The sequence below is a fragment of the Micromonospora sp. NPDC050187 genome, from assembly GCF_044459745.1.
Classification (GTDB): domain Bacteria; phylum Actinomycetota; class Actinomycetes; order Mycobacteriales; family Micromonosporaceae; genus Micromonospora.
The window spans coordinates 1-56391 of sequence record NZ_JBITJH010000004.1 but is presented as its reverse complement, the minus strand read 5'-3'; the positions used below and the strand labels follow the sequence as shown (position 1 = coordinate 56391).

The 56391-nt window shown below is 73.9% G+C and carries 54 protein-coding genes and 1 pseudogene (1 of these 55 only partly in view); 29 read left to right on the top strand and 26 right to left on the bottom strand.

The genetic code is table 11. The annotated features are described in order from the left end of the window. The 3 genes from ACIBJE_RS08090 to ACIBJE_RS08080 all read left to right on the top strand — a co-directional run. A protein-coding gene (locus tag ACIBJE_RS08090; protein ID WP_396744755.1) for a response regulator transcription factor crosses the window boundary here: on the top strand, positions 1–54 show its 3' end. Its footprint begins 615 nt before the window's first position; 54 of the gene's 669 nt are visible here — the last part of the coding sequence; its start codon lies beyond the left edge, outside the window; its stop codon occupies positions 52–54. Positions 55–185: 131 nt separating this feature from the next. Next, positions 186–2312, top strand: coding sequence for a M14 family zinc carboxypeptidase (locus ACIBJE_RS08085; protein ID WP_396744753.1), 2127 nt, complete (start codon positions 186–188; stop codon positions 2310–2312). 96 nt (positions 2313–2408) lie between these two features. Then, positions 2409–3092, top strand: coding sequence for a fasciclin domain-containing protein (locus tag ACIBJE_RS08080; protein ID WP_396744750.1), 684 nt, complete (start codon positions 2409–2411; stop codon positions 3090–3092). A gap of 225 nt (positions 3093–3317) precedes the next feature. On the opposite strand, the gene ACIBJE_RS08075 is transcribed toward ACIBJE_RS08080, so the two are convergent. The 4 genes from ACIBJE_RS08075 to ACIBJE_RS08060 all read right to left on the bottom strand — a co-directional run bounded on the left by ACIBJE_RS08075 (position 3318) and on the right by ACIBJE_RS08060 (position 8656). Continuing rightward, a complete protein-coding gene (locus ACIBJE_RS08075; protein WP_396744747.1) occupies positions 3318–4601 on the bottom strand; it encodes a citrate synthase in 1284 nt (427 codons plus the stop codon). A 443-nt stretch (positions 4602–5044) separates the two neighbouring features. Beyond that, a complete protein-coding gene (locus ACIBJE_RS08070; RefSeq protein WP_396745591.1) occupies positions 5045–7078 on the bottom strand; it encodes a sulfatase-like hydrolase/transferase in 2034 nt (677 codons plus the stop codon). Between the two features lie 7 nt (positions 7079–7085). Continuing rightward, on the bottom strand, positions 7086–8501 hold the full coding sequence (locus tag ACIBJE_RS08065) for a methyltransferase (protein ID WP_396744744.1): 1416 nt from the start codon (positions 8499–8501) through the stop codon (positions 7086–7088). Positions 8502–8506: 5 nt separating this feature from the next. Then, positions 8507–8656 carry a hypothetical protein gene (locus ACIBJE_RS08060; RefSeq protein WP_396744742.1) on the bottom strand — a complete coding sequence of 50 codons (150 nt, stop codon included), beginning with the start codon at positions 8654–8656 and terminating at the stop codon, positions 8507–8509. 330 nt (positions 8657–8986) lie between these two features. Here ACIBJE_RS08060 and ACIBJE_RS08055 point away from each other — a divergent pair, with 330 nt between their 5' ends. Continuing rightward, positions 8987–9382 carry a VOC family protein gene (locus ACIBJE_RS08055; protein ID WP_396744739.1) on the top strand — a complete coding sequence of 132 codons (396 nt, stop codon included), beginning with the start codon at positions 8987–8989 and terminating at the stop codon, positions 9380–9382. Here ACIBJE_RS08055 and ACIBJE_RS08050 read toward each other — a convergent pair. The 5 genes and pseudogenes from ACIBJE_RS08050 to ACIBJE_RS08030 all read right to left on the bottom strand — a co-directional run bounded on the left by ACIBJE_RS08050 (position 9361) and on the right by ACIBJE_RS08030 (position 13147). Next, on the bottom strand, positions 9361–10068 hold the full coding sequence (locus ACIBJE_RS08050; RefSeq protein WP_396744736.1) for a helix-turn-helix domain-containing protein: 708 nt from the start codon (positions 10066–10068) through the stop codon (positions 9361–9363). The genes ACIBJE_RS08055 and ACIBJE_RS08050 overlap by 22 nt on opposite strands. 158 nt (positions 10069–10226) lie before the next feature. Continuing rightward, a pseudogene (locus ACIBJE_RS08045) lies at positions 10227–10517 on the bottom strand (glycosyltransferase); the annotation flags it as partial. 28 nt (positions 10518–10545) lie between these two features. After that, positions 10546–11994, bottom strand: coding sequence for a sensor histidine kinase (locus tag ACIBJE_RS08040; RefSeq protein WP_396745588.1), 1449 nt, complete (start codon positions 11992–11994; stop codon positions 10546–10548). A 58-nt stretch (positions 11995–12052) separates the two neighbouring features. Next, complete coding sequence (locus ACIBJE_RS08035; protein ID WP_396744733.1) at positions 12053–12799, bottom strand: response regulator transcription factor; 747 nt, start codon at positions 12797–12799, stop codon at positions 12053–12055. 90 nt (positions 12800–12889) lie between these two features. After that, a complete protein-coding gene (locus ACIBJE_RS08030; RefSeq protein ID WP_396744730.1) occupies positions 12890–13147 on the bottom strand; it encodes a flavin reductase in 258 nt (85 codons plus the stop codon). A 250-nt stretch (positions 13148–13397) separates the two neighbouring features. Here ACIBJE_RS08030 and ACIBJE_RS08025 point away from each other — a divergent pair, with 250 nt between their 5' ends. The 3 genes from ACIBJE_RS08025 to ACIBJE_RS08015 all read left to right on the top strand — a co-directional run bounded on the left by ACIBJE_RS08025 (position 13398) and on the right by ACIBJE_RS08015 (position 15190). Then, complete coding sequence (locus tag ACIBJE_RS08025) at positions 13398–14165, top strand: Scr1 family TA system antitoxin-like transcriptional regulator (protein ID WP_396744728.1); 768 nt, start codon at positions 13398–13400, stop codon at positions 14163–14165. Then, complete coding sequence (locus ACIBJE_RS08020; RefSeq protein ID WP_396744725.1) at positions 14156–14347, top strand: DUF397 domain-containing protein; 192 nt, start codon at positions 14156–14158, stop codon at positions 14345–14347. Before ACIBJE_RS08025 ends, ACIBJE_RS08020 begins: the two co-directional genes overlap by 10 nt. A 69-nt stretch (positions 14348–14416) precedes the next feature. Next, positions 14417–15190 carry a methyltransferase domain-containing protein gene (locus ACIBJE_RS08015; protein WP_396744722.1) on the top strand — a complete coding sequence of 258 codons (774 nt, stop codon included), beginning with the start codon at positions 14417–14419 and terminating at the stop codon, positions 15188–15190. 71 nt (positions 15191–15261) lie between these two features. On the opposite strand, the gene ACIBJE_RS08010 is transcribed toward ACIBJE_RS08015, so the two are convergent. Next, positions 15262–19224: a S8 family peptidase gene (locus tag ACIBJE_RS08010; RefSeq protein ID WP_396744719.1), complete on the bottom strand. Its 3963-nt coding sequence runs from the start codon at positions 19222–19224 to the stop codon at positions 15262–15264. Positions 19225–19480: 256 nt separating this feature from the next. On the opposite strand from ACIBJE_RS08010, the gene ACIBJE_RS08005 reads away from it, so the two are divergent. From ACIBJE_RS08005 to ACIBJE_RS07965, 9 genes are all read left to right on the top strand, one after another. Beyond that, positions 19481–20461 (top strand): LuxR C-terminal-related transcriptional regulator, encoded by a 981-nt coding sequence (locus ACIBJE_RS08005; RefSeq protein WP_396744716.1) that lies wholly within the window; start codon positions 19481–19483, stop codon positions 20459–20461. Continuing rightward, positions 20449–21450 (top strand): hypothetical protein, encoded by a 1002-nt coding sequence (locus ACIBJE_RS08000; RefSeq protein ID WP_396744713.1) that lies wholly within the window; start codon positions 20449–20451, stop codon positions 21448–21450. Before ACIBJE_RS08005 ends, ACIBJE_RS08000 begins: the two co-directional genes overlap by 13 nt. 213 nt (positions 21451–21663) lie before the next feature. Further along, complete coding sequence (locus tag ACIBJE_RS07995) at positions 21664–22464, top strand: FAD:protein FMN transferase (protein ID WP_396744710.1); 801 nt, start codon at positions 21664–21666, stop codon at positions 22462–22464. Between the two features lie 68 nt (positions 22465–22532). Next, positions 22533–23480 (top strand): SDR family oxidoreductase, encoded by a 948-nt coding sequence (locus ACIBJE_RS07990; protein ID WP_396744707.1) that lies wholly within the window; start codon positions 22533–22535, stop codon positions 23478–23480. Positions 23481–23561: 81 nt separating this feature from the next. Further along, on the top strand, positions 23562–23939 hold the full coding sequence (locus ACIBJE_RS07985) for a hypothetical protein (RefSeq protein ID WP_396744704.1): 378 nt from the start codon (positions 23562–23564) through the stop codon (positions 23937–23939). A 44-nt stretch (positions 23940–23983) separates the two neighbouring features. Beyond that, positions 23984–25027 carry a zinc-dependent alcohol dehydrogenase family protein gene (locus ACIBJE_RS07980; RefSeq protein ID WP_396744702.1) on the top strand — a complete coding sequence of 348 codons (1044 nt, stop codon included), beginning with the start codon at positions 23984–23986 and terminating at the stop codon, positions 25025–25027. A 290-nt stretch (positions 25028–25317) separates the two neighbouring features. After that, positions 25318–26265 carry a serine/threonine-protein kinase gene (locus ACIBJE_RS07975; RefSeq protein ID WP_396744699.1) on the top strand — a complete coding sequence of 316 codons (948 nt, stop codon included), beginning with the start codon at positions 25318–25320 and terminating at the stop codon, positions 26263–26265. Positions 26266–26343: 78 nt separating this feature from the next. After that, entirely contained in the window at positions 26344–26763 is a 420-nt protein-coding gene (locus ACIBJE_RS07970) for an OsmC family protein (RefSeq protein ID WP_088984763.1), read from the top strand. A 286-nt stretch (positions 26764–27049) separates the two neighbouring features. Beyond that, positions 27050–27874 carry a hypothetical protein gene (locus ACIBJE_RS07965; RefSeq protein ID WP_396744695.1) on the top strand — a complete coding sequence of 275 codons (825 nt, stop codon included), beginning with the start codon at positions 27050–27052 and terminating at the stop codon, positions 27872–27874. A 51-nt stretch (positions 27875–27925) separates the two neighbouring features. Here ACIBJE_RS07965 and ACIBJE_RS07960 read toward each other — a convergent pair whose 3' ends face one another. The 4 genes from ACIBJE_RS07960 to ACIBJE_RS07945 form a co-directional block, all read right to left on the bottom strand. Next, entirely contained in the window at positions 27926–28372 is a 447-nt protein-coding gene (locus ACIBJE_RS07960) for a response regulator (RefSeq protein WP_088984764.1), read from the bottom strand. A gap of 69 nt (positions 28373–28441) precedes the next feature. Next, positions 28442–28786 (bottom strand): STAS domain-containing protein, encoded by a 345-nt coding sequence (locus tag ACIBJE_RS07955; protein WP_396744691.1) that lies wholly within the window; start codon positions 28784–28786, stop codon positions 28442–28444. Positions 28787–28875: 89 nt separating this feature from the next. Next, positions 28876–29922 carry a B12-binding domain-containing protein gene (locus ACIBJE_RS07950; RefSeq protein WP_396744688.1) on the bottom strand — a complete coding sequence of 349 codons (1047 nt, stop codon included), beginning with the start codon at positions 29920–29922 and terminating at the stop codon, positions 28876–28878. A 5-nt stretch (positions 29923–29927) separates the two neighbouring features. Further along, the gene (locus ACIBJE_RS07945) at positions 29928–31721 is read right to left on the bottom strand and encodes a PP2C family protein-serine/threonine phosphatase (protein ID WP_396744685.1); all 1794 of its coding nucleotides are present in this window, start codon (positions 31719–31721) and stop codon (positions 29928–29930) included. A 239-nt stretch (positions 31722–31960) separates the two neighbouring features. Here ACIBJE_RS07945 and ACIBJE_RS07940 point away from each other — a divergent pair, with 239 nt between their 5' ends. Next, positions 31961–32299 carry an STAS domain-containing protein gene (locus tag ACIBJE_RS07940; protein WP_396744682.1) on the top strand — a complete coding sequence of 113 codons (339 nt, stop codon included), beginning with the start codon at positions 31961–31963 and terminating at the stop codon, positions 32297–32299. Between the two features lie 48 nt (positions 32300–32347). Then, positions 32348–32722, top strand: a complete 375-nt coding sequence (locus ACIBJE_RS07935; protein ID WP_396744679.1) for an STAS domain-containing protein — start codon at positions 32348–32350, stop codon at positions 32720–32722. Between the two features lie 21 nt (positions 32723–32743). On the opposite strand, the gene ACIBJE_RS07930 is transcribed toward ACIBJE_RS07935, so the two are convergent. Continuing rightward, positions 32744–33052, bottom strand: a complete 309-nt coding sequence (locus ACIBJE_RS07930) for a hypothetical protein (protein WP_396744676.1) — start codon at positions 33050–33052, stop codon at positions 32744–32746. Between the two features lie 196 nt (positions 33053–33248). Here ACIBJE_RS07930 and ACIBJE_RS07925 point away from each other — a divergent pair, with 196 nt between their 5' ends. The 3 genes from ACIBJE_RS07925 (at position 33249) to ACIBJE_RS07915 (ending at position 36224) form a co-directional block, all read left to right on the top strand. Beyond that, on the top strand, positions 33249–34223 hold the full coding sequence (locus ACIBJE_RS07925; RefSeq protein ID WP_396744673.1) for a DUF2267 domain-containing protein: 975 nt from the start codon (positions 33249–33251) through the stop codon (positions 34221–34223). A gap of 120 nt (positions 34224–34343) precedes the next feature. Next, complete coding sequence (locus ACIBJE_RS07920) at positions 34344–35129, top strand: spermidine synthase (RefSeq protein WP_396744670.1); 786 nt, start codon at positions 34344–34346, stop codon at positions 35127–35129. Between the two features lie 42 nt (positions 35130–35171). Next, on the top strand, positions 35172–36224 hold the full coding sequence (locus ACIBJE_RS07915) for an AI-2E family transporter (RefSeq protein ID WP_396744668.1): 1053 nt from the start codon (positions 35172–35174) through the stop codon (positions 36222–36224). 112 nt (positions 36225–36336) lie between these two features. Here ACIBJE_RS07915 and ACIBJE_RS07910 read toward each other — a convergent pair whose 3' ends face one another. After that, a complete protein-coding gene (locus ACIBJE_RS07910; protein WP_396744665.1) occupies positions 36337–37638 on the bottom strand; it encodes an NAD(P)/FAD-dependent oxidoreductase in 1302 nt (433 codons plus the stop codon). 432 nt (positions 37639–38070) lie between these two features. Here ACIBJE_RS07910 and ACIBJE_RS07905 point away from each other — a divergent pair, with 432 nt between their 5' ends. Further along, the gene (locus tag ACIBJE_RS07905) at positions 38071–39603 is read left to right on the top strand and encodes a glycosyltransferase family 2 protein (protein ID WP_396744663.1); all 1533 of its coding nucleotides are present in this window, start codon (positions 38071–38073) and stop codon (positions 39601–39603) included. A 132-nt stretch (positions 39604–39735) separates the two neighbouring features. Then, the gene (gene smpB, locus ACIBJE_RS07900) at positions 39736–40242 is read left to right on the top strand and encodes an SsrA-binding protein SmpB (protein WP_396744660.1); all 507 of its coding nucleotides are present in this window, start codon (positions 39736–39738) and stop codon (positions 40240–40242) included. 36 nt (positions 40243–40278) lie between these two features. Here smpB and ACIBJE_RS07895 read toward each other — a convergent pair whose 3' ends face one another. From ACIBJE_RS07895 to ACIBJE_RS07880, 4 genes are all read right to left on the bottom strand, one after another. Next, positions 40279–41103 (bottom strand): poly-gamma-glutamate hydrolase family protein, encoded by an 825-nt coding sequence (locus tag ACIBJE_RS07895; protein ID WP_396744657.1) that lies wholly within the window; start codon positions 41101–41103, stop codon positions 40279–40281. Positions 41104–41194: 91 nt separating this feature from the next. Next, a complete protein-coding gene (locus ACIBJE_RS07890) occupies positions 41195–41485 on the bottom strand; it encodes a DUF6510 family protein (RefSeq protein ID WP_396744654.1) in 291 nt (96 codons plus the stop codon). A 115-nt stretch (positions 41486–41600) separates the two neighbouring features. Continuing rightward, the gene (locus ACIBJE_RS07885) at positions 41601–42353 is read right to left on the bottom strand and encodes a ferredoxin reductase (protein WP_396744651.1); all 753 of its coding nucleotides are present in this window, start codon (positions 42351–42353) and stop codon (positions 41601–41603) included. 1 nt (position 42354) lies between these two features. Next, a complete protein-coding gene (locus ACIBJE_RS07880) occupies positions 42355–42945 on the bottom strand; it encodes a sulfite oxidase-like oxidoreductase (protein ID WP_396745585.1) in 591 nt (196 codons plus the stop codon). A gap of 127 nt (positions 42946–43072) precedes the next feature. Between ACIBJE_RS07880 and mtnA the strand changes: the two genes are divergently transcribed. After that, positions 43073–44086 (top strand): S-methyl-5-thioribose-1-phosphate isomerase, encoded by a 1014-nt coding sequence (mtnA, locus tag ACIBJE_RS07875; protein WP_396744648.1) that lies wholly within the window; start codon positions 43073–43075, stop codon positions 44084–44086. 128 nt (positions 44087–44214) lie between these two features. Then, the gene (locus ACIBJE_RS07870; protein WP_396744645.1) at positions 44215–46182 is read left to right on the top strand and encodes a bifunctional aldolase/short-chain dehydrogenase; all 1968 of its coding nucleotides are present in this window, start codon (positions 44215–44217) and stop codon (positions 46180–46182) included. 46 nt (positions 46183–46228) lie between these two features. On the opposite strand, the gene ACIBJE_RS07865 is transcribed toward ACIBJE_RS07870, so the two are convergent. The 3 genes from ACIBJE_RS07865 to ACIBJE_RS07855 all read right to left on the bottom strand — a co-directional run bounded on the left by ACIBJE_RS07865 (position 46229) and on the right by ACIBJE_RS07855 (position 49629). Then, entirely contained in the window at positions 46229–47248 is a 1020-nt protein-coding gene (locus ACIBJE_RS07865) for a TerC family protein (RefSeq protein WP_396744643.1), read from the bottom strand. Positions 47249–47387: 139 nt separating this feature from the next. Beyond that, the gene (locus ACIBJE_RS07860) at positions 47388–48452 is read right to left on the bottom strand and encodes a glycosyltransferase family 9 protein (RefSeq protein WP_396744640.1); all 1065 of its coding nucleotides are present in this window, start codon (positions 48450–48452) and stop codon (positions 47388–47390) included. Beyond that, positions 48445–49629 carry a glycosyltransferase gene (locus tag ACIBJE_RS07855; RefSeq protein ID WP_396744637.1) on the bottom strand — a complete coding sequence of 395 codons (1185 nt, stop codon included), beginning with the start codon at positions 49627–49629 and terminating at the stop codon, positions 48445–48447. The genes ACIBJE_RS07860 and ACIBJE_RS07855 overlap by 8 nt, the downstream gene beginning before the upstream one ends. A gap of 277 nt (positions 49630–49906) precedes the next feature. Between ACIBJE_RS07855 and ACIBJE_RS07850 the strand changes: the two genes are divergently transcribed. Next, on the top strand, positions 49907–51076 hold the full coding sequence (locus tag ACIBJE_RS07850; protein WP_396744635.1) for a CaiB/BaiF CoA transferase family protein: 1170 nt from the start codon (positions 49907–49909) through the stop codon (positions 51074–51076). Between the two features lie 52 nt (positions 51077–51128). On the opposite strand, the gene ACIBJE_RS07845 is transcribed toward ACIBJE_RS07850, so the two are convergent. Continuing rightward, a complete protein-coding gene (locus ACIBJE_RS07845) occupies positions 51129–51539 on the bottom strand; it encodes a DUF2267 domain-containing protein (RefSeq protein ID WP_396744632.1) in 411 nt (136 codons plus the stop codon). A gap of 186 nt (positions 51540–51725) precedes the next feature. Here ACIBJE_RS07845 and ACIBJE_RS07840 point away from each other — a divergent pair, with 186 nt between their 5' ends. Together ACIBJE_RS07840 and ACIBJE_RS07835 are read left to right on the top strand one after the other, a co-directional pair. Beyond that, positions 51726–51995, top strand: a complete 270-nt coding sequence (locus ACIBJE_RS07840) for a DUF2795 domain-containing protein (protein WP_396744629.1) — start codon at positions 51726–51728, stop codon at positions 51993–51995. 53 nt (positions 51996–52048) lie between these two features. Beyond that, positions 52049–52702 (top strand): DUF1345 domain-containing protein, encoded by a 654-nt coding sequence (locus ACIBJE_RS07835; protein ID WP_396744626.1) that lies wholly within the window; start codon positions 52049–52051, stop codon positions 52700–52702. Positions 52703–52967: 265 nt separating this feature from the next. Here ACIBJE_RS07835 and ACIBJE_RS07830 read toward each other — a convergent pair whose 3' ends face one another. Continuing rightward, positions 52968–53633 (bottom strand): hypothetical protein, encoded by a 666-nt coding sequence (locus ACIBJE_RS07830; RefSeq protein ID WP_396744623.1) that lies wholly within the window; start codon positions 53631–53633, stop codon positions 52968–52970. A gap of 53 nt (positions 53634–53686) precedes the next feature. Beyond that, positions 53687–54652 carry a pirin family protein gene (locus ACIBJE_RS07825; RefSeq protein ID WP_396744620.1) on the bottom strand — a complete coding sequence of 322 codons (966 nt, stop codon included), beginning with the start codon at positions 54650–54652 and terminating at the stop codon, positions 53687–53689. Between the two features lie 286 nt (positions 54653–54938). On the opposite strand from ACIBJE_RS07825, the gene ACIBJE_RS07820 reads away from it, so the two are divergent. Continuing rightward, the gene (locus ACIBJE_RS07820) at positions 54939–56255 is read left to right on the top strand and encodes a sulfite oxidase (protein ID WP_396744617.1); all 1317 of its coding nucleotides are present in this window, start codon (positions 54939–54941) and stop codon (positions 56253–56255) included. The last annotated feature ends 136 nt before the right edge of the window (positions 56256–56391 follow it).

Genomic DNA, 56391 nt, shown 5'->3' with positions numbered 1-56391 from the left:
GCCGGCCTGGTGGAGACGGTACGCGGCGTCGGCTACCGACTCCGCGCCGGCTGATCACCGGCCGTGACGGGCCGTGGTGCGGCAATCTCAGATCATCCTCAAGAATCCCAGCTGGCGGCCCCGTGAACGGCCGATTACGGGTGTGCTGTCCGTACCCAGCCATCCCTCCTGTTTGGAGATCCCCCTTGAGATACAGACGGACTACGGCCGGTGTCTTCTCCACACTGCTCGCCGTCACCCTCGCCGCGACGGCGCTGCCCGCCCAGGCGCACGGGCAGCCGGCGTTCGCCGCGGCCCAGCTGCGGGCGGAGCCGAACCAGGTCCGGGACCTGACGGTCGTCCAGGGCGACGGGTACGCGACCCTGGCCTGGACCCCGGTCGACGGGGCCACCGACTACCAGATCGAGCGGACCCCGGTCGCCGACGACGACACCGTCAGCGGACCGTCGGTGATCAGCGGTGTCTGGCGGCCGAACCGCCAGGTCAACAACTCCTCGCCGACCTTCGCCGACGCCGGCTTCGCCCCCGGGAGCCGGTTCCAGTGGCGGGTCCGCGCCCGCTTCGGCACCACCACGCAGCCGTACTCGACACCGGTCGCCGGCACGACCCGGCCGCACTGGGGCGACCCGAACACTCCGGGCCAGAGCCTGCGCACGCAGTGGGAGACCACGCTGGGCGCGCAGTACACCAGCGACGTCAACGAGTACGCGTACACCGCGGCGGTCGACGAGCTGAGCGACCGGGTGCGGGTGGTGGAGATCGGCCGCACCATCCAGAACCGGCCGATCAACATGTTCGTCATCGGCTACCCCAAGCCGCCGGCGACTCCGGAGGCGGTCGCCGCGACGAACCCGCTGGTGGTCAACTGCAACGTGCACGGCAACGAGCCGGGTGACCGCGAGGCCTGCCTCATCATGGCCCGGCAGCTCGCCTTCACCGACGACGCCGGCACGCTCGACAAGCTGTCGAAGACCACCATGCTGATCGTGCCGACGATCAACGGCGACGGCCGGGCCGCCAACAGCCGGGGCAACTCCACCGGTCAGGACCTGAACCGGGACTACTCCCTGATCCGTCAGCCGGAGACCCAGGCCTTCGTCGAGATGGTCCGCGACTACCGGCCGATCGCCAGCTTCGACGGCCACGAGTACGGCAACACCAACACCGGCGACCTGCCGATGCTGCCGCCGCGCCACCAGAACGTGTCCCAGGGGATCTTCGACACCTCGCAGGACATGATCGAGGGGCACATGTACACCGAGGGCGCCAAGGACGGCTGGTGGGCCTGCCCGTACGGGTGCACCGGCGCCGGCGTGGGCCTGAGCGAGGAGACCATCCTGCGCAACACCCTCGGCCTGAAGAACGTGGTCAACTCCCTGCTGGAGCTGCGCAGCTCCGGCGGCCCGACCCGGCCGGACGAGGGCAACACCGCCAACAACCGCCGGCGCAAGTCGTACTCCGCCCTGTGGACGTTCCACCAGTTCCTCACGTACCACGTGGCGAACATCCCCGGCATCACCAAGGCCCGGGCGGAGGGGATCGCCTTCCAGTCGGCGAACACCGGCCGGATCGTGTTCCGGGGCTCGCGCCCGATCGAGGCGTACCCCGCGCCGCACCCGGGTGAGGCCCCGCCGCCGCTGGACGCTCCCACCCCGGAGCGGATCCTGGAGCAGCCGCCGTGTGCGTACCGGCTGACCGAGGAGCAGTACCACGGGGCACGCAGCGACGGTCCGGCCGGCCGGCAGACGACGGTGGCCCAGCGGCTCGCCGCCCACGGCTGGAAGGTCGTCAAGGTCGCCGACGGCTACCTCGTCCCCCTCTCGCAGCCGGAGCGGGGTCTGGTGCCACTGCTCCTCGACGGACAGGCCGTCGAGGGCCTGGTCGACGGCGAGCGGATCGCGCCCACGCTGACCGGCACCCACAACGGCCCGCTGACCGTCACCGGCGTGGCCTGCCTCGCCGGCGCCACCGTCCGGGGTCCGATCCGGGTCCAGCCGGGCGCCACCCTGATCGTCAACGGCAGCGCGATCTCCGGGCCGGTCAACGCCAGCGGCGCGGCCGGGTTCGTGCTGACCGACAGCACGGTGAACGGGCCGGTCAACGTCACCGCCACCCGGGGCCCGGTGGTCCTGGTCGACAACCGGGTCAGCGGCCCGGTCAACGTGGTCAACAGCGCGGGCGTGGCCCCGCTGCTGGCCGGCAACACCGTCTCCGGCCCGCTGGGCTGCACCGGCAACGCCCCCGCGCCGGTCAACCTGGAGGTCGCCAACTCGGTCAGCGGTCCGAAGTCCAGCCAGTGCGCGCGCCTGTGAGCTGCTGAACCTCGTACCGACGACCCTCGTACCGGCAGGCCGGTCCCCCGACCGGCCTGCCGGCACCCCTTGGACGCCAGTGGAGTGGAGAACACCGTGACCGACACCCTCCCCCGGGCCGCGACGGCGGCACCCCGCCGCGCCCGGCGACGCGCCACCCCGCTCGCCGGGGCCCTCGCCCTGCTGGTCGCGGTCGCCGGGTGCAGCGGCGGGGACGACAGCGGCTCCGGTACGTCGGACGCCGCCCCACCGGTCGCGGTCACCGTGACCGGACCGCTCTGCGACGTGCTGCCCTCGGGCAGCGAACCGGGCAACCCGGCCTCGCTCGTCGGCCAGCCCGCCGACCGCGCCCTCCAGTGGATTCCCGTGCTCACCACCTTCGAGGCGGCGGTGCGGGCCAGCGGCATGGCCTCCGAGCTGACCGGGTCCCAGCCGGTGACCATCCTCGCCCCGACCGACGACGCGTTCGCGGCCAAGTTCTCCCGGACGAACCTCGACGAGCTGCTCCTGAAGGACACCGAGAAGCTGCGCGGGCTGCTGCGCGAGCACGTGGTCACCGGCGCGCTGCCGGTCTCCGAGCTGGTGTCCGCCGGCACGGTGACCACGCTCGCCGGCACCCGACTGACCGTCACCGCTCAGGGGCAGGGTGCGCGCGTCGACGACGAGGCCGACCTGCTCTGCGCCGACTACCAGGCGGCCGAGGCCCGGATCCACGTCATCGACCACGTGCTCGGCAGCCTGCCCACCACCGCGAACGGCGACGACCACCCGGCGCACTGAGCGCGTACGCCCCCACAGAACCACCGACGGGGGCCCCCCCCCCCCCCGGGGGGGGGGCGGGGGGGGGGGGGGGGCCCCCCCCCCCCCGCCCCGGCCCGCGGGGCCCCCCACCCCACCCCCGCGAACGCCGACCACCACCCGCCGCCCGGCGGGCCCCCCCCCCCCCACCCCCCCCCCCGCCCCCCCCCCCCCCCGGGGGGGGGCGCCCGTCGTCGTGTCGTCGCCTCAGCGCTCCGCGAACGGCACGTAGTCCCGCTCGGCGGCACCGGTGTAGAGCTGCCGCGGACGGCCGATCTTGGTCTCCGGGTCGCCGATCATCTCGCGCCACTGGGCGATCCAGCCGGGCAGCCGGCCGAGCGCGAAGAGCACCGTGAACATCTTGGTCGGGAAGCCCATGGCCTTGTAGATCAGGCCGGTGTAGAAGTCCACGTTCGGGTAGAGCTTGCGGGAGACGAAGAAGTCGTCGGCGAGGGCGATCTCCTCGAGCTGCATCGCGAGGTCGAGCAGCGGGTCCGGCTTGGCCATCCGGCCGAGCACGTCCTGGGCGGCCTTCTTCACGATGGCGGCGCGCGGGTCGTAGTTCTTGTAGACCCGGTGGCCGAAGCCCATCAGCTTGACGCCGTCGGCCTTGTCCTTGACCTTGCGGACGAAGGACTGCACGTCCCCGCCGTCGGCCTGGATGCGCTGGAGCATCTCCAGCACCGCCTGGTTGGCGCCGCCGTGCAGCGGGCCGAAGAGCGCGTTCACCCCGGCCGAGACCGAGGCGAACAGGTTGGCGTTGCTGGAGCCCACCAGGCGGACCGTCGAGGTGGAGCAGTTCTGCTCGTGGTCGGCGTGCAGGACGAAGAGCATGTCCAGCACCTGGGCCATCACCGGGTCGACGTCGTACGGCTCGGCCGGCACGCCGAAGGTCATCCGGAGGAAGTTCTCCACGTACCCGAGCGAGTTGTCCGGGTAGAGCATCGCCTGTCCGATGGACTTCTTGTACGCGTACGAGGCGATGGTGGGGACCTTGGCCATCAGCCGGACGGTGGACATCTCGACGTGCTCGACGTCGAACGGGTCCAGGCTGTCCTGGTAGAAGGTGGAAATCGCGCTCACCGCCGAGGAGAGCACCGCCATGGGGTGCGCGTCGCGCGGGAACCCGTCGAAGAAGCGCCGCATCTCCTCGTGCAGCATCGAGTGCCGGCGGATCCGCTGGCTGAAGTCGGTCAGCTGGGTCTCGGTCGGCAACTCGCCGTAGATGAGCAGGTAGGAGACCTCCAGGAAGGAGGACTTCCCGGCCAGTTGCTCGATGGGGTAGCCCCGGTACCGCAGGATGCCCGCGTCACCGTCGATGTAGGTGATCGCCGAGGAGCAGGCCGCGGTGTTGACGAACCCGGGATCGTAGGTGACCAGTCCGGTCTCCTTCAGCAGCTTGCTGGCCCGGATTCCGGCGGGACCTTCGACTGCGGACTGCACCGGCATCGAAAGCTGCCCACCGGGGTGATCGAGCTTGACTTCCGTCATCTGTCCCTCGCTTCGCCGGCAGAATCTACGTTGAGGACCGCCTCCGCTTTTTGACGAAGGTGCCTTCGCTTTTACCGTAAACGCGATCCCTGTGACACCGCCCGCCGTGGCTGAGCGGTGAGGGATGCGTCACCCGATTCCCTATCGGCCGACTCGGAAACCCCGTCCTGCTGGGGCGAAGCGGACGACCGGCGGCGATCGGGCGGGTTCCGGTAGTGACGACGAATGATGAGCGGAAATCATCCGAAACCATCCCGACATCGACGGCGATCAGCCGCTGACGCGTTGTGGGATCAACTCTCGGTGACCATCGGGGATGGCGACAACCGTGGCTACCGCATCCGACGGCACGTGGGGGAAATCACTCCACAGGGTCGGTCCGCCGCCGTCTTCGGGCAGCCGGACGAAACGCCCGGTGGCGGGTCGGTCGGCGGCGCGCGACGTCAGTCGACCGGGTCGAGCCGGCGCAGCGTCCCGTCCGGGGCGACCTGGTGGACGTCGAGCCGGTTCGGTCCGGCCCGGAAGAGCGTGTCGTCGGTCAGCAGCGCGGCGAAACGCCGTCCCCCCGGGTCGGGGGAAACCACGGGTACGACCGCGCCGACGCGGCCGTTGACCGCCACGGCCAGCAGCGTGCCGTCGGGCACCCGGTCGGGCACGGTCCCCCAGACCAGCGCGGGCAGCCGTCCGGCGGCCGGGTCGACGGCGCGGAACGCGTCAAGGTCGGCCACCCGGACCGTACCGCCGGTGGGTGGGTCGTCGACGGTGGTCCCCACCAGCGGGTGGGGCACGGGCGGCGGGGGCGGGGCGGGCACGCCGCCGGGAAGGGTCAGCGGCTGCCCCGGCCGGTCGTAGAAGCGCTTGTCGGCCCGCTCCCGGGCCTCCTGCCGCGCCGACCGCCCGTCGACCCGCCCCGGCAACCGGACCCGGGCCAGGTCGGCCACGGTCGGCAGCAGGTCGACGTGTTCCCAGTTCCGGTCGTCGACCCGGCCGGCCCGCTGGCCGGGTTCCTTGACGAACGTCGGCACCCAGGCCACCTCGTCCGGGGCGTCGCGGATCGCGTCCATCCCCCGGCCCTGGGAGCCGGTGGTGAAGCTGACGCCGTGGTCGGCGGTGACCACCAGCAGCGCCCGGTCGTAGAGACCGGTGGCGCGCAGGGTCCGCAGCGTCTCGCCGATCAGCCGGTCGGTGTAGCCGAGCTGGGCCAGGTGCCGCTGCCGGCCCAGCTCGGCCCAGCCGGCACCGTCGTCCGGCAGGTCGTCCGGAGCCTCGTACCGCGCCCCGGAGGGTAGGTACGCCCACGGGCTGTGCGGCATGAGCAGGTGCAGGAAGTGCAGCGTGGGCCGCGCGGCGGGGCGCAGGTCGGCCAGGAAGCTGGTGAACCGGGCCGGCTGGTGGTCGTCCAGGCTGTCCCACCGGAACTTCGGGTCGGTCGGGGCCGGCTCGGCCGCGTCGAGTCCCGCCTCGGCGGCGGTGGGCTCCCGGTAGCTCGCCTCCGGGTCGACCCGGCTCTCCACCGGCGCGACGAGCTGGCGCAGCAGGTCGGCGCTGGACCGGACCAGCACCCCGAGCCCCTGCTCAGGGCCGACCGGCTGGTCGCAGCGGCTCGGCGGGCAGAGCCGGGTGATGCTCTCCTGCGCGCGGATCTCGTAGAGGCCGCCGAGGGCGGTGAAGAGGTTCTCCGGGTACCGGGAGTAGTGCGGGGCGTCCGGCCGGGCCGGGTACCGGCCGGTCAGCATCGCCGGCAACGCGTAGGGGGTCCAGCCGCTGACACCGGTGGCGTTGCGGTACCAGGTCGATCCGGCGGCCAGTTCGGCGAAGTGCGGGAACCGGGTCGCGTCGATCCGCCCGTCCGGGCCGAGCAGCGAGACCAGCGGCAACTCGTCGAGGACGAGCAGGACCACCGGCGGGTGCCCGCCGGGGCCGGTGGCCGCCCCCGCTCCCGCGCCCTCGGCGCGCGGCAGCACCACCGCCGAGGCCGGCGAGACGAGGACGAACAGGGCGACGAAGACCGGTGGCCCGACCGCCGCGGCCCGGAGTATCCGGCCGGGCACGCGCCAGCGCCGGTGCGCCGCCGCGCCCGCCACCCCCGCCGCGCCGGCCACCAGCAGCAGCGGTCCGCCCCGCAGCGGGGTCACCTCCCGTCCCACCTGCACGGCTAGGGTGGCGAGCAGCAGCGCGACGAGCACCCGGTGCGCCACCAGCCGGACCCGACCGCCGGCCAGCCGGGTCAGCGCGCCGAGCCCGGCCAACGCGGCGGTGGGCACCACGGCGACCAGGGCGAGCAGCGCCACGACCTGCCCCGGGGTGGCCCGGTGGAACAGGAAGAAGTCGGGGCTACGGCCGAGCACGTCCAGCAGCGGCTGGGTGACGGCCAGGCCGACCAGGGCGACCACCTCCAGCAGCAGGACACCCTCGGCCCGCCACACCGACGGCGTGGGCGCGGAGGCCGGAGCGGCCTCGGCGGCCGGGGGCGCGATCGTCCGCTCAGCCACCCACGGTCCCGAGGTACAGGGTCCGGGTTCCCGACGGCAGGTCGAGGCGGCGGTTGATCCGGCACCGCGCACCGAGCAGCCGCTCGAAGACCTCGCACCGGTAGTCCGGAAAGATCCCCACCGGCTTGTTCGCCAGCAGTCGCCGCGCCATCGGGTCGCGGGGGTGCACGAACTCCACCACGATCCGTCCGCCCGGTCGGGTCAGCCCGACCAGAGCGTCGACCACCTCCGGCAGGGGCACGTTGCGCCCGATGGCCAGGTGGTGCACGACCGCCAGGGCGAGCACGGCGTCGGCGGCGGTCCGGGCCGCGAAGGAGGACCGTTCGACTCCGCGCCAGCCACCGCCCGGCGACGGGTCGGCGAGGTCCATCACCAGGGGCAGGATCCGTCGATCCGGCTCGGCGCGCAGTCGCCGGTAGAGCCGGTCGACCACCGCCGGGTCCTGTTCGACGGCGACCACCGCGTCGGCGTGCCGGGCGGCGATCCGGGCGTACCGGCCGTCGTTGGCCCCGAGGTCGAGCACGAGCCGGGGCCGGGGCCCGGCCGCCAGTGCGGCCTCGACGAAGCGCTCCTTGCCGGCCCGGTCCTCCGCCGAGTAGCCGCAGGTGCGCTGGTAGTCGGCCCAGTGGCTGTCCGACGGCGGCCGGTCCAGCCGGTCGACCAGTCGCTCGATGCCCCGGACGGTGGCCAACGCCAGGTCCCGGGAGTACCCGGCGGCCCGGAGCTGGTCGCGGACGTCGGTGGTGGTGGCGGTGGCGTGCCGCCGCTGCATCGCCCCGTGCAGATGCACGTGGGTCGGTACGCCGGGCAGCAGGCGGCGTACGCCGCGGAACAGTGGTCGGAGCTGGTCGGCCTCGATGCCGTCGACGCGGGACCGCAGCCAGGGCTGGAAGTCCACGCCGAGGTGGGCCTGGAGCAGCAGCGGGTACAGCAGCGTCTGGCAGAACTGCCGGTAGCCCGCCCAGGGTTCGCCCTCGCGGGCCGGCTCGAACGACCCCACGTCGATGAAGACCGGGGCGGCCCCGCGCCACTGCACGTTGTAGGCCGACCCGTCCTTGAGGGTGAACCCGTGGGCGAGGGCGGTGCGGAGGATCTCCAGGTGCAGCAGCGCGGCGTCGCGCAGCATGCCGAACGACCACTCGTACGGGTGGGAGACGAACGGGATCCGCTCGTGCCGCAGCACGGCGGCCCAGGGCGTGCCGGGCACCGGCTCGACCGGCTCGGTGCCGCAGATCTTGCCGGTGCCGAGCAGGGCGCGGAAGAACTCCGTGCCGGCGAGCGCCCGGTAGTCGCGGGCGGCCTGCTCGTCGAGACCGCGCAGGACCTCGCCGTCGAGGTGGAACACCCGGTTCGCCGGGTCGCGGAACGAGGCCGGTTCGGCCCGGAGCCCGGTGTCGGGGATCGTCATGCCGGTCAGTGCCGGTCGGTGCGCTGGCGCCGGAACCGGTCGGTCAGCCGGCGCCAGTAGAGCTTGGCGGCCACCGCCGCCCCGGCCACTCCGCCCACCACCGCCTGCACGATCAGGCTGCCGGATCCCGCGTCCAGGTAGGCCAGGTGCTTCACCGACCCGCTCCCTTCCCTCGCCGTCGTGGAGTGAGTCCGGCCAATACAGCTTTAGGTGATTTGCCCCGTAAAGCCGGACTTGTCTCACACCGTACGCCGCGATCCGCCCGGCCGGGGCCACACCGCCCACCGGGCCCACAACCCGCCGCTCCCGTTCACCCCAACGAGCACCCCGCCGCCCCACCCACCCCGTCGATCAAGAGGTTCAGGTCAGCAAGCGCCGGCCCCGGTGACGCCAACCTCTTGATCGACGGTGGACGGCGCGGTGGACGGCGCGGCGGGTCCGATACGTTCAAGACGGCCGCGCCGCGCCGGCCCTACCGTCAGGGCATGACACCTCGTTTCGACCTGGTCGGGATCGTCGCCACGGACCTGGCCCGCACGCTGGACTTCTACCGCCGTCTCGGCGTGGACGTGCCGCCCGGGGCGGAGAACGAACCGCACGTGGAGGTGACCCTGCCGGGCGGGTTCCGGCTGGCCTGGGACACCGTGGAGACGATCCGCTCCTTCGACCCCGACTGGCAGCCGGGCACCGGCGGGTCGGGCATCGGCCTGGCGTTCCGGTGCGCCGACCCGGCCGAGGTCGACCGGTACTACGCCGAGCTGACCGGGGCCGGTTTCACCGGGCACCGCCCGCCGTGGGACGCCTTCTGGGGGCAGCGGTACGCCGTCCTGCTCGACCCGGAGGGCAACGGCGTCGACCTCTACGCCCCGCTGCCGGACTGAGCCGGCCGGAGCAGCGTGGTCGGCGGCACCCCGGCCAGGTCCCGCACGTCGCGGGTCAGGTGCGCCTGGTCGGCGTACCCGCTGCGGGCGGCCGCCTCGGCCAGCGGCGTACCGGCGCGGGCCAATGCCAGCGCCCGCTGCATCCGCAGAATGCGGGCGAGGGTCTTCGGGCCGTACCCGAACAGGGCCAGGCAGCGACGGTGCAGGACGCGCGGGTGAAGGCCCACCTCGGCGGCGGTGGCGGCGACGGTGGCCCCGGCGCGCAGCCGGGCGGCGACCCGGACGCCCAGCGGGTCCACGCCGCCGGTCCCGCGCAGCCGCGCCGCCGCGACCGATTCCAGCACCTCCCCCGGCGCCCGCGCCGCGCGCTCGACCAACTCGGCGACCGCCCGGTCACCCCAGAGGTCGGCCAGCGGCACCCGCCGGTCCCGCAGTGCGTCGGCGGGCAGGCCGAACACCGCCGGCCCGGTGCCGGGCGGTAGCCGCAGGCCGACCCACCGTTCCCCCGGGTCACCGACCGAGAGGTACGCCCTCCGGTCCGGCCCGGCCACCACCAGCCCCGCCCGGCTGGACCAGAGCAGGTCGAGGCAACCGTCGGGCAGGACCCGGGTCGGGACGACGTCCGCCGGGGCGGTGCTGGTCCACAGCACCGCCCCGGCGAGCCGCGCGGGCCGTTCCCGGTACACGCCCCCACCCTGCCACCCGGCAGTCACCGCTCCCACCCGACCACCCGGCAGTCACCTCCCCACCCGACCGCCCCGTTGATCAAGAGATTCAGGTCGGAAACCGCCGCCCCGGTGACGCCAACTTCTTGATCACCGGGGTCGGCGGGGCGCGGGGTGGCCAGCACCGAGCCGGGTGAGGCCGACCAGGCGGCGCGCAGCGCCCGACCCCGACCCTTGGCGTCGAGGTGCAGCACCTCGACGCCGGGCAGTTCGCCGGCGAGTTCCCGCGCCACCGCCAGGGTGGTGTCGGTGCTGGCGTTGTCGGCGACGGTGATCCGGAACAGGTACGGGAAGTGGCCGGCGAGGTGGGCGTGCAGCCGGCGGACGCAGGGGCCGAGGTCGGCCTCCTCGTTGTAGGCCGGCACCACCACGTCGAGCAGGATCGGTGGCGCGTCCGGCCACGCCGGCAACGACCGATCCGAGCTGCGGGGAGTACGGCTAGGCGTGCGCTGTGTGGCTGGTGTGACCCGGCAGACGTACGGTGAACACCGTCCGTCCAGGTCGGCTGTCCACGTCGACCCGGCCGTGGTGGGCGTCCACCACGGCGGCCACGATGGCCAGTCCGAGACCGGTGCTCCCGTGCGCCCGGGAGCGGGAGCTGTCGCCCCGGGCGAACCGCTCGAACACCTCCGGTTGCAGCCCGGACGGGATGCCGGGGCCGTCGTCGGCGACGGTCAGCACGGCGGCGTCCGGCTCGGCCCGCAGCGTGGTGGTGACCGCGGTGCCGGCCGGGGTGTGCACCCGCGCGTTGGTCAGCAGGTTGGTCACCACCTGGTGCAGCCGGGCGGCGTCGCCGGGCACCTCGACCGCCTCGTCCGGCAGGTCGAGCTGCCAGCGCTGCTCGGGCCCGGCGACGTGCGCGTCGCTGACCGCGTCGACCACCAGCGCGGACAGGTCCACCGGCTCGGACACCAGCGGTCGCCCCGAGTCGAGTCGGGCCAGCAGCAGCAGGTCGTCCACGAGGCTGGTCATCCGGACGCTCTCCGACTCCACCCGGCGCAGCGCGTGCGCCACGTCGGGCGGGGCCTGCGCGCGGCCCCGGCGGGCCACCTCCGCGTACCCCCGGATCGCGGCGAGCGGGGTACGCAGTTCGTGGCTGGCGTCGGCGACGAACTGGCGTACCCGGGTCTCGCTGGCCTGCCGGGCGGCGAGCGCGGCGGCGACGTGCCCGAGCATCCGGTTGAGCGCGGCCCCGACCTGGCCGACCTCGGTGCGCGGATCGGTGTCGGCGGCCGGCACCCGGACCGACAGGGCGACCTCGCCCCGGTCCAGCGGCAGTTCGGTGACCCGGGTGGCGGTGGCGGCGACCCGGCGCAGCGGACGCAGCGTGGCCTGGACGATCAGCGCGCCGGCCGAGCCGGCGAGCAACAGGCCGACGGTGGCGAGACCGGCCTGCGCGGCGACCATCCACCAGACGGTCTCCTGCGCCTCGGCCAGGGGCACACCGAGAGCCCGGACGCTGCCGTCGCGGAACTCCTGCGCCACGAACCGGTAGTCGCCCCGGTCGCCGAGGTCGACCGTGCGGGGCCGACCGTCGGTGGGCAGGCCGGCGACCGCCGCGACCTGGGCCGGGGAGACCGCCTCCTCGTCCCGGCCGGCGGTCAGCGTCCGGGCGGCGGTGACCTCGCCGTCGGCGGTCCGGGCGACGATCGTGCCGGTCGGGAAACCGGGCGGGATGCGCAGGGCGACGATGTCGGGCAGCGGCCCGCCGGGCGCGGGCCCGCCGGGCCCCCGTGGCTGCCAGTCCGGGGCCAACTGGTCGTCGACCTGGGAGATCAGGAAGTGCCGCAGCGCCACCGTGGTGACGCCGCCGACGCCGACGCTGACCAGGGCGAGCAGCGCGACCAGGATGGCCACCAGCCGGGCGCGCAGGGACCAGCCGGTCAGCCAGCGCCGCAGCGACCGGCGGCCGTCACGGCGGGCGCGGGCGGCGGTGCGGCCGGTCTCACGGGGCCGGCTTGAGGACATATCCCGCCCCACGCAGCGTGTGGATCATCGGCTCGCGACCGGCGTCGATCTTCTTCCGGAGGTACGAGATGTACAGCTCGACGACGTTCGCCTGGCCGCCGAAGTCGTAGTTCCAGACGTGGTCGAGGATTTGGGCCTTGCTGAGCACCCGGCGGGGGTTGCGCATCAGGTAACGGAGCAGCTCGAACTCGGTGGCGGTGAGGGTGATCAGGTCGTCGCCCCGGCGGACCTCGTGGCTCTCCTCGTCCAGGCTCAGGTCACCGACGGTGAGGACGGCCTCCTCGCGGGCGGCCACGGCGAGCCCGGCACGGCGCAGCAGCGCCCGGAGCCGGGCGATCACCTCCTCCAGGCTGAACGGCTTGGTGACGTAGTCGTCGCCGCCGACCGTCAGGCCGGCGATCCGGTCCTGCACCGCGTCCCGGGCGGTCAGGAAGAGCACCGGCACGTTCGGGGCCTGCTCGCGCAACCGGCGGAGCACCTGGAATCCGTCCAGGTCGGGCAGCATCACGTCGAGCACCACCACGTCCGGGCGGACCTGCCGGGCGCTGCTCAGCGCGGCCATGCCGTTGCCGGCGGTGGCCACCTGCCAGCCCTCGTAGCGCAGCGCCATGGCGAGCAGGTCGGTCAGGGTCGGCTCGTCGTCGACCACCAGCACCCGGACCGGCCCACCGTCCGGGCGGCGCAACTCGACCCGGCCCGGCAGCGCATGCCCCTCGGTCACCATGGCCATCATCCTGACCCGAGGTGCTGTGTCCCGTCTCGGTGTTCCCTGTGCGCCACCTGTGCGCGTCGCCGGGGTCCACGGGCCGCCCGCTCAACGGGCGCGGGCCCAGGAGAGGAAACGCAGGGCCAGGTCGGACGGGGTGGTGTCGTCCGGGTGTTCGGGTGGAAGGTCGGCCGCCGCGTCCTCCATCATCAGGTTCAGGTAGATCAGCAGGGTGGGCCGGTTCCCCCGGTACTCGACCAGCAGCCGCAGCCGGGCCGGCGAGCAGGGCCACGGCGCACCGCAGGCCCGACACCGCCAGGACGGACGGGCGGCGGTGTGCTCGGGCCGACGACGCCCGGCGGTCACCGCTGCCCGCCTTCGGCGAGGGCAAGGGCCTCTTCGTGGTCCCGAACGCTCAATCCACCCACCCGCCTTCGTCCATCCGTCATGGAGGGCCGCCCCGCCTCCCCACGGGGCGGCCCGGCAGGCACGGTCGCCGGGTCTCGCCTCCACCGACCGCGCCGCCTCCCAGCCACCCTCCCCCACTGTGGTCAGACAACTACAGCCCGTGAGAAGGTGCCAGTCAGACGTCTTCGCCATCCCGAAGGGAAGCCGAATGAACGATGCGTTCCGTGCCGCCCTGCACGCCACCGGCCACACCACCGAGTCCCTAGCCGAAGCGATAGGAGTCGATCCGAAGACCACCATGCGGTGGCTGACCGAGGGACGCGTGCCGTACCCCCGGCACCGCGCGGCAGCCGCCGAGGCCCTCGGCCGAGACATCTCGGACATCTGGCCGGACACATTCCGGCGGAAAGTGCCGCTGTGGTTCCGTCCGTGGCAGGAGATCGAGCGGGAGGCGGTGTCGCTGCGCTGGTTCGAGCCCAGCGTCCTGCCCGGACTGCTCCAGACCGAGGCGTACGCCCGCGCCGTGCTGGCCGGCGGCGGGCTGCTCGCCCGGGGCGAGGTGGAGCGGCACCTGGCCACCCGGCTCGCCCGGCAGGGCATCCTCACCCAGGACGACCCGCCCCAGTTCACCGCCGTGATCGACGAGGCGGTGCTGCGCCGCCCGGTCGGCGGCCGGGAGACCATGCGTGAGCAACTGTCGGCCCTGGTCACGGCGTGCGCCGCCCCGCACGTCCGGGTGCACGTGGTGCCGTCCACCGTGGGCGCCTACGCCGGGCTCAACGGCCCGTTCGTGGTCGCGCAGAGCCCTGACCACCGGCTCGCCGGATACCTGGACAACCAACTCCAGGGACACGTGGTCAGCGAGACGGACGAGCTGGCGGCGATACTGGCAGCGTGGGAGAACGTGCGCGGCGAGGCGTTGTCCCACTGGCAATCCGTCGACCTCATCACGGAAGTGGCGAAGACATGGACCTGACCGGCGCACGGTGGCGGAAGAGCAGTCGGAGCAGCGGCAACGGCGGCGCGTGTGTCGAGGTCGCCGACAACCTGCCCGGGGTGGTCGGCGTCCGCGACAGCAAGGACCCGGACGGCCCGGCGTTGGCCTTCTCCCCCACCGCCTGGCGGGTCTTCGTCGCCCGGATCGCCCCACCCGACTGACCCGTCGACCGACGCGCCGGCGTCCATGATGGACGCCGGTCTGGCGGCGGTTCGTGGTGGGATGGCCGGATGAGTGGACTCGCGGACCTGACCGCCGCTCCGGACCAGATCACGTACCTGGACGCCGCCGCCCGTACCCCGGTGGGTCTGGACTACAAGCGGCGCCTGCTCGCGGCGCTGGACGTCCGGCCGGGGCAGACGGCGGTGGACCTGGGCTGCGGGCCGGGCACCGACCTGGCCGCGCTGGCTGACGCGGTCGGCGCGGACGGCACGGTCGTCGGGATCGACCACCAGCCCCGGATGGTGGCCGAGGCCGCCGGCCGGCTCGCCGACCGTCCGAACGTCGCGCTGCGGGAAGGGGACCTGCACGACCTGCCGTTGCCCGACGCCAGCGTGGACCGGCTCCGGGTGGACCGGGTCCTGCAACACGTCGAGCATCCGGAGCGGGCGGTCGCGGAGGCCCGGCGGGTGCTGCGGCCGGGCGGGCTGTTCGGCATGGCCGAGCCGGACTGGGACACCCTCGCCGTCGCCGACGCCGACGTCACCACCAGCCGCCGCTTCGCCCGGTTCAGCGCCGGGCGGGTCCGCAACGCCACGATGGGCCGGCACCTGGTCCGGCTGGCCGACGCCGCCGGGTTCCGGATCCGGTCGGTCGAGCCGGTGGCGGTGCTGTTCCGGGACTTCGCCACCGCCGACCAGATCCTCGGCCTGCGGCGCAACGCGGCGCGGGCGGTGGCGGCCGGCGAGCTGGCCGAGGCGGACGTCGCGCCGTGGCTGCGCCGGCTGGAGACCGGCCCGCTGGTCGCCGGCTTCACGTTCTACCTGGTCGTCGCCGAGGTCTGAGCGCAGTCGCACACGACGGTCGCCCTCCGCGTCCGGGAACGCGGAGGGCGACCTCGGTGCCCGGCCGACGCCTACCGGGCGTCGGTCAGGCCGTAGGCGCGGTCGATGGTCTGGACGACGCGGTTGCCCGCCCGGTCCCAGGCCTCGGTGCGGACGGAGACCGCCCCGGTGGTCTTCGCCAGCTTCGGGTGGGCCACCAGCGCGTGGTAGCTGCCACCGAGACCGGGCACGACGACCGCCCGCTGCCAGGTGGCCCCGTCGTCGTACGACACCCAGGTCCGCAGCCCGGCGATCCGGGGCGCGTTCGGCGCGGCGTGCGGCGTGACCTCGAACCGGTACGCGCGCCCGGCCGGCATGGTGTCGGTCAGCGACAGGTCGAAGTCGTGTTCGAGCTGGATCAGCGGCTGCCAGTCGCACTTGCCCGTGCCAATGTTGATCAGCTCGGTGTAGCACTGTGCCGGCTGCCGCACGGTGCCCGTGGCGCTGGCCGAGCGGAACGTCCAGTCGGTGGCGATCCGCTTCGCCAGCGTCTGCCCGGTGAACCGGTCCTCGCGCACGGTCCGCAGCGTGTACTGGCCCGGCTCCGACGGCACGGTCCAGTGCAGGAAGTTCGTCCCCCGGCCCGGCGGCGGGTTCGGGGCGATCCGGACACCGTCACGTTCGAGCGTCGCCTGCACCCGCCGGGCCCCGGAGACGGAGCTGGTCAGGTCCGCCGACGACGACGAGCGTTCCAGCAGGTAGATGGTGTCCCCGTCCCGGCACGACATGCAGGTGTGGGGCTGGGGCGGGTGGCTCGGCAGGGCGCCCAGCACGACCGGCGGCTGGTGGATCTTCTCGGTCCGCGACACCGGCCGGGTGAACGTCCCCACGTGGTCGGAGCTGCGGTTCGTGCCGTCGGCCGGGTTCGTCACCGTGAAGTACCGCGCCCAGAGGACGTCCGGGCCGGTGACGTTGTAGTACTCGGTCCGGGCGACCGGCACGTCGTAGTCGTGCGCGGCGTTGGCGCTGAAGGTCTGCCCGGGGACGAACGTGTGGCTGACCTCGTGCGCGTTCGTCCGGTACTGCGGTGACGACACCTGGGCGTGCTGCTCGCTGCGCACCTGCACGAGGTCGCGGTGGCGGACGCTGTCGACCGGCTCCGCGGGCATCCGGTCGGCGGTGTGGTGCCGCAGCTTGTACTGGTACGGGCTGACGAGCTGGGCGTCGATCTCGACGTACGGCCGCTTCGCCCCGGCGATGACCTTCGCCACCTTCGCCCCCTGCGCGCCGTCGAGCCAGAGCAGCGGCAGCCGGGGCTTGACGATGTCGTACGGGGGGATCTGGGCGGGCAGGCCGATGTCGTCACGGCCGACGAAGTACTGGAGCACTCCGGCCGCGCCGGCCTCGGCGGCCTGCTCGATCTCGTCGACGAACCAACTGCTGGCCGGGCTGTCGAGGAGGACCAGCTTACCCTTGACGTCGCGGCCGGCCAGCAGGTCCGCCCGGCTGGCGAGCTGGAGCCGCTGGTCGGTGGTGAACTTCGGCGCGACCTCGCTGTCGGTGAGGTACGTCGGGTTCAGCCGGAGCCTGCCGTTGCCGTGCACGGTGGTGGTGGCCTCCGGCGCGCCGAGGAGCTGCTCGAACCAGGTGCCGTAGGTGCCGATCGTCGGCTTGGCCCGGGTCGGCACGACGTGGGTCCGCCAGCTGTAGGCGTGGCCCGGTCCGCTGTACCAGACGCTGGAGTAGTTGAGGCCGGACGCCGTGGAGAAGGTGCTGCCCATGGCGAGGTGCACCGCCTCGCTCGGCAGCGGCGTGTCGATCTTCTCGACTTCCACCAGGTCGCGGGCGAGGTCGTACTCGAGGGTGGCGTCGCCGCTGATCGTGTACTGCGGGTTCTCCAGCCACGCCTGGTGGCGGAACGCCTCGGTGTCGCCCCAGTAGGCACCCCAGCAGCTCACGTGGTAGTCGCCGTCCGGGACGTACCCGATGCCCTGGAGGACGTTCTGGCCCGGCAGGCCACCCATCATCACCAGGAAGGACGTGTCGTCCCGGAGGTTGCGGAAGTCGCAGGGGGCGTTGCCCATGGCGATGGGGTCGCCGGTCACGCCGACGATGCGGGTGGTGATCCGGCGCATCGGCGGCTGCCGGACGAGTCCGACCGCGAGGGTCAGGCGGGTCCCGGTGGCCTCGTCGGTGGCGACCAGCGAACCGGTGTAGCTGCCGATCTCCAGCCCGGCGGCGTCGAGGGAGACGGTGACCTGCCCGGTGCCGCCGGCCGGCACGGTGACCGTGGCGGGGGTGGTCAGGGCGACGCTGGCATCGCCCCCGGAGATCCGGCGCAGGGTGGGGGTCAGGGTGAGGGTGACCGGCTGCCCGGTGGGGTTGTGGTAGCCGACCTGCCGTTCGATCCGGGGCTCGGTGTTGGGGGACACGGTGCCGAAGTCGACGTTCACCGTGCTGGTGGTGACCTGCTGGCGGACCGCGCGGGCCAGGTCGAGCCGGCCGGCGCCCTGCTGGTAGGCGGTGTGGCCGGTGTCCCTGCTGGTGGCGATCAGCGTCGGCTTGAGCTGGGCGGCGGTCCAGTCCGGGTGCTGCTGGGCCAGCACCGCCGCCGCGCCCGCCACGTGCGGGGTGGCCATCGAGGTGCCGTTCGCCGAGGTGTACCGCTCGTCGACCGGGGTGCCCATCGAGGTGCCGGCGGCGCGGGCCGCGACGATCCCCACGCCGGGCGCGGCGATGTCCGGCTTGATGGCCCGGTCACCGAGCCGGGGGCCACGGCTGGAGAACTCGGCCAACTGGTCGGTCTTCGAGGTCGCGCCCACGGTCAGCGCCGCGTCGGCGGCGCCCGGGGCGCCGACGGTGTTCTCCCGGCCGGAGTTGCCGGCGGCGATGACGAAGAGGGTGCCGGTCTCGGCGGTCAGCCGGTTGACCGCCTGGCTCGCCGGGTCGGTGCCGTCGGTCGGTTCACCGCCGAGGCTCATGCTGACGATCTTCGCCCCACTGGTGGCGGCCCACTCCATCGCGTCGATGATCCACGACATGTCGCCGTTGCCACCGTCGTTGAGCACCTTCGCGACGAGCAGGTCCGCCCCGGGGGCGACGCCCTTGCGCGCGCCGGCCGAGCCCGCGCCCGTTCCGGCGATGGTGGCCGCGACGTGGGTGCCGTGACCGTGCCCGTCGGCCGCCGACTCGACGCCCGGCACGAAGCTCTTCGATCCCACGACCTTGCCCCGCACGTCCGGGTGGTCGGCGTCGATGCCGGTGTCGAGCACCGCCACCTTCACGCCGGTCCCGTCGAGCCCGGCGGCCCACGCCTGCGGCGCACCGATCAGTGGCACGCTCTCGGCGAGGTCGACCTGGACCTTCTGGTCCAGCCACACCTTGCTGACCCCCGAGGCCAACGTCGGTCCGGTGGTCGCCGCCGCCGGTCCACGGGCGGCGGCCGACCGGTCGGCCCCACCGGTCAGCGCGGTCCAGAAGTCGCCGACCCTGGCCTTGTCCACGGCCAGCCCCGCACCGGCCACGCTGGGCAGGTCGCGCCGGGCGCTGGTGCCGGGCAGCGCGGCCCGCGAGGCCGTCCGGGCCGCCGGACCCGCGCCGTAGCTGACGATCACCGGCATCGTCCGGGCCGCGTCGTCGGCGTACCCGTTGCGGGCCAGGTACCGCACGTCGAACAGTTCCCGGTCCAGCAGGCCCCCGGCCACCAGACCCTGCGCCGACTGGGGGATGACGTACAGCCCGGTCGGATCCGAGTAGGAGCGGAACGAGTCCGCCGCGGCGGGGCCGTCCGGGGAGCCGACCACCGTGGCCGTGCCGCGGCCGTCCGCCCCCTCCGCGTACCGCACCCGGTGGCCGGTGATCAGGGTGATGGTTGCCTCCAGGCCGTCACCGGACCCGGTCGTGACGGTGGCGGTCGCGGCCGGGGTCGGCTCCGACTCAGCCGTCGGCGCGGCGGTCGCCGGTGGTGGGACCCCGATGGTGGTGACGACCACCGCGACGGCGAGGCCGCAGGCGGCCCCGCCACGCCGTGATCGCCATTGGCGCAGGCTCGACATGAATTTTCCTCTCCAAGGGGGTGTACGCAGGGGGAACGGATGCGTCCCGTGGAGCTTGGCAGCGGGTCCGGCGCCACGGAAGCCGTCCGTCCGCCTGGTTCACGCCACTGGCGTGAATGGGGCAGGCTCCGGATCCGGTGCTCGTCGTGGTGGGGACGGCTGGTGCGGGCGCGGGGCGACCGCAGGGGCGTCTCCGATGGTGGACGGACGGCTCCCACCTCTTGTCGCCACCGGCGGGGCGGGGCAGCATGACCGGATGCGGAATGATCAGCGGTCGTTCCCCGAGCTCGGCCTCTCCCCCGGACAACAGGCCCTGTACGAGTCACTGGTCGCCAGCCCGGACACGGTGTCGGCCGACGTCACCGGAACCGCCGACTTCGCCCGGCTGGCGGAGCTGGGACTGGCCACCCGGTTGCCCGGCCAGCCTCCCCGCTGGACGGCGGTGGCACCCGACATCGCGCTGGGGTCCCTGCTCGCCAGGCGGCGGGAGTCCCTACGTGAACTGCGGCACCGGGTGACGCGGATGGGTGACCGCTTCCAGCGGGCCGCGACCGCCGGGCACTCGGAACTGGTCGAGGTGCTGCACGGCCGGGACGCCATCCACACGGCCTTCGAGGACCTCATCCGCACCGCCGAGACCGAGTTGCTGATCTTCGATGCGCCGCCGTACCTGAACGTGATGACCCCGCCCAGCGTCGAGGCGGTGCGCCGGGGCGTACGGATGCGCACGGTCTACGACCGGGAGGGCGTGGCCATCCCGGGACGACTCACCCAGCTCGTCGACTTCTCCTCCGCAGGGGAACACGCGCGGGTCGCGGACGTCCCGATGAAGTTGATGCTCTGCGACCGGCAGGTCGGGCTCGTGCCGCTACGTCCGGATCTTGCGTTGGAAACCTGTCTGCTGGTCCGCGACCCCGTGCTGTTGTCGGCGTTGTCGGCACTGTTCGAGAGCCTCTGGGAACGGGCCGTGCCGCTGGACGTCGGAGTCCGTCAGCAGGCGGAGTCGGACCCGGAAGCACCCTCCGACCTCGAGCGCGACCTGCTCGCGCTGCTCGTCGCCGGACTGACCGAACAGGACATCGCCGAGCATCTCGGCTGCCACATCCGCACCGTCCGCCGGCACATGAACCGACTGTTCACCCGGCTCGACGCGGTGACCCGGTTCCAGGCCGGTTACCAGGCCGTGCTGCGCGGCTGGCTCACCGCCGACGACCGGGGGGACGTGTGTACGAACTGATCGGCGCCGCCGAGGAAATGGCGTACGATCTGCTGCTGGAGCATCCCGGTGCCACCCTCGCCGAACTCGCCACGATGTGGTCGGGTCCGGGCCGGCTCTCCGTCGCGCTCGCGCGACTCGAAGCCGCCGGTCTGGTGGGCGTCCAGTCCGGAACGCCGCTCCGGTACACCGCGACCGCCACCGACACCGTCAGCAGCCTCCTGCACGAACGGGAGGCGTCCCTGGACCGGGTACAGGAGCACGTCCTACGGCTCGCCGACGTCTACCGGGCCGCCCGCTCCGGCGTCGACCAGCACGTCGTCGAGGTCGTCCGGGGCCGCCGTGCCGTGGAACAGGCGATCACCCAGGTGCAACGCAGCGCCCGGCGGGAGCTGTGCTGTCTCGACAAACCGCCGTACATCCATCTGGACGGCACCGCCGCGACCGATCGGGAACTGCTCGCCGCCGGCGTCCAGTCCCGTTGCATCTACGACCGCGCAGCCGTCGAGGAGAAGGGCAGGCTGCCCGCGATCGAGGAACTGATCCGAGCCGGCCAGCAGGCCCGCGTGTCGCCCGATCTCCCGATCAAGATGTACCTCGCCTACGACCAGCGGGCGATCCTGCCGTTGCAGCCCGGCCCGACCGGGCAGGAGAGCGCGATCATCGTGCGTCCCTCGGCGCTTCTCGACGCGCTGCACACCCTGTTCGACAGCCTCTGGCACCGGGCGGTGCCGCTGCACCTGCCGGCCAGCCGCAACGGCACCGAGGGCCGGAACCGGGCCACCGAGATCGACGACGGACGGCTGGTGGTGATGCTGCTGTCCGGGCTGACCGACGAGGCCATCGCCCGCCAGATCGGCGTCGGATACCGCACCGTGCAGCGCCGTATCGCCACCCTCATGAGCGACCTCGGCGCACGCACCCGGTTCCAGGCCGGCGTACAGGCGGCGTTCCGCCAGCGGCGGGCACTGGAGCACCCCGGAGAAACAGGCGGTGGCCTGACCGGGTGACCGTCCCGGCTTCCGCGACCGATGTCCTCGAACATTCCCGAGCTGCCACCACGAGATCCTTCCCGGGAACGTCGCAGGCCCCCGGCACACAGCCGGCACACAGCCTGGACCTGATCCGGTCCCAGTATCGCCCGCCAGGCTCGGCCCGTGGAAACCATCGATCGAATATGCGAAACACGCTGGTCGTACCGGGGACGACCGGTCAGGCTGGCGGTGGCCGGGGCGCGGCGGACGACGGCGGCGCGGCGGGTGGTGACCGGGGCGCTGGCCGCCCTGGACCGGATCACCGCCCCGGGGCGGGGGGAACTGGCCCGGGTGCACCGGGCGGCGGGCCGTCCGGTGCCGGTCGGTCCGCTGCTGCGCGACCTGGTGGCGGTCGCCCTGGACGCGGCGCGGGCCAGCGACGGCGTCTGCGACCCCACGATCGGCGCGGCCCGGATCCGGCTGGCCGCCCGGGGCGGCCCGTTCCCCGTCTGCGGCTTCGGCACCGGGGTTCCGCCGCCCGCCGACGGCTGGCGGGCCGTGTCGCTGCACGGCGACCGGCTGGCCGTGCCGCCGACGTTGCTGCTGGTCCTCGGCGGGACGGCGACGGCGTACCTGGCGCAGCGCTGCGCCACCCGGATCGCCGAACGATCGGCGGGCGGGGTGCTGGTCGCGATCGGGTCCCGGGTGGCGACGGCCGGTCCGGTGCCGCCCGGCGGCTGGCCGGTGCCGGTGGGCGGCCGGACGATCCGGCTGCGCGGCGGCGGGCTGGCCACCGCGTCGGCGAGTCGCCCCGACGGTGACGGCGTGCTCGATCCGCATTCCAACCAGGCCCCGGATCTGCCCGGGACGGCGGTGACCGTGATCGCCCCGGACACGGTACGGGCGGCCACCCTCGCCGTCACCGCCCTGGTCCGTGGCGCGGACGGCCCCGGTTGGCTCGCCGGCCACGACTGTTCCTGGTGGATCGACCCGGACCGGGCGGACGTGCCCCTCGCCTCGGGCGGACGTGCCTCTCGCCCCGGGTGGTAGGCGGGTGGTAGCAGGGGACCCCTGCTCGGCAGAAAGCGGTAACAGGGGTCCCCTGCTACCTTCCGGTGATGCGGCAGCGGCGAGGCGGTACGGCGGGCCCACTGGCGGGACGGGTCGTCCTGGTGACCGGGGCGGCCCGCGGCATCGGGGAGCACACGGCCCGGGTCGCCGCCGCCCGGGGCGCCCGGCTCTCCCTGGTCGGCCTGGAACCGGAGCGCCTGGCCGCGCTCGCGGCCGACCTGGGCCCCGGGCACGTGTGGTTCGCCGCCGACGTCACGGACCAGGCGAGCTTGCGGGCCGCCGTCGACGGCACCCGGACCGCGCTGGGCGGTATCGACGCGGTGGTCGCCAACGCCGGGGTGGCGAACCGGGGCACCCTGGCGGTCGGGGATCTCGACGCGATGGTGCGGACCGTCGAGGTGAATCTGATCGGGGTGATGCGGACGGCGGCGGCGACGGTCGACTCGCTGGTCGCCCGCCGGGGTTACCTGCTGATCGTCTCCTCGGCGGCGGCGTTCGCCGCGCCACCGGGGATGGCCGCGTACTGCGCGTCGAAGGCGGGAGCGGAGCAGTTCGGCACCTCGATCCGGCTGGAACTGGCCCACCACGGGGTCGCCGTCGGCACCGCGCATCCGTCCTGGATCGACACCGACCTGGTCCGCGACGCCCGGTCCGACCTGCCCGCCGTCGCCGAGCTGCTGGCGAAGCTGCCCTGGCCGATGCGGCGGACCACGTCGGTGCGGGAGTGCGCGGAGGCTTTCGTCCGGGCGATCGAGCGGCGGCAGCGACGGGTGTACGTGCCGCGCTCCGTGGGCCTGGTGCAGGCTGGCCGCGCGCTGCTGGCCAGCCCGCTGGCCGACCTGGTGATGGCCCGGCACGCGCGGCGGGCCGTACCCGAGCTGGAGTCGCAGGTGCGGGCCCTGGGGCGCGGATTCGGCGTGACCACGGCGCTGCCGGACGTCGCGGGCTCCGCCGACCCCCGTCCCGACCCGGCAGCGGACGACACGGTCCGGTAGTCGGAGTTCCGTGTCGTACACGCTGAGTTAGTGGACGGCGCGCGATGGTGTGGGCAGTGCGAGGGGCTGATCCTCCTTGTCATGATCTGCCTGGCGTCGGGTATGCCGTGGCTGACCGTAGGTGCGGTCGTGCTGGTCGGGTTCTCCGGGCTGGGCGCGAACCCGGTGCTGACCGCCCTGGCCGTGCGTTTCGCCGGGCAGGCGCCCACGCTCGGGTCCTCGCTGACCGTGTCGGCGTTCAACGTCGGTACCGCCGTCGGCTCCTGGATCGCGGGCCTGGCGCTGGCCTCCACGCTCGGAGCCACCGGCCCCGCCGCCGTCGGCATGGCCATCGTCGTCCTGGCCGTGATCCCCGCGATGGCGTTGGCCCTCATCGCGCGCCGCCGCGCCGCGCATACGCCGCAGTCAGGCGACGCCACGACGACCAACGCGCTGGCCGGGGCCGGCGCCGCCGTCTGACAGGCCCCACAACAAATCCAAGAAATCCAAGGAGAAGAACGTTCATGCGCGCAACCCTCATGTACGGCGCCGGCGACGTCCGCGTCGAGAACGTCCCGGACACCACGATCAAGCTCCCCACCGACGCGCTGGTGCGGATCACCGCGTCCTGCGTCTGCGGCAGCGACCTGCACCCGTACCACTCGATGTCCCCGGCGGACGGCCCGGCCCGGATGGGTCACGAACTGATTGGGATCGTCGAGGACACCGGCTCGGAGGTGACCACCCTCAAGCGCGGCGACCTGGTCGTCGCCCCGTTCGCCATCTCCGACAACACCTGCCAGTTCTGCCGCGAGAATCTGCAGACCTCCTGCTCCCACCCCCAGGCCAACTTCTTGGACGGCATCCCGGACGAGGGCGGGCAGGCCGAAGCGATCCGGATCCCCCTCGCCGACGGCACCCTCGTCAAGCTGCCCGTCGCCGCGGACTCCGCGCTCATCCCGTCCCTGCTCACCCTCGCCGACGTCTTCGGCACCGGCTACCACGCCGCCGTCAAGGGCGGCGTGCGCAAGGGCAGCAGCGTCACCGTCGTCGGCGACGGCGCGGTCGGGCTCCTTGCCGTGCTGTCGGCCAAGCGCCTCGGCGCCGAGCAGATCATCCTCATGGGCCGCCACCAGGCCCGCACCGACCTCGGCATCGAGTTCGGCGCCACCGACGTGGTCACCGAACGCGGCGACCAGGGCATCGCCAAGGTCCGGGACCTGACCGGCGGCCACGGCACCCACGCCGTGCTCGAAGCCGTCGGCCACCTGTCCGCCTACGAGCAGGCCGTCGGCGTCGTCCGCCCCGGCGGCGTGATCAGCCGCGTCGGCGTCCCCCAGTACGAGAACGCGCCCATCGGCTTCGGCAGCCTCTTCCGCCACAACATCGTCCTCGCCGGCGGCCCCGCACCCGTGCGCGCATACATCGAGGAACTGATGCCCGACATCCTCGACGGCACGATCGAGCCCGGGAAGGTGTTCGACGCCACCACCGACCTCGACGGTGTTCCCGCCGGCTACCAGGACATGGACGACCGCAAGAGCCTCAAGGTCCTCATCAAGCCCTGACCCGTGCACGGCCCCCCGCTGCCGCGCGACGACACGAGGGCGGGGCCTTCGTCCCCGCGCAACGCGGCCGGGACACCCTGCACGAGGCATCGCCGACGGAGACCGCACCTGTGCACGTCTATGACGCCGGGCGGCGGGACACGTCGCCCGACAGGGGCTGATCCGCGCCGAGAATCAAGATCGCCGGTCGTCGGTTTGTCCTGCTCCGGCCTCGGGTACCGGCTCGGGAGCGGCATGGCCGGCGGGCAGGTCATGGCCGGCGGGCACCGGACGAGGCGAGGAGCGACGCGATGAGAACGCTGGACGGGCGGTACCGGCTCGAACAGCGGATCGGCGTCGGTGGCATGTCGGAGGTCTGGCGGGCGCACGACGTGGTGCTGGACCGGACGGTGGCGGTGAAACTGATCTCCCCCGGCCAGGACGACGGGCCGACCTCGGTGGAGCGGATCCGGGCGGAGGCGCGCTCGGCGGCCCGGCTGGTCCACCCGAACGTGGCCAGCGTGCACGACTTCGGCACCTCGACGACGGTGACCGGGCAGCCGGTGCCGTACATCGTGATGGAGCTGGCCGAGGGGGAGACCCTCGCCGCCCACGTCCGCTCCGGTCCGTTGGACTGGCGGATCGCCGTCCGGGTCTGCGCCGAGGTGAGCGCCGCGCTGGCCGCCGCGCACGCCCACGGCATCGTGCACCGGGACGTGAAGCCGGCGAACGTGGTGCTCACCCCGGCCGGGGTGAAGGTGCTGGACTTCGGTATCGCCACCCCCGCCGGGACGCGCGACCAGATGCCGGAGGGGATGGTGGTGGGCACCCCCGCGTACCTGGCCCCGGAGCAGTTGGCCCGGCAACCGGCCACGACCGCCGCCGACATGTACGCCCTCGGCGTGCTGCTGTACTACTGCCTCACCGGCCGCCTGCCGTACCCGGCGGCGACGGCGACCCAGTTGTTGGCGACGCGTCGTCGGCAGGCTCCGGAGCCGCTGCCGGCGATCGACGGTCTACCCGCCGAGGTGGCCGACCTCTGCCGGCGGTGTCTGGACGAGGACCCGCTGGCCCGCCCCACCAGCCTGGTCGCCGCGCTGGTGCTGGCCGAGGCGGTGGACGCGCGGGTGTACGTCCCGCTGGCGGCGGTGCCGCCCCGGCCCCGCTCGGCGGGCACGGTGTCGCCGTGGTGCGACCGCGCCGCGGCCGAGCCGACCGAGGTGGCGGTGGCGGCGGACCCCTGCGGTCCGGCGAGCTGAGTCGTCCGGGCACCCGCCCCGTGGCGGTTTCGCCGGGCGGGTGCCGGGTAGCCGTGCCGGGATGACGGGAGGAACGCGATGTCGGATCCGAGTTCATGGTTCCACGAGGCCATGGCGACCGCCGAGGGTGGTCACGTCCGCACCGACGACGGCGGGCTCTCCACGGCGCTGGCCTCCCCGCTCGCGCCGCACTGTTCCGGGCTGACCCCGGAACAGCTGCTCGCGGCGGCCTTCGCCTCGTGTCTGCACCACGCGGCGGTCGAGGCGGCCAAGGACATCACCGACGAGGCGCACACCGTGCAGGTCCGCGCCGAGGTCAGGTTGGGCCGTGCCGACGACGGCCGGTACGAGGCGGACGTGCACGCCTCGATCGCCTCCACCGGGCTGAGTCGCGACCAGCTCGCCGGCCTGGTGGCGCAGGCGGACCGGCTGTGGCCGTTCTCCAGCGACGACCGGCACCGGCTGACCGTCACGGCGGCGGAGAACGGCCGGCACTGAACGGGCGACCATCCGAGCCCCCTCCACCGTACGGGCCAGCAGCCGACCAACCGGATGGTGCTTCCGCCACTCCGAAGGAGGGAGGCTCGGACCGGGGTGCGAGCCGGGTCCAACCATGTCCGGATCGTCCATGAAGCGGAATCACTGTAGTAGTTTGCCGCCGATGTCGGGCCCGCCCGATCTGATGGAACATCAACCGGTATGAAGGGCGCGACTCCCGCCAAATGTGGTTCATGCCACTATTCATGCCGATGGCAACGGTCCAGATACTTTCTAGCCTCGGCGGGTGCGCCACGACGACTCCGCTGCCCAGAAGCTGACCCGCGTCCGGCCGGACACCCGTTCGGCGGATGCCGACTCCCCCGAACGACGCGTCGGCCGTCACCGTGCCGAGGACCGCCGGCCCCGGGGCCGGGCGTGGCACGCCGCCACCGGCGTCCGGGTGGCACTCGCCGCCGGAGTGACCTGCTGCCTCGGCGTCGGTGCCGTCGTCGGGACGCAGGCCGTGACCGGCGACGAGGAGCCGCTGCGCGAGTCCCTGGCCGACCGGGCCGTCAGCGCCGCCGAGGCCGACCAGCGGGCGTCCCGCTCGTACCAGCGCGGTCCGGTGCCCACGCCGAGCGCTTCCACCAGCTCCTCCGCCGCCGCGAAGCCGACCGCCCGGCCACCCGTCCGGCCGAAGCCGGTGGCCGGGCTCACCCAACGCCAGATGGACAACGCGAAGGCGATCGTGGACGTGGGGGTCGAACTACGGATGCCCCGCCGGGCGCTGGTGGTGGCGGTCGCCACCGCGATGCAGGAGAGCACCCTGCACAACCTCGCCAACGACCGGATCGCCGAGTCGTCCCGCTATCCGCACCAGGGCAGCGGCACCGACCACGACTCGGTGGGTCTCTTCCAGCAGCGACCGAGCAGCGGCTGGGGCAGCGTCCGCGAGCTGATGCAGCCGGCCTACGCCGCCCGTGTCTTCTACCGGGCGCTGCGCGAGGTGTCGGGGTGGCAGGAGCTGAGTGTCACGGCCGCCGCCCAGGCGGTGCAGCGGTCGGCCTACCCGGGCGCGTACGCCAAGCACGAGCGCCGGGCCACCATCGTGGTCGACGCGCTGACCTGACGGCGCCCCGCCCGGTCCCGCCGACCGCCGGGCGGGACGGCGACACGGCGGTCAGGACCGCTTGGGCAGCACCACGACGCGACCGAAGAACTCGTCGATGCGCCGGACCACGTCGTTGAAGTCGTCGAGGTCGATCGGCTTGGTCACGTAGGCGTTGGCCTGGAGGGTGTAGCTGCCCACGATGTCGGTGTCCGCGTTGGACGTGGTCAGCACGACGATCGGGATCGTCCGCAGGTCGTCGTCGCTCTTGACCTCTCCCAGCACCTGCCGACCGTCCATCCGGGGCATGTTCAGGTCGAGCAGGATGACGTCCGGTCGCTGGGCGTCGGTGTGCCGGCCCTCCTGACGGAGGAACTCCATCGCCTCCTGCCCGTCGCCGACCACGTCGATGACCTTCTCGACGTCGGAGTCCTCCAGGGCCTCCTCGATCATCAGAACGTCGCCCGGGTCGTCGTCCACCACCAGGATGCGGACCGGTCCAGACCTCTCTGCGCCCATGACTACCTGCCTCTTCGTGGTGGTGGAGCGATGGCTGTGCGATCACTGCCGGCGGGGAAATCTAACCGATCAGTGGTGGGCGTGCGACGCCGGGTCGGCGGTCGGGTCGTACCGGAGCACCTCGGCCAGACCGGTCATCCGCAGCACCCGCTCCACCCGCCCGTTGGCGCCGGTGAGGCGCAGCCAGCCGCCGGCCGCGGCGCAGGCGTTGTCGCCCCGGAGGAAGGCGGCGATCCCGGTGGAGTCGCAGAAGGTCAACCCGACCAGGTCGACCAGGAGACGAACCTCGCCGTCGGCGAGAAGGCCGTCGATCGCCGTGGCGAGGTGCGGCGCGGTGCTCATGTCGAGTTCACCGGCGAGCCGCAGACGAACTCCCCCGCCATCCCGTTGGACGTGCGTGACGGTGAACGTCAACGTGTTCCCTCTCGCTCCTGCCCACACGCGGATGCTTGCGGTGGAGCAAGTATAAGCAGGACCCGGATGTGGGCGGCCACCGACAGCCCTCAGTGACGGCTGACCGCCGGGAAGGCAGCCGCCACGCCGTGCCCCGCGTCGAGGAACCGGCCGGCCCGGGGGAAGTCGCGCAACGACTGCCGGAAGTAGGCCAGGGTCAGCTCCACCGAGCCCACCGGAACACCCCGGCTGGTGAGGACCATGGCCAGCCAGTCGACGAACTCGGTGAAGAGGTCACCGTCGTCGACGTAGACCGCGGCGGCGAGGAAGTCGACGATGTGGCCGAGGTCGCTGATGGTGGAGTCGAGCTGGACGGCGGTGTAGTCCGCCATCTGCGGAAACCGGTCCCGCAGGTGGGCCAGGGCCGAGTCGATCAGCTCGACGCGCCGCCGCAGCAGGCCGGCGTACTCGTCGTCGGCCAGGTGAGCCAGGTCGGCGGCGGGCACCCGCCGCAGCGCACGCTCGTCGGCGACGAGTTCGGCGGCGGCCGGGGCGTCCGGCGCCCACGCCGTGCCCAGCCGCCGGGCCCACCGCCCGCCCGCCCCGAAACCGCGACCGCCGACCAGCACCGGCACGTCGGAACGGCGGCAGGTCTCGATCATGCGGTGGGCGTACGGCAGCCGCATCGGCAGCGCACAGGCCAGGGCGACCGCGTGCGCGTCGTACCGCTGGAGGTACGCCACCAGGTGCGCGGCGGGCACGCTCGCGCCGAGGAAGGTGACCTGCCAGCCGCGCAGTCGCAGGACCTCGGACACCAGCCGGGCGGGCAGGCCGTGCCACTCCCCGTCCATGCAGGCCACCACGACGTGACCACGGTCGGGACGAGGGCTGGCCGACGAGGAGACCGCAGCGACGACCCGCTCGCTGATGTGTGTCGCGGCGTGCTCCTGCGCCACGCTCCACTCGTTACGCGCCCAGCGCTCCCCCACCTCCGCCTGGGCCGGAGCGACCAGGTCGAGCAGGATCCGCTCGGCGGGCACCCCGTCGGCGAGCAGGTCCATCGCCACGTCCACCGCCGCGTACTCGTCGGCACCCTCCAGGCAGTCGAGGTACGCCGGGTACACGGTGGTCAGGTCGGTACGGGTGGCGCTGGTCACGATCGTCACGTCCTCGGGTTCTGGTGCCCCGAGCCGACCGGCTGCGGGACGGGAGCGGCGCCGGCCAGGTCGGGCACCGCGTGCAGGTGCCGGGATCCGCGTCCGGTGGCCCCCACCGCCCGCATCGCCAGCACCGCGATGTCGTCGTGGTCACCGTGGGCGAGCCAGTCGCCGGTGACCTGCTCGATCCGTTCGGCGAGCGCGGGCGCCGGCATCCGGTGGCAGCCGCTGACGGTGTGCACCAGCCGGTCCACGCCGAACAGCTCGTCGCCCCGCCGGCCGCCCCGGGCCTCGGTGATCCCGTCGCTGTAGAGCAGACAGGTCTCGCCGGGGGCGAGCTGGATCGTCACCTCGCCGATGCGTGGGTCGGGCACCACACCGATCAGCATGCCGCTGAGGTCGACCGGCTCCACCTCGCCGGAGGCGCGCAGCACCAGCGGCGGCAGGTGGCCGCCGCCGGCCATGGCGAGCGCCAGACCGCCGTCGCGCTGCGGCCGGACCACCCCGATCACCATCGTGGCGAACCGGCCCTGGCCGTTGGCGAGAGTGGTCTCCAGCAGCGCGTCGTTGAGCAGCCGCAGCAACCGGGCGGGCTGGAACTCGACCCGGTGCAGCGCCTGGAGGCACTGGCGGAGCTGACCGGTGAAGACGGCCGCCTCCACGCCCTTGCCGGAGACGTCACCGAGGTAGAACAGACAACCCCCGTCGGGCAGCCGGTGGGCGCCGTAGAAGTCCCCGCCGATACGCAGTCCGGCCTGGGCCGGACGGTAGGCCGTGCCCCACTGGACCCCGGTCGCCTCGATCGGCTCGACCGGCAGCAGGCTCGCCTGGAGGGTGTCGGCCACCTCGGCCTGGTCGCGGTAGAGCACCGCCGAGGTCAGTGCCGCGCCAGCCCGGGAGGCGAACGCGCGGACCAGGTCCACGTCGGCCTCGTCGTACGACCGGGTCGCCCGGCGGGCGACGAGCAGGACGCCGGTCGGGGTGCCCCGGCCGGGCAGCGGAACCAGCCGGGCGCAGACGTCCGGTACCGCCAGTCCGGGCAGCCAGCCGGCATCGGCAGCCTGCTCGACCAGCCAGTCCACCGCGTGCGGCTCGACCCCGGCGAGTCCCTCGTCGATCGCGGGCGGCAGATCGGAGGGGCCGAGGACGCCACTGTCCACCGTGGGCATGTCGTCGTCCACCCGGGCTGCCCGCCACCAGCGGACCCGCCCGGCACGCGGGGCGAGGACCAGCACCGCGACGTCGCCCAGGGTGGGTACGGCGAGCCGGACCGTCGCCGCCGCCGCCCGGTCGGGGTGCAGCGGGTTGCCGAGCTTCTCCCCCGCCGTGGCGAGGAACGCCGAACGGGCCCGTTCGGCCAGCAGGGCGTCCGCCCGGCTGACGCTCTCGGTGACGTCCTCGACGTACTGGCAGCAGCGGTTGGCGGAGAGCGGCACCCGGCGGACCCGCAGCCGCCGGCCGTGGTGGGTGAACTCGACCGGGCGGTCGGCGACGGCGAGCGCCGCCACCCCGGCGGCGTCCAGGATCTGGCCGACGGTGACCTCGGGGAGCAGCCGTTCGGCGACGGGGCTGAGGTGGCGCACCACCCCGTCGTAATCACAGACGACGAAACCCTCGCGGAAGTGCTCGACGACCTCGGTCCAGTCGGGCCCGGTCGCCGCGTGGTCCGGGTCGAGGGGTGGTAGCGGCTGCGCAGGGCGGTGCGGGACGTCGGCGGACCATGCCGGAGCCCGTGGGGCACTCGGCGTGGAGATCCGTCCGTCGCCCGGGTCCATGTCCCTGACGTCGGCAGCAGTCACCAGCTAAGCCCCACTCCTTCTCGACACCCTCGCTCCGCCGGTCGTGGCATGTGTGATCCAATCTCTTCGCCCCAGCCTACGCCGGTATGCCGGTAACGCCACCCGTGGTCGGGGTCGGCGTACCCGGTGGACGGCCCGGGCGGTTGTTACGATTCCGGGAAACTGCCTGCCCGGCAGCCCTGCGGAGAGGCGTGGTGTCGGTGCCCCAACGGAGGAAACCCGAATCGACACCGCTGACGATGTCGATCGACGACGCCGACTCCACGGCACCCCTGATCACCGTCACGGGCGACCTGGACTTCACCACCGCCACGCCGCTGCGCACCGCGCTCGACCACCTGCTGGCCGCCCGACCGGCGGCCGTCGTGCTGGACTTCGGTGGCCTGCTGTTCATCGACAGCACCGGACTCGCGGTGATCGTGCACGCCTGGCGCGAGGGGCACCAGAACGGCACCGTCATCCGGCTCCGCGCCATCCCCCGTTTCCTGGAGACCATCCTCGACATCACCGGTGTCAGCGGCCTGCTGGCCCGGACGGCCCGCGAGGACGAACGTGAGCTACCCGTCGCGCCGGCCTGACCGACCCCGGGAGTTTTCCGGCCCACACCTCCTGGGAACATGGTGCAGATGCCACGCGAGCTGTTGACGATCGAGGTCAGCCGGGCCACGACCCGGCAGGCCCTGCTGCGGCTCTCCGGCGAGCTCGACTTCGACACCGCTCCGGAACTGACCAGGGTGGCCAACCAGGTCCGGGCCGGGGGGCACGACGAGCTCACCGTCGACCTGACCGACGTGACGCTCTGCGACTCCTCCGGCCTGAGCGCGATCGTCGTGCTCTACCGCAGCGGGGCACGGACGGTCCGACTCACCGGCATGAACGACCAGGTCCAGCAGTTGCTGACCCGCACCGGGCTGGCCGAGCTGCTGGCCGGCCCGCGTCCCGGCGAGCGCGAGGCGGCGGAGCGCTCCGCGCCCGACGACGGGACACACGAGGTCGGCTGACCGGCCAGGGTCGGATCCGGGTCACCCCGCGACGACGGCCTGCGACGCGACCGGGAGACGCCGCCCCTCGGGCTCGGGCACGAGGTCGTCCGGTCGTCCCGCCTCGGGCGCCTGGAAGAGGTAACGGACGAACTCCGCGCCCGCCTCGTTGTCCTCCGCCCCCGGCCACTGCCCCACGCAGTCGACGCCGATCACCTCCCGGCCGGCACCGTCGGCCTCCTCGAGCAGCGCCCAGACGGTCACCGGATAGCAGCGGGTGGCGTCCGGGGCGAGTTGCCAGCGGGCGTACCACCCGGGTCGCGCGGGGACGATCTCGACAATCCGTTTCATGACGACCTTCCCTTCCGCGTGCCTCGGAAGTTCTCACGGTCCGTGCCGATCATGCGCCCCGGCGGGGTGAGCGCCCGTCACCCCGCCGGCATGAACCCCGGCAGCGGTGCTCCGCCGCCGGCCCCCGAGCCGGTTTCGGGTCGTGCGGCACCGGGAAGCCGCCGGGAGCCAGCCGAAGAGGAAGTGAGGTCAGCGGATGAGGAAGCAGATGGAGGGGGACAACCAGCGGCGCCGGGCGCTCGCCCGTCAGGCCCGGGAACGCGGCCGGCAGCCCAGCAGCGACGCCGCCACCCTCGGCGCCTCCAAGCAACTCACCCACCTGGACCGGGGCAAGCGGGCGGGCCCACCCCCGGCCGGTGTCCACAAACCGGACAGCAGCCGGGGTGGTCCGGTGCCACCCCCGGCCGGTCGCCCACCCGCCGCCCGACCGGGGCCCCGTCCGGGTCCGGGCCGGCCCGAGACCATCGGCCTCGGGTACCGGGAGCTGGTGGGCGACGTCAGTCGCCGGACCGGGGTGGACTTCCGCGAGGCCAAGGTCGGCGCGGAGGCGACCGTGCTGGTGCTGTCCCGAGCCCTGGAGGAGGCCGACCGGCAGCGGCTGCTGCGGGCGGTGCCGGTGTCGTTGCACGACGTGACCCCGATCGACGGGATCGAGCGACACCGGGACCTGCCGGGCTTCCTCGGCGAGGTGGCCCGGATCAGTGGCCGGACCCCGGAACAGGCGCGCTACCAGGCCGAGGCGACCATGGCAGCGCTGGCCACACGGGACGGGCGTCTGGTGGCGTCGCTCCGCGTACCGGAGGGGTTGCGCGACCTGCTCTCGACGCCGGAGGCCGGTGGTGGCCTGGTCGGACCGGCCGGGGCGACCGCGCCGCTGAGCGCGGACGAGTTGCGCGCCGCCCTGGCCGACCTGCCCTACTGGTCGGCGCGGGGTCCGACGTTGTCGCGCAGCATCGCCCTGCCCCCGTCGAACCTGGACCGGGTGCTCGACCAGATCGACCAGCTGCGTCGGGACACCGGCCGGGGGCCCACGATCACCCGGCAGACCGGTTCCAGCGCCGTACTCACGGTGCGGAGCCGCCAGGCCGACGCGGTCACCGCACGCGACGTCGACCTGGCCCACCTGGTCGACGACGCGATCGAGGAGGCGGGCGCCGGGATGGCCGGCTGAGCCCGCGGCGGGGCCGGCGGCGAGTCCCGTCGGCCCCGCCAGCAGCATGGGACCGGCGACCGGGCGGCAGCGTGGGACCGGCGGCACGGACGGCGCGGCGGGTCGGCTACCGTGCCGGTCGTGGACGGGGGCGACGGACCGGTGCTGGTGGTGGACCCCAGCCGCCGGACCGGACGCACCCTGCTCGCGGCAGGGGTCGAGCAGTCGTACGTCGACGTCGCCGACCCGGACTACCTGCGGTTCGAGTACGTGCGGCGGATGGCGGCGGTGCTCGACCTCGCGGCGCCGTCCGGCGTACCGCTGCGGGCGCTGCACCTCGGCGGCGGCGCGTTGACCCTGCCCCGCTACCTGGCCGCCACCCGGCCCGGGTCGACGCAGCTCGTGGTGGAGCGGGACGGGGCCCTGCTCGACCTGGTGATGCGCGAACTGCCCCCGCCACCGGGGGTCCGGATCGAGGTCGGCGACGCGCGCGCCGCCCTGGCCGGGCAACCGGCCGGCGGGTACGACGTGGTGCTCGCCGACGTCTACTCCGGGGCCCGGATGCCGGCGCACGTGGGCACCGTCGAGTTCGTCGCCGAGGTGGCCCGCACCCTGCACCCGGACGGGCTCTACCTGGTCAACCTGACCGACCTGCCGCCGCTGGTCCTCTCCCGGGTGCAGGCGGCCACGCTCGGCACGGTCTTCGCCGAGGTGTGCCTGGTCGCCGCCCGGCGCATGCTCGGCGGCCGGCGGTACGGCAACGTCGTGCTCGCCGCCGCCGCGCGGCCCGGCCGGCTTCCGGTACGCCGGCTCGCGGCCCGGGTGGCCCGGGATCCGCTGCCCGGCACGGTGCTGCACGGCCCGGAGCTGGCCGCGTTCGTGGCCGGCGCGGCCCCGGCCACCGACGCCGCCCGACCCGCCACCTGAGATCGCCCGTTTTCTGCGGCCCGAAGTGGGTAGCCGCGCCGGATGAGCAGCCCCGACGACCGGCTCACCGCCCGCCGGGTGGCCATCGTCATCGGTCTGGTGCTGGCCACCCTGCTCGGGCTGGCGCTGATCTGGGCCGTCCGCCGGGTGCTGGTCTGGGTTCTGCTGGCCGCCTTCTTCGCCGCGGCCCTGAAGCCGGCCGTGGACCACCTGGAACGCCGGTTCGTCCGACGCCGGACCCTCGCCACGCTGCTGGTGTTCCTCGCGGCGTTCGTGCTGCTCGCCGCCGTGGGGGCGGTGATCGTGGTGCCGCTGGTGGACGAGGTGGCGCGGTTCGTCGAGCGGGTGCCGGAGCTGGTCCGGGACATCCGGGACGGACGGGGACGCCTCGGTGAGCTGGTGAACCGGTTCGGGCTGCGCCGGTACGCGGAGACCCACGGCGACCAGCTCCAGGAGTACGGCGACCAGTTGCGCAAACCGGCCCTGGGCCTGGTGCGCGGGGTGCTGGAGGCGATGGTCGGGACGATCACCGTGGCCGTGCTGGCGTACCTGATGGTGCTGGAGTCGCCCCGGATGAGCGCCGCGCTGCTGGCCCTGACCGGGAACGGGGCCGGTGACCGGTTGCGGCGGATCGGCCGGGAGTGCGGCCGTACCGTCACCGGGTACGTGACCGGGAACCTGGTGATCAGTCTGATCTGCGGCACCCTGACGTTCGTCGTCCTGGTGGTGCTGGGCGTCCCGTTCGCCGCCGTGATCGCCCTGGTGGTGGCCGTCGCGGACCTGGTCCCGTTGGTGGGGGCGACGATCGGGGCGCTGGTGGCCGCCGGGTCGGCGTTCGTGCACTCCCCCACCGCCGGCATCGTCACGCTGGTCTTCTTCGTGCTCTACCAGCAGGCGGAGAACCACCTGCTGCAACCGGTGATCATGGGACGGGCGGTCCGACTGAACCCACTGACGGTCCTGGTCAGCGTGCTGCTCGCGGCCGAACTCGCCGGTCTGCTCGGGGCGCTGCTGGCGATCCCGGCGGCCGGCATCCTCCAGATCCTGCTCCGCGAGGCCGACCTGCCCCGCCGGCTGCTCGGCCGGGGCAGGTAAGCGTCACGGGCGCGCCCAGGGGGCACGCCGCCTCCGCCCGGGTCTCCGCTGCCCCTTCCGCCCGGGACGGTTCACCGGTGCTCCCTCTCCGCACGGGGACCGGGCGGGTCGGTCAGCGGTGCCGGACCGCCACCTCGGGTGCGGAACTCTCCAGCGGCACGGCGTGCGCCGGCACGAGGCCGAGTTGCACGGCGGGACGGGGCAGGGCCGCGTCGAGCATCCAGTCCGCCCCCACCCGCGCCCGGTTGCCGGGCATGGCGAGCAGGTGGTAACCCCGGGTGACCGCCTTCGCCGGCAGCCCGGACAACGACACCTTCAACGGGTTCGCCGCCGCGTCCCGGCCACCCAGGTCGACCACCCAGCCCAGGTCGTGGTGCCGGTACGGCCTACGCCGTCCCTGCCCGTACGAGGCGGCGATGTTGTGGGCCACCAGCTTGCCCTGCCGCTGGGCGTGCTGGGCGGTCATCGCACAGATGCCGCCCGGCTTGGTCAGGTCGGGCACGGCGGCGGCGTCGCCGCAGGCATAGACCTCGGGGAAGCCGGGGACGCCGAGGTACTCGTCGACCACCAGCCGGCCCTTCTCGGTGCGCAGTCCCAACTCGGCGACGAACGGGTCGGGACGGACGCCGACGCACCAGGCCAACGTGCAGGTGGGCACGTAGTCGCCGTCGGTGAGCTTCACCCCGTCGGCGGTGGCCTCGGCCACCGAGGTGCCCATCCGCACGTCGACGCCCCGCCGGGTGAGCACCCGCTGCGCGGTCTCGGACATCCGCTGGTCCAGCTCGGGCAGGACCCGGGGGGCGACGTCGAGCAGCATCCAGCGGGGCCGGACGGTCAGTCCGGGTCGCGTGGCGGCGAGCTTGTCGGTGAAGAGCTGGCCGTGTGCGGCGACCTCGGTGCCGGTGTAGCCGGCCCCGACCACCACGAAGGTGGCCCGGGCCTGCTGCTCCGCCGGGTCGACGGCCTGCTCGGCCAACTCGATCTGACGGATCACGTGGTCGTGCAGGTAGAGCGCCTCGGGCAGCCCACGGAAGCCGTGCGCGTACTCGGTCACCCCGGGGATCGGCAGGAGCTTGTTGACGCTCCCGACGGCGAGCACGAGGCGGTCGTAGGCCAGTCGTCCCTGGTCGCCCTCGGGCTGGGTGAAGCCGACCCAACGGTTGTGCAGGTCCACCCGGTCGGCCTCGCCGACGATCACCCGGACCCCGTCGAGGGTGCCGTTGAGCGGCACCGAGACCCGCTTCGGCTCCACCACCCCGGCGGCCACCTCGGGCAGCAACGGCAGGTACAGGAAGTAGTCGGTGGAGTTCAGCACCACGATCTCGGCCCGGCCCCGGGCGAGCCGGGCCAGGGTCTTCGCCGCGTGGTAACCGGCGAACCCGGCTCCCACGATCACCACACGAGGTTTCGTCATGTCCGGTGCCCTTCCCGCCGTCGGGGCGGACAAACCTGCCCGACCCGACGCGGTTGATCTCCACGCACGCCGGGTGCGCCCCGCCGGTCGTCGTCGGGATCCGCCGTCGCGCTGCGGGCGCTGCCTCCGGCGGCGGAGAGTTCCCGCCGCACCACGTCTCCGTCCCGCCCGACACGGGAGGGTCGCCATCGGAGCGTCGGCCGCCGGCCACCCGCCCGTCGCCCGGCGGACAGCGGCACCGGTCATCGTCGTCGCCGGAAGGCCCGACCACGGCGCGGGCGGCGTCGACCCGACCGGTCGAACCGCGCACCGACCCGGCTGACCTGCGGGAAGCTGGATTCGGGCCGTCGCCGGGACGCCCTGGCGCAGCAGGACGTCCGTCGTCCGTACCCGGCCCGGCCGCCGACCGCCCGGCGCCAGAAGGAGCGCACCGTGCAGGCACCCGACGTCAGCGTCGTCGTCCCGGTCTACGACACCATGCCGTACCTGCGGGCGTGCCTGGCGTCGCTGCTCGGGCAGACGATCGGCCACCGGCGGATGGAGATCGTCGCGGTCGACGACGGTTCCACCGACGGTGGCGGGCGGCTACTGGACCAACTCGCCGCCCGCTACCCGGACACCGTTCGGGTGCGGCACCAGGCCAACTCCGGCGGCCCGGCGAACCCCTGCAACCGGGGTCTGGAGCTGGCCATCGGCCGGTACGTCTTCTTCGTCGGCTCCGACGACCGGCTCGGCCCGGAGGCCCTGGAACGACTGGTCACGGCGGCCGACCGGTACGGCTCGGACGTGGTGCTGGGCCGGGCGGTGGGGGTCAACAGCCGGCACATGTTCCAGGAGATCTTCGCCGAGAGCCGGGTCGACGTGGACCTGTTCGACTCGGCGCTGCCCTGGTCGCTGGCGAACATCAAGCTGTTCCGCCGCGAACTGGTCGAACGCCACCACCTGCGCTTCTGCGAGGACATGCCGATCCTCAGCGACCAGCCGTTCACGCTGGAGGCCTGCTACCGGGCCCGACGGATCTCGGTGCTGGCCGACTACGACTACTACCACGCGGTGCGCCGGCTCGACGCCCGCAACATCACCTACCGCAGCCGGCTGGACCAGCGGTTGCGCTGCGTGGAGCTGCTGGTCGACCGGGTGGCCGAGCTGATCCCGGCCGGCAAGCAGCGCGACGCGGTGCTGCGGCGGCACTTCGGCCTGGAGGTGGCCCACCTGGTCGGCGACGACCTGCCCCGGCTGGACGGGCCGACCCGGGAGCGGGTGTACGGGGTGGTGCGACGGCTCGTCGACCGGTACCTCACCGACGACCTGCGCGACCGGCTCGACATCGAGACCCGGCTGCGGCTGTCCGCCGTCGCCGGGGGCGGGTTGGACGACCTGCTCGCCGTGATCACGCACGACGCCGAGCGGGGCGTCCCACCGACCGTCGTCGCCGCGGACCGCTGGCACGCCGGCTACCCCGGGGTGGGGCTGCCCGCCTGGACCGACGTGACCGGGGTCCGCGCCGACTGGCTGGCCCGCCTGGACGCGGTCGCGGTGGGCTGGGAGGGCACCCGGAGCCTGACCGTCACCGCCCGCAGCCCGCACCCCGACCTGGGGCGGGTCGTCGGCGGCCCGGTCCACGTCCGGGCCGGCCGGATAGCCGGCGACACCCTCGACGTCACACCCGACACGCGGGGCACCCTGGTGCGGGTCCGCTTCCCGGTGGACCGGCTGCTCGCCGGCAGCGCCGCGACCGGTCAGCGCCACCCGCTGCGGGTCGAGGTCGACGGGACGGTCGGCCGGGGCACCGCCGCACTGCGCGCTCCCGGACTGACGCCGGCCCGGCCCCGCGTCCGCCGGCACGGCACCCGGCTGTACGCGGCCACCACCAGCCTCGACGCCCGGACCGGACACCTGGTGCTGGCGGTGGTGCCGGTGACCGCGGCCCGCCTGGCCGCCCGGCTACGCCGTGGGGGACGTTGACCCGGACGGTCGCGTCCGCCCCGGGGAGAGGCGACCCCGGCCCCGGGAAGACGGTCCCGGACGCGCGGGGCGGGCCGGGCCCCGGGTGGGACGGGCGGTACCGTCGGGCCGGGACAGCGGATCCCACCGACGGTGGAGGCGGTCACGGCCAGGGAGAAGGGACGCGCGCTCATCGCGTCCAACAAGAAGGCGCGCCACGACTACACGATCCTCAAGACGTACGAAGCGGGCATCGTGCTGGTCGGCACGGAGGTCAAGTCGCTGCGGGCCGGGCGGGCGTCGCTGGTCGACGCGTTCGCCCAGGAACGCGACGGCGAGATCATGCTGTACGGGCTGCACATCGCCGAGTACGGCTTCGGCACGTGGACCAACCACGCGCCCCGACGCACCCGCAAGCTGCTGCTGCACCGGGTGGAGATCGCCCGGATCCTGGAGAAGCTCCGCGACGGCGGGCTGACCCTGGTGCCGTTGTCGATGTACTTCGAGAACGGCTGGGCCAAGGTCGAGCTGGCGCTGGCGCGCGGCAGGAAGTCGTACGACAAGCGGCAGGCCCTGGCCGAGCGGGACGCCAACCGGGAGATCGCCCGTGAGCTGGGCCGACACCTCAAGGGGCGGCGCCGAAGCCAGCGGAGCCCCTGACGGGCGCCGGTGGCGTCGCCGCCGGCACGACATCGGTCATGTGGCGGCGCGGCGGGCGACGGCGGCCCGGGTGGCCCCGACGAACGTCCAGAACAGCGGCAACGTGGTGTGTTTTCGCTGGGCTCGGGTGTTGGTGCCGAACATGGCGACGCGCAGCGGCGTGGTCAGCTCCAGTTGGGCACCGGCCCCGGTGAGCGTTCGGTTGACGATGTTGGCTGGCGAGACCCCGGCCAGGTCCGGATAGCCACTGCCGTCCACGGTGGTAACGCCTACCGCCGCGTACTCCTCGTGCAGGTATCCACGGAGTACGGTGTCCAGCCCGCCGATCACCACCGCCTGCCCGGTGTCGGGGAGGTCGACCTGGTCCGGCCGACAGCCGTGCAGGGAGAGCGCGAACTCGGCCCCGCCGCACAGCGACCGGGCCTGTGGGTCGTCACAGCCGGTGGAGGTGACGTGCAGCTCCCCGTTGTCGCTGCTGCGCAACCCCTCGAAGATCCAGTAGTCGTAGCAGAGGGCCCCTTCGCCGGTCGGGGCGAGGGTGGCCGGGTGGTAGCCGGCGACGGCAAGGCAGAGTTCCGAGGTGCCGACCTCGATGCCGCCGCCGTGCGGCGCGAGCATGGTGGTCGACGGGAAGGTCGCCGGGCTGCTGTTCAGACTGTCGTCGAAGCCGTCGTGCCGGCGGAACCGGCGAGCGTAGTCGACTCCCTCGACCAGCGTCTGGTCCCCGTACAGGGCGGAGTTGGTGGGGTGCAGGTCGGTGGCCGCCAGTGCGGCCCCGGGCAGCACCGCCCCGGTCCCCGTCGCGCCGACAGCCGCGCCGACCAGCGCGGTCAGCAGCGTCCGTCTCTCGAGTCCCGCCATGGCATCCCCCGTGGTCGTGTATCGGCTCACCGCGAGCCTAGTGACCACAATCGATGCCGATCGCCCTGGCGGACATAGCACCGCCAACCAGTCAGCGGGGACGTGGGTACGGCTCCGCCGGCATCGGCACCTCGACGAAGGAGGCTCCGCGCAGGTCCAGCCAGGCCCGGTCCGGGCTCCGGACCAGTCGCAGCATCACCGCTTCACAAGCCGGGCAGCGGGCCACCAGGCCGGGCGCGTGGCTGAACACGTGCAGTCCAGCCATCGGGCCGGTCCGCCCGCACGACGCGCACCGGCCGGTCGCGCCGCTCAGGTCGACGGCGAACAGCTCGCGCAGCGGCCCGTCCAGCACGTTGCCGTCCTGATAGGACATGTCGGTCATCGGTCGTCCCCTTTCGCTCCGCCGCCGACCCGGACCCACGCCGGGCGGCGGCTCCCCGTCAGCGGCTCACATTCGGCTGCGGTTCACCCGGCTACGGCGTACCTCCGGCGCCGGCTCATCCGGTCGGGCCGAACCGCTCGGTGCGGATCCGGCGGGCCGGGTGGCCCAGGCCCACCAGCAGGTCCGCCACGGTCTCCACGAAGCCGGTGGGACCGCAGACGTAGCAGAGCGGCTCCAGCTCGGGCGGCCAACCGTGACGGTTCACGTCGGCCAGACCGATCCGGTGCGGATCCCCCCGCCAGCCGTCCGGGGCCCGCCGGGTGTAGACGTACGCCACGTCCAGGCCACCGTCGTCGCGGGCCCGGCGGCGCAGCTCGTCGGCGTAGATGACGTCGTCCGGGGTCCGCACCGAGTAGACCAGCCGGAATGGCGTCCGGTTGCCGGCCGCGCGCCGGGCCCGGACCATCGCCATCAACGGCACCACCCCGGACCCGCCGGCCACCAGCAGCACCGGCGCCGTCTGGTCGGTACGCCAGACGAACCACCCGCCCACCGGGCCGCGTACCTCGACCGGATCGCCCTCGGCGTACACGTCGACCAGGTACGGCGACACCTCCCCGTCGGGGAACCGCTGCACGGTCAGCTCGATCCGGCTGCCGTCCGCCGGAGCGGCCAGCGAGTACGCCCGGGCAGCCTGGTAGCCGTCCTCGGCAGTGAGCCGGACGTCCACGTGCTGGCCGGGCAGGTGCCCCGGCCAGCCGGGCACGTCGAGGAGCAGGGTCTGCGCGGTCGGTGTCTCCACCCGGCGTTCGACGAGCCGGGCCACCCGCCAGGTCAGCGGGCCACGCCCGCCACCGGGGGTGGACACCTCAGTCGCCCTGGTAGCGCTGCTCGCGCCACGGGTCGCCGTAGTCGTGGTAGCCGGCGGTCTCCCAGAAGCCGGGCTGGTCCTCGACCAGCAGCCGGATGCCCCGCACCCACTTGGCCGACTTCCAGAGGTACAGGTGCGGCACGAGCAGCCGGGCCGGCCCGCCGTGTTCGGCGGGCAGCGGCGCGTCCGCGTAGCGGTGCACCACCCAGGCCCGGCCACCGCGCAGGTCGTCCAGGGGCAGGTTGGTGGTGTACCCGCCGTACGAGTGGACCAGCGCGTACCGGGCGGCGGTGTCGATCCCGGTCAGGAGGGTGTCCAGCGAGACGCCCTGCCAGGTGGTGCCGAGCTTCGACCAGCGGGTGACGCAGTGGATGTCCACGGTCGGCGTCTCCTGCGGCAGGCCCATCAGCTCGTCCCAGGTCCACCGGAACTCCGCGCCGCCCTCGGTGGCGACGACGAACTCCCAGTTCGCCAGCTCGACCCGGGGCGTGGGGCCGGCGGAGAGCACCGGGAAGTCCGGGGTCAGGTACTGCCCCGGCGGCAGGTCCGGTCCGGCCGACCGGGGCCGGCCCTGGAAGCCGGGCGACACGATTCCCACCGGTCAGTCGTACCACCCGGGCCGGCGTCCGCGACGCCGTTCGCGCCAACGACCACCCGCACGTTGATCTCAACCGGGTTCCCGCCGTAGATTTGGGCACCAGCAGTGAGGAGCGTGGATGCGGACCATCGACTGGCGGGACGGGCGGATCGTCGCTATCGACCAGACCCGACTGCCGCACGAGGTCGAGTTCCTGGAGATCGAGACCATCGAGGCGCTGGTCGCCGCGATCCGGTCACTGGCGATCCGCGGCGCGCCCGCGATCGGCGTGGCCGGGGCACTGGGGGTGGCCCTCGCCGCCCGCCTGTACGGCGACGACCCGGCGGAGCTGCGCCGGGCCACCGACGCGGTCCGGGAGGCCCGGCCCACGGCGGTCAACCTCGCCTGGGGCGTGGACCGGGTGCGGGCACGGCTGGACGCCGACGGCGCCCAGGCCGCGCTGGCCGAGGCGCTGACCGTGCTGGAGGAGGACGTCCGCTGCTGCCGCGAACTCAGCGAGCGGGGCGCGCGCTGGCTGGTCGAGACGGTCGGACCGAAGGTCGCGGTGCAGACCCACTGCAACGCCGGGGCACTGGCCACCGTCGAGTGGGGCACCGCGCTGGGTGTGGTGCGGTCCCTCCAGGAGCACGGCGCGCTGGGTCACGTCTACGCCTCGGAGACCCGTCCTCTGCTCCAGGGTGCGCGACTGACCGTGTGGGAGCTGGCGCAGATCGGCGCGTCGCACACCCTGGTGGTGGACTCCGCAGCCGCGTCCGTCCTGGCCCAGGGGCTGGTCGACGCGGTCGTGGTCGGCGCGGACCGGATCACCGCCAACGGTGACGTGATCAACAAGGTGGGGACGTACCCGCTGGCCCTGGCGGCGGCCCGGGTCGGCGTGCCGATGGTGGTCGCCGCCCCGGAGTCCACCGTGGACCTCGCCACGCCGTCCGGACGGGACGTCACCATCGAGGTACGCGCCCCCGAGGAGATCACCGCCCTCGGCGCGGCGGCACTGGCGCCGCAGGGCACCGAAACGCTCAACTACGCCTTCGACGTGACCCCGGCCGACCTGGTCACCGCGATCGTCACCGAACGCCGGGTCATCCTGCCGGCCGCCGGTGGTCGTCCCGACGACCCGATCGACCGGTCCTGACCGGGCCCACCCCGCCGACCACCACCGACCCGCCCGGTCCTCCGACCGGGCGGGACCGGCCTGTCGGTCCCGCCCCGCCCGCCGGCCGTGACCGGCCGGTCCGACCCACCCCGCGAGGAGCCGCCGTCATGCTCAACCGCTGGTCCGTCGACGACGCCCCGGACCGGTCCGACCCGGTCGCGCAGCTCGTGTACGCCTCCCGGCTGCTCGGTGCCGACACCGGCCTGGTGCTGCACGGCGGGGGCAACACCTCGGTCAAGACCACGGTCGCCGACCTCACCGGGGAACCGGTGGAGGTGCTCCACGTCAAGGGCAGCGGCTCCGACCTCGCCACCATGGACGCCTCCGGCTTCACCGCGTTGCGCCTGGCCCGGCTGCGGGCGCTGCTGCGGCTGGAACGCCTCGCCGACACCGGCATGATGAACGAGCTGCGCTGCGCCCGGCTCGACGCGACCGCGCCGGACCCGAGCGTCGAGTCGCTGCTGCACGCTCTGCTGCCGCACCCGGCGGTGCTGCACAGCCACGCCGACGCGCTGCTCACCCTGACCAACCAGCCCGAGGGCCGTCGGCTCGTCGAGGAGGTCTACGGCGACAGCGTGGTCGTCGTCCCGTACGTGATGCCCGGTTTCGACCTCGCCCGGGTCTGCGCGGAGATCTTCCCGGTGCAGGCCCATGCGGGCACCGTCGGCATGGTCCTGCTCAACCACGGCCTGTTCACGTTCGGCGCGGACGCCGAGGAGGCGTACCACCGGCACATCGACCTGGTCGGCCGGGCCGAGGCGCGGCTGGCCCGCCGGACCGCGCCGACCCGGGCCGCCGGGTCGGCCGGGTCTGGCCCGGTCGACCGGGTCCGCCTGGCCCGGCTGCGGGGGGAGATCTCCACCGTCGCGGGGGCCCCGATGGTGCTCAGCCGGTACGACGACCCGACGGTCCGCGCGTTCCTCGACCGGCCCGACCTGGCCGCGGTCGCCACGCGCGGCCCGGTCACCCCCGACCACGTGCTGCGCACCAAGCGCGTCCCGCTGGTGGGCACCGACGTGGCCGGGTACGCCGAGGAGTACCGCCGGTACGTCGCCGAGCACCGGGGGCGGGCCCGCGCGGCGCTGACCATGCTCGACCCCGCTCCCCGGGTGGTCCTCGACCCCGACCTGGGCCTGCTCACCGCCGGCCGCCGGCCGACCGACGCCCGGATGGCGCAGGACATCTACCGGCACACCATCGACGTCATCTCCGCGGCCGAGGCGATCGGCGGCTACCAGGCGCTGCCGGCCGGCGACATCTTCGACGTCGAGTACTGGGAACTCGAGCAGGCGAAGCTGCGGCGCGGCGGACCGGTGCCGGAGTTCGCCGGCGAGGTTGCGGTGGTGACCGGGGCCGCCTCGGGCATCGGCCGCGCCTGTGCCGAGGCGCTCCAGGCACGCGGGGCGTGCGTGGTCGCCCTGGACCGGGACCCGTCGGTCACCGGGGCCGACGGGGTGGCCCGGCTCGGCCTCCAGGTCGACGTGACCGACCGGGCGGCGGTGGACGCCGCACTCGACAGCGCGGTGGAGCGGTTCGGCGGGGTGGACATCGTCGTCGCCGCCGCCGGGATCTTCCCGGCCAGCCAGCAGATCGCCGGGCTGGAGCCGGAGGCGTGGCACCGGACCATGGCGGTGAACGCGGAGTCGGTGGCGTACCTCTTCTCCCGGACCCACCCGCTGCTGGCGCTGGCGCCCCGGGGTGGCCGGGTCGTCGTGGTCGCCTCGCGCAACGCCCTGGCCCCCGGGCCCGGCGCGGTCTCCTACTCCGCCTCCAAGGCGGCGGTGGTCCAGGTGGCCCGGGTGGCCGCGCTGGAGTGGGCGTCCGACGGCATCCGGGTCAACGTCCTGCATCCCGACGCGGTCTTCGACACGGGCCTGTGGACACCGGAGGTGCTCGCGGCCCGGGCGGCGCACTACGGGCTGACCGTGGAGCAGTACAAACGGCGCAACCTGCTCGGTACGGAGATCACCAGCGCCCGGGTGGCCGACCTGACCGCCGCCCTGTGCGGCGAGACGTTCGCGGCCACCACCGGGGCGCAGATCCCCGTCGACGGCGGGAACGAGCGGGTGATCTGACGCGGATCACCGGTGGGCGGGAGGGTTCCCGCCCACCGGTGACGGGTCACTGCCGCCGCTCGACCACCTCGGGTAGGCCCGGCTCGGACTTGCGGGTGGCCCGCAGACTGGTCAACGTGACGATCACCAGCACGCCGATGATCACGCCGAGCGAGGCGAGCGTCGGGATCTCCGGCACCCCCGACCAGATGCCGTGCGCCCAGTGCAGGCCGAGCTTGACGCCGATGAAGGCGAGGATGACCGCGAGGCCGTAGCTGAGGTGCACCAGGCGGCTGAGCGCGGCGTGCAGCACGAAGTACAGCGCCCGGAGCCCCAGCAGAGCGAAGGCGTTGGTGGCGAAGACCAGGTACGGGTCCTCGGTGATGCCGTAGACCGCGGGCACCGAGTCGACGGCGAAGACCACGTCGGTGGCGAGCACGGCGACCACGACCAGGGCCATCGGGGTGAGCGCCCGCCGGCCGTTCTTCAGCCGGACGGTCATGTTGGGGCCGTGGTACTCCTCGGTGACCGGCATGAACTTGCGCAGCAGGCGCACCGAGCGCATGTTGGCGATGTCCACCTCCTGCTCGTGACCGGAGAGCGCGTCACGCAGCAGCTTGACCGCGGTGGCGAGCAGGATGATCGCGAAGAGCAGGAAGGCGAAGTCGAGGGTCTGCAGGGCCGCCGCGCCGAGGGCGATGAACACGCCGCGCAGCACCAGCGCGCCCGCGATGCCGTACAGCAGCACCCGCTGGGCCAGTGCCGACGGCACCGCGAAGGCGGCCAGCAGGAGCATGAAGACGAAGAGGTTGTCGACCGACAGCGACTTCTCGACCAGGTAACCGGTGAGGTACTCGACGCCCTGCTGGGAGCCGTACCGGGACCAGACCCAGCCGCCGAAGGCCAGTGGCAGGGCGACGTAGAACGCCGACCAGCCGAGCGCCTCCTTCATCGTCACCTCGTGCGGCCGCCGGGTGACGATGAAGTCGAGCACCAGCAGGACGAGGACACCGACGATGGTGACCGTCCAGAGGGTGGGGGTACCGACCGAGGACAACCCGGCGGACAGGTACGTGATATCGCTCATGGAGCCTCCTCGAACACCATTCCATGTTCGAGGTCTCCTTCACCCACCGTTCGTGGGCAACCACCCGAGGCCGCTCCGGGCGGCCGTACTGACCGGAATGGTTCGTGGGAAGTACTCCCCTCGCCAGGGCAAGGTTAGGTCAGGCCGCCGGAGGCCGCCACACCAGGGCGGGATCGCGTGTCGCGGCCCGTACGGCGGCGGTGACCCGGTTCACGCTCAGGTCGGCCATGCAGGCCGGACCGGTCGGGTCGAGCGGGCAGCGTGCCTCCCACCAGCAGGGTTGTTCGGTGATCGCGGTGGCCCGGCGGTGCGGGCACGCCGGCAGCCCCTGGAGGTCGACCCCGCCCACGCCGTAGCGGCGGGCGTCGGTGGGGCCGAAGAGCCCGACGGTCATCGCGCCCGCCGCGGCGGCGAGGCGCAGCGGCCCGGTGTCGGGACCGACGACCACGCCGCCCCGGCGGGCCACCGCGGCGAACTGCCCGGCGAGGGCGGTCAGGTCGCCGGGCGGCAGCGGGACGCCGGGCGGGTCGTCGTCCGCGCCGACGGCGCAGTGATCTTCCCCGACCAGGGGTGGCACGGTCAGCACCGGATACCCGAGGGCGGCGAGCCGGCCGGCGAGGGCACGCCAGGAGCGGTCCGGCCACCGCTTCACCGCCATGCCGGCGTCGGTGACCAGCACCACCGGCCCGGCGACCGGCCGCCGGGTCGCGGCCACCAGACGGTCGACGGTCTCCTCCCCGACGGCACGGGCCGACGCGGGCAGGCGCACCCGGGGAGGCACGTCCAGGTCCGCCCGGGTGAGCAGTCCCTCGGCGTGCAACAGGCGCAGGTAGCGGGCACCGACCGGCTCGCCCGGCGGCGGTCGCCGCCACAGGTCGGTGACGCAGCGGGCACCGGAGGCGAGCAGCAGGTCCGGGATGCCGTCGTAGCGGGTGGTGGTGACCGCGAGGTCCGGCCGCCGCGCGGCGAGCGCCTCGACCACGGCCGCCCGCTCCGCGCCGGGCCGGCCGTGCCGGGGGGTACGGACCTCGGCCACCGCCGGGTCGACGCGGAGCAGTCCGGCACCGGGCTCGTGGGTGAGCACCCGCAGCCGGGCGTCCGGGTTGCGCCGGGCCAGGCCGTGGATCGACGGCAGCAGCATGAGCAGGTCACCGATCCCGCCGAGCAGGTCGACCACCAGGATCTCGGCGTGCCGGTCAGCCATCGTGGCGTCCGAGCAGCCGCTGGTAGAGGTCACGGTGCGCGGCGGCGACCCGGGGCCAGGCGTACCCGGCGGCCAGCGTGCGCCCCCGCTCGGCGAGCCGGCGACGCAGGACCGGGTCGGCGAGCACCCGCCCGACGGTGGCGGCCAGCGCGTCGCTGTCCCGGCGTTCCGGGACCACCGCCACCGCGCCGCTGCGGTGCAGTCCGTCGCCACCGTCGTCGGGCACGGTGACCACGGTCGGCCGGCCGTGGGCCAGCGCGGCGAGCAGCGCCCCGCTCTTCAGCGTCACCCCGGCGGTGAACGGCAGCACCACCACGTCGGCGGCGTGCAGGGCCGCCGACGCGCGCTCCGGGGACAGGTACCCGGTGAAGACGACCGCGTCGGCCACCCCGTGACGGTGGGCCAACGCGGTCAGCTCGTCCCGGAACGCGCGGGCCTCCGCCTCCGGCAGGGCCTGGGAGGTGAACCCGCCGGCCACCAGCAACCGCAGGTCGGGGTGGCCCCGACGGAGCGCGGGCAGCGCTCCGATCAGGTGGCGGATCCCCTTGACCGGATGGACGAAGCCGAAGAAGACCAGCAGCGGCGCGCCGGCGGGCAGGCCGAAGTCCGCCCGCAGCCGCCGGCCGGCGGTGGTCCCGTCCGGCCGGTCGGTAACGTTCGGGGCCAACGGCACGCGCACGGTCGGCACCCCGGTGCGGGCCCGGACGGCCGCGTCGTGCCCGCCGTTGGTGACGACCACCGCCGCGCTGGCCGGCACCAGCCGCCCGGTCTCCCGGTCCCAGAGCCGGGTGCGTTCCAGCAGCGACCACAGGGGTCCGGGCAGCCAGCCGGGCACCGCCCACGAGCCGTACTCGTGCACCGTGGTGACCAGGGGGACGGTTCGGGGCAGCCGGAACGGCAGCAGGCCGGGCAGCCCGGAGAACCGGTACGCCGAGGGGGCGAACTGCACGTGCACCAGGTCGACGTCGAGCCGGCGGACCCGCTCGGCGGCGCGGGCGGTGGCGGTGAGCCAGCGCAGGGGTGCCCGGCCGGCGGGGCGGACCGGGACGGGGGTGACCGTCACCCCGGCGTCGTCCAGCGCGCGAACCAGGTGCGCGACGTAGTCGCTGACCCCGTCGCGGTCCACCGGGGCGGGGCCGTGCGGCATCGCCACCCGGATCCGGTCCCTGCCGGCCACCGCGCCTCCCCCGTCGCTCGGATGCCGTCCAAGGCCCACCCCAGACGGCACGCGTCCGACGGGGGCGTGTGTCTTCCCGTCGGGACGGCGGGAAAACCCGTCGCCCCGACGGGCGCGGGCAACCCCCGGGTCGGGCGGTTGCAGGGGTCCCCTCCTACCGCTTTTTGATGAGGAAGGGCCCCCTGCAACCACCCCAGCCGGCGGCCGACCCCGGCGAGCACCGGGCGCGGGACGTGCGTGTCCCCTGCCGGGGACCGTGGTGGCCTATGGTGTGCCGGTGACCGACGAGACTGCGCCCGCCGGTCCGCTCGCCGGGCTGCGGGTGGTGGAGCTGGCCGGCATCGGCCCCGGGCCGTTCGCCGCGATGATGCTCGCCGACCTCGGTGCGGACGTGGTCCGGGTGGACCGGACGACCGAGGTCGACCCGGGGGCCTTCGGCACCCCGCACCCGGACCTGCTGAACCGGGGACGCCGCTCGGTGGCGGTGGACCTGAAGTCCGCCGGCGGACGCGAGGTGGTGCTGGTGCTGGCCCGGGGCGCGGACGCGCTGATCGAGGGCTTCCGGCCGGGGGTGACCGAGCGCCTCGGCGTCGGTCCCGCCGACTGCCTCGCGGTGAACCCCCGGCTGGTGTACGGGCGGATGACCGGCTGGGGGCAGGACGGTCCGAACGCCCCGCACGCCGGGCACGACATCGGTTACCTGGCGCTGACCGGCGCGCTGCACGGGATCGGGCGGGCCGGGCAGTGCCCGGTGCCGCCGCTGAACCTCCTCGGCGACTTCGGCGGCGGCGGCATGATGCTGGCGCTGGGCGTCGTCTCCGCGCTGTACGCCGTCCGGTCCGGTGCCCGGGGCCAGGTGGTGGACGCCGCGATCGTCGACGGCGTGGCGGTGTTGAGCACCATGATCCACGGCCTGCGCGGGATGGGGATGTGGCAGGACCCGCGCGGGGTGAACCTGCTCGACGGCGGCGCACCCTTCTATGACACGTACGAGTGCGCCGACGGCCGGTACGTCGCGGTCGGTGCGCTCGAACCGCGCTTCTACGACGAGCTGGTCAGGCGCACGGGGTTCCCGCTGCCTCCGGACGAGCCGTTGGATCGGACCGACCCGGCGAACTGGCCGGCGTTGCGGCGGGCCTGGGCCCGGCTGTTCCGGAGCCGCACCCGCGACGAGTGGACCGCGTTGGCGGGCGACTCCGACGCCTGCCTGGCCCCGGTGCTCGACTGGGCGGAGGCCCCGACGCACCCGCACATGGCCGCCCGGGAGACCTTCGTCCGGCACGCCGGGGTGGAGCAGCCGGCTCCCGCGCCGCGCTTCTCCGGGACCCCGACCGGGCTGCGTCGTCCGCCGCCCCACCCGGGGGAGCACACCGACGAGGTCCTCGCCGAGCTGGGCTATCCGCCCGACCGGATCGCGGCGCTGCGCGCCGCCGCCGCCGTCGCCTGAAGCGGACCGGTCAGGCGGGTGGAGCCTCGGGACGGGTGGTGGTGTGGCCCGGTCAGGCGCGACGCAGGCTGGCGCCGGGGGCCATCGCCGGCTCGACGAGGTCCCGGTAGTCACGGGGAAGCTGGGCCGCCACGTCGTCGAACTCGCCGCCGGTGATCGCCTCGCGCAGGGTGACGAAGACGGCCCGGATGCCGGAGCGGGCGGCCGGGGAGTCCGCGTCGGCGCGCTGGCCGACCCGGGCCACGAACTCCGACGCGCCGAACCGTTCGGCGTGCTCGGTGCTCGGGGTCTTCCGCAGCAGCAGCTGCAACGGCTTGGGCAGCTGCGCGGCGAGGTCGAGGGCCTCTCCCCCGGTCAGGCGTTCGGCCAGTGTCTCCAACGTGGCGCGGGTCAGGTCGACCGCCCGGGCGGAGGGCACCCCGGCCCGCTGGGCGACCTGGTCGACGAAGGTGTCGTAGTTCATGCGGCGCTCTCTCCTCGACTGGGACGGATCCGGGGGCGTACCCGGCGGGCGGCCCGGGAAACAGCGGCGGGCGTCCGTCGCCGGGTCCGGGCCACCGGTTTCTCCGGGTACGGAGGCGTGACCGCCGGGCGGGCGGGTAACCGCAGCCGGTCGTGGACCGACGAGAGGCGGCGGAGGAGTCCTGCCATGGTGAGTGACACCGACGTGCTGCGGTACCTGTCGAGCCTGGACTACCCGGCGGGCAAGGATGACGTGGTACGCCAGGCCGAGCGGGAGGGCGCACCCCCGGAGGTGCTGCGGGCGCTGCGCGCGCTCCCGCCGGTGGACTACGCCAACGGCAACGAGGTCGCCCGGTCGGCCGGTACGGACACCGCGCCGGAGCTCAGCCGCTCCCAGCGGGCGGCCCAGGCGCGGGAGCCGCACACCCGCGTCTCGCAGCACCTGCGCCGGATCTGAGTGCCGGGGCGGGCGGGGCACCCCGGACGGCGGGCGGCGCACCCGTGTGGCGGTTGACGACACGCCACCCGGACCGGCCGACGCCGGCCTCGGTGCAGCTCACCGTGATGGGTCTGATCGGGATCTGCACCGGGATCCTGTTCGGGGTGCTCGTCTCGGCACGGCTCGCCCCGCTCCTCGGCTGGGACGTGGCCGCGCTGACGTACCTGGTCCTGGCCTGGCGCACCCTCTGGCCGATGGACGCGGACCGGACCGCCCGGCTGGCCATCCACGAGGACCCCAACCGGGCGGTCCGGGACGTGCTGCTGCTGACCGCCTGCGTGGCGAGCCTGGTGGCGGTCGGAGTCATCATGAGCACCGCCCGACAGGCGCCGGCCGGGCTGTCCCGGGACCTCTACAGTGCCCTCGGCATGGTGAGCGTGCTGCTCTCCTGGCTGGTGGTGCACACCGTCTACACCACCCGGTACGCCCGGATCTACTACACCGGGCCGGACGGCGGCATCGACTTCCGCCAGGACCGTCCACCCTGCTACGCGGACTTCGCGTACGTGGCGTTCACCGTCGGGGCCACGTTCCAGGTCTCCGACACGGACCTGTGCAGTCACGAGATGCGCAAGACAGTGCTGCGCCACATGCTGGTGTCGTACCTGTTCGGGGCGATCATCATCGCCGCGACGGTGAACCTGGTGGCCGGACTGTCCCGCTGAGCACGCCGCGCGACGGGTGCGGCCGGCGGTCGCCCATCCCTGGCGTCGCCGGGGCGGTTCGGCCGGACATGCGGGCGCCCGGGCCACGAACCGCGACCCGGGCGCCACACGACAACACCACCGGCGTCTGCGCACCCCGGATCGGGGTGCCACCACCAGGCGGCCGGCATCCGCCCGAACCGGGCGGCCAGCACTGCCAGGACCAGCGTACGATGCCATGTCCTGCGAATGGGCAGTAGTCGGCAAACTGTGGGACAACGCACCGTCAGCGGGCCAGCTCGGCGTACCGTTTCTCCAGGTCGACCCGGGCCAGCGCCCCGACCAGCCAGGCCAGCCGCTCGGACTCGCCACTGCCGGCGAGACCGGCCAGATCACCGGCGGAGCGTCCCAGACCGAGGCGGCGGGCGGCGGTCAACGCCCGGCGGTCGGCGACCGGTGCCACCTCCCGCCACAGCACCTGGACCTCGCGCAGGAAGAGGTCCACCACCGGAGCGTCCACGCCGGGCAACTCGGCCAGCAGGCCCCGCTCCCCGGCCGGGTCGCGGTGGGCGAGAGCCCGGAGCCGCCGCAGGTCGCCCCGGTAGCGCTCGACGACGGCGAGGGCGAGGTCACCGAGGGTGTCGGCGAGTCCCTCCGGATCCGTCCGGAACCCGCTGTCGCGCAGCAACCGGGTGCGGTGCTCGTGCCGGGACCGGGACATCCGGCCGGCGCTGTCCCAGCCGGCCTCCCGGAAGGCACCGGTGGCGGCCAACGCACGCCGGAAGTCGCCCGGCCGGGCGAGCAGCACCGAGAGCACCAGCACCTGGAAGAGGCTGCCCGGATTGTTGGTGACCCGGAAGCCGTACTCCTCGGCGAAGCCCCGGCCACCGGCCGCCAGCCGTCGGACCAGCCGCTTCTTGTCCTCGATGGTGGAGGTCGCTGTCGTCGCCATGACCGCGACTACCCGTGCGGCGGCCCGGCACGCCTGCCAGCTGCCGGCGTCGCTCAGTCGCGGAGCCGTCCGTGCCGGTCGCGGGCCTTGAGCCGGACCGTGGGCATGGTCGGCACGGGCAGCGGCGGGTCGGGGTCGTCGACCACGACGCCGAACCGACGCCCGGCCGCCCAGTCCTCGGACGCCGCCACGATCTCCTCGTGCGAACGGCCGACGAAGTTCCACCACATCACCAGCGGATCCTCGAACGGCGCTCCGCCGAGCAGCAGCAGCCGGGAGTCCCGCCCGTTCTCGACGGTCACGGTCTCCCGCCCCGGTGGCACGTAGAGCAACGCGCCGGGAGCCAACCGGACACCGTCCACCTCGGCGGAACCGGTCATGGCCAGCAGGCCGTGCTCGAAGTCGCGGCGCAGCGGCACGCGGACCGGCGCGGAACCCCGGGGCTCCACCTGCGCGCCGAGCAGCGGCGTGTGCACGACCGCCGGGGACCGGACGCCGGCCAGTTCCCCGACCAGCAGGGTCACGTCGAGGTCGCCGTCGCGCCAGTGGGGCAGATCCGGGTGGTGGTGGAAGTCGGGCGCGCCCGAGCGCGCCCCGTCGGGCAGCGCGACCCAGAGCTGGACACCGTGCATCGCCCTCGGCCGCTGCGGCGGGGACTTCTCCGAGTGGGCGATGCCGTGCCCGGAGGTCATCACGTTGAGCTGACCCGGGCGGATCAGCTGGACGTTGCCGAGGCTGTCCCGGTGGAGGATCTCGCCCTCCAGCAGCCAGGTGACCGTCTGCAACCCGGTGTGCGGGTGGGGTGGCACCTGCATGCCCGGCCGGCCGCCGACGTCGTCCGGCCCGAAGTGGTCAACGAAGCACCACGCCCCGACCATCCGCCGGGCCCGTTGCGGCAGCAACCGGCGGACCGTGGTGTACCGGCCGAGCGGCACGTCGTGCCCGGGCAGCAGCACGCTCCCCGGGTCGACCGGGACGACCCCCGGGGGCCGGGTCTGCGCCGGCATGGCCTGCTCCATCCCACCGACCCTACGTCACCCGCCGAGGGTGGTCAGGTCGGTACGCCGACACGGTCCCACCCCGCGAACGACACCCGCCGGTGAGCGATCAGGAGGCTGCGCAGCGTGCCCATGCCCGTAGCGGGAAGGTGGGCGACCTCGGTCGCGGCGGTTCCACTGTAGAAAGTGAGGCCGGAGCCGTGCGCCAAGGCGGGTGAGCCCGCGACGGGGGTCCGATCGGGTCTGCCGACCACAAGGCCTACTGCTTCAATAGGAATGCCAGCGCCGATCCGGAGGGGGAACCACGATGACGCGCGTGCCCGGGGACGAGGCCGAACATGACGCCCGCCGCGCACGGCAGTGGCTGGCCGGGCGGGCACGGGGTGAGGGAGTGCACCGCGAGCAGTTGATCGCGCTGGGCACCGCGATGGGCGCGCTCGCCGCGGCGGCCGGTGCACCCGACCCGGCCGGCGGCACCGGGCAGGTCGTCACGGATCCAGGCCCCGCGCCGGGGCCGGCGGGCCGGCCCGGCACCCCGGCGATCGTCAAACCGCTCGACCCGGACCTGCTCACCCGGTACGACGCCAATGCCGAGATGCGCTGGGAGGCCATGTCCGGGCAGGGGTACGTCGTCCCGACCGACCGGTTCTTCGTCCGCAACCACACCCGCACCCCGCTGGTGGACCGGGACACGTGGCGGTTGCGCCTGTTCGGTACCGGCCTGCGCGGGACCCCGACGCGGGACGACCCGGTCGAGTTCGGGTACGACGACCTCACCGCGATGCCCGCCGAGGAGATGACCGCCCTGCTGGAGTGCGCGGGCAACGGCCGCCACTTCTTCGGCACCCAGCAGGGCCGTCCGATGCCGGGAGTGCCGTGGGGTCTGGGCGCGGTGGGGGTGGGGCGCTGGCGTGGCGTCCGGTTGTCCACCGTGCTCCGGCGCGCCGGCCTGACCGACGCCGCCGTCGACGTGATGCCCGAGGGCCTGGACCCGGACTACGTCACCGGCGGCGTGAACCTCGGCCGGGTGCGCCGGCCGCTGCCGATCGCCAAGGCTCTCGACGACGTGCTGCTGGCGTACGAGATGAACGGCCGGACACTGCCGGTCGATCACGGATTCCCGGTGCGGTTGGTGGTGCCGGGCTGGATCGGCATCTCCTCGATCAAGTGGGTCGGTCCGGTCGAGGTCTCCGCCACCGCCCTCTTCTCCCCGTGGAACACCCAGTTCTACCGAATGTTCGGCCCCGGCCATCCGGCCGACGGGGGACCCGTGACGACCCAGGTCGTCAAGAGCGCCTTCGAACTGCCCTGGGACGCCCGCCTGCCCGGCGGAATGGATGTGGTGCTGCGCGGCCGGTCCTGGTCCGGCAACGGTCCGATCCGTACGGTCGAGGTCAGCACCGACGATGGCGACGGCTGGCGGCCCGCGATCCTCGACCCGCGGGACGAGGGGTCCGCCTGGCGGCGGTGGACGGCCGTGTGGCGTCCGCCGGGGCCCGGTCGGTGGACGCTGCGCGCCCGCGCCACCGACGTCACCGGGGCCGGCCAGCCGGAACAGGCCGATCCGAACAACCTCGGCTACCTGTTCGACGGCATCGTCAGGCACCCGGTGACCGTCACCTGAGTCAGCCTGTGCGCCCCTGGCGGCCACGGCATGGGAGACGTGTGTGGGCCGGCACCCCGGTTGGGGGTGCCGGCCCACACGTGTGATCAGGGTCAGCTGTTCCAGTGCTCGGCGACCAGGTCGGCGGCCTGCTTCT

What these genes read in the sequence shown, in the direction of transcription:
- ACIBJE_RS07830 (WP_396744623.1), bottom strand. Translation starts at nt 53,633, where the DNA reads ATGGCGACGACAGCGACCTCCACCATCGAGGACAAGAAGCGGCTGGTC.
- ACIBJE_RS07935 (WP_396744679.1), top strand. Translation starts at nt 32,348, where the DNA reads ATGCCACGCGAGCTGTTGACGATCGAGGTCAGCCGGGCCACGACCCGG.
- ACIBJE_RS08015 (WP_396744722.1), top strand. Translation starts at nt 14,417, where the DNA reads ATGAGTGGACTCGCGGACCTGACCGCCGCTCCGGACCAGATCACGTAC.
- ACIBJE_RS07930 (WP_396744676.1), bottom strand. Translation starts at nt 33,052, where the DNA reads ATGAAACGGATTGTCGAGATCGTCCCCGCGCGACCCGGGTGGTACGCC.
- ACIBJE_RS08035 (WP_396744733.1), bottom strand. Translation starts at nt 12,799, where the DNA reads ATGGTGACCGAGGGGCATGCGCTGCCGGGCCGGGTCGAGTTGCGCCGC.
- ACIBJE_RS07975 (WP_396744699.1), top strand. Translation starts at nt 25,318, where the DNA reads ATGAGAACGCTGGACGGGCGGTACCGGCTCGAACAGCGGATCGGCGTC.
- ACIBJE_RS07970 (WP_088984763.1), top strand. Translation starts at nt 26,344, where the DNA reads ATGTCGGATCCGAGTTCATGGTTCCACGAGGCCATGGCGACCGCCGAG.
- ACIBJE_RS08020 (WP_396744725.1), top strand. Translation starts at nt 14,156, where the DNA reads ATGGACCTGACCGGCGCACGGTGGCGGAAGAGCAGTCGGAGCAGCGGC.
- ACIBJE_RS07925 (WP_396744673.1), top strand. Translation starts at nt 33,249, where the DNA reads ATGAGGAAGCAGATGGAGGGGGACAACCAGCGGCGCCGGGCGCTCGCC.
- ACIBJE_RS07910 (WP_396744665.1), bottom strand. Translation starts at nt 37,638, where the DNA reads ATGACGAAACCTCGTGTGGTGATCGTGGGAGCCGGGTTCGCCGGTTAC.
- ACIBJE_RS07865 (WP_396744643.1), bottom strand. Translation starts at nt 47,248, where the DNA reads ATGAGCGATATCACGTACCTGTCCGCCGGGTTGTCCTCGGTCGGTACC.
- ACIBJE_RS08055 (WP_396744739.1), top strand. Translation starts at nt 8,987, where the DNA reads ATGACACCTCGTTTCGACCTGGTCGGGATCGTCGCCACGGACCTGGCC.
- ACIBJE_RS07940 (WP_396744682.1), top strand. Translation starts at nt 31,961, where the DNA reads ATGTCGATCGACGACGCCGACTCCACGGCACCCCTGATCACCGTCACG.
- ACIBJE_RS07825 (WP_396744620.1), bottom strand. Translation starts at nt 54,652, where the DNA reads ATGGAGCAGGCCATGCCGGCGCAGACCCGGCCCCCGGGGGTCGTCCCG.
- mtnA (WP_396744648.1), top strand. Translation starts at nt 43,073, where the DNA reads ATGCGGACCATCGACTGGCGGGACGGGCGGATCGTCGCTATCGACCAG.
- ACIBJE_RS07845 (WP_396744632.1), bottom strand. Translation starts at nt 51,539, where the DNA reads ATGAACTACGACACCTTCGTCGACCAGGTCGCCCAGCGGGCCGGGGTG.
- ACIBJE_RS07915 (WP_396744668.1), top strand. Translation starts at nt 35,172, where the DNA reads ATGAGCAGCCCCGACGACCGGCTCACCGCCCGCCGGGTGGCCATCGTC.
- ACIBJE_RS07990 (WP_396744707.1), top strand. Translation starts at nt 22,533, where the DNA reads ATGCGGCAGCGGCGAGGCGGTACGGCGGGCCCACTGGCGGGACGGGTC.
- ACIBJE_RS07960 (WP_088984764.1), bottom strand. Translation starts at nt 28,372, where the DNA reads ATGGGCGCAGAGAGGTCTGGACCGGTCCGCATCCTGGTGGTGGACGAC.
- ACIBJE_RS07870 (WP_396744645.1), top strand. Translation starts at nt 44,215, where the DNA reads ATGCTCAACCGCTGGTCCGTCGACGACGCCCCGGACCGGTCCGACCCG.
- ACIBJE_RS08005 (WP_396744716.1), top strand. Translation starts at nt 19,481, where the DNA reads ATGCGGAATGATCAGCGGTCGTTCCCCGAGCTCGGCCTCTCCCCCGGA.
- ACIBJE_RS08065 (WP_396744744.1), bottom strand. Translation starts at nt 8,501, where the DNA reads ATGACGATCCCCGACACCGGGCTCCGGGCCGAACCGGCCTCGTTCCGC.
- ACIBJE_RS07860 (WP_396744640.1), bottom strand. Translation starts at nt 48,452, where the DNA reads ATGGCTGACCGGCACGCCGAGATCCTGGTGGTCGACCTGCTCGGCGGG.
- ACIBJE_RS07820 (WP_396744617.1), top strand. Translation starts at nt 54,939, where the DNA reads ATGACGCGCGTGCCCGGGGACGAGGCCGAACATGACGCCCGCCGCGCA.
- ACIBJE_RS07980 (WP_396744702.1), top strand. Translation starts at nt 23,984, where the DNA reads ATGCGCGCAACCCTCATGTACGGCGCCGGCGACGTCCGCGTCGAGAAC.
- ACIBJE_RS07890 (WP_396744654.1), bottom strand. Translation starts at nt 41,485, where the DNA reads ATGACCGACATGTCCTATCAGGACGGCAACGTGCTGGACGGGCCGCTG.
- ACIBJE_RS08010 (WP_396744719.1), bottom strand. Translation starts at nt 19,224, where the DNA reads ATGTCGAGCCTGCGCCAATGGCGATCACGGCGTGGCGGGGCCGCCTGC.
- ACIBJE_RS07985 (WP_396744704.1), top strand. Translation starts at nt 23,562, where the DNA reads ATGATCTGCCTGGCGTCGGGTATGCCGTGGCTGACCGTAGGTGCGGTC.
- ACIBJE_RS07895 (WP_396744657.1), bottom strand. Translation starts at nt 41,103, where the DNA reads ATGGCGGGACTCGAGAGACGGACGCTGCTGACCGCGCTGGTCGGCGCG.
- ACIBJE_RS08075 (WP_396744747.1), bottom strand. Translation starts at nt 4,601, where the DNA reads ATGACGGAAGTCAAGCTCGATCACCCCGGTGGGCAGCTTTCGATGCCG.
- ACIBJE_RS07840 (WP_396744629.1), top strand. Translation starts at nt 51,726, where the DNA reads ATGGTGAGTGACACCGACGTGCTGCGGTACCTGTCGAGCCTGGACTAC.
- ACIBJE_RS08025 (WP_396744728.1), top strand. Translation starts at nt 13,398, where the DNA reads ATGAACGATGCGTTCCGTGCCGCCCTGCACGCCACCGGCCACACCACC.